This window comes from Limosilactobacillus secundus, from assembly GCF_020784695.1.
Taxonomy (GTDB): Bacteria; Bacillota; Bacilli; order Lactobacillales; family Lactobacillaceae; genus Limosilactobacillus; species Limosilactobacillus reuteri_F.
Genome location: NZ_JAJGUA010000022.1, coordinates 1 through 57,671, shown reverse-complemented (window position 1 = coordinate 57,671; position 57,671 = coordinate 1). Strand labels below are relative to the sequence as shown.

The 57,671-nt window shown below is 38.7% G+C and carries 58 protein-coding genes (1 of these 58 running past the window's edge); 8 read left to right on the top strand and 50 right to left on the bottom strand.

Translation table 11 applies throughout. The annotated features are described in order from the left end of the window. The 13 genes from glyQ to rpsU all read right to left on the bottom strand — a co-directional run. Positions 1–577 carry the 5' portion of a glycine--tRNA ligase subunit alpha gene (gene glyQ, locus LMB57_RS00815; RefSeq protein WP_229272150.1) on the bottom strand. 410 nt of this gene lie to the left of the window's left edge, so the window shows 577 of its 987 coding nt (coding positions 1–577); the start codon lies at positions 575–577; its stop codon lies beyond the left edge, outside the window. Between the two features lie 259 nt (positions 578–836). Then, positions 837–1,622 (bottom strand): DNA repair protein RecO, encoded by a 786-nt coding sequence (recO, locus tag LMB57_RS00810; RefSeq protein ID WP_229272151.1) that lies wholly within the window; start codon positions 1,620–1,622, stop codon positions 837–839. A 15-nt stretch (positions 1,623–1,637) separates the two neighbouring features. Next, complete coding sequence (gene era, locus LMB57_RS00805; RefSeq protein WP_229272152.1) at positions 1,638–2,543, bottom strand: GTPase Era; 906 nt, start codon at positions 2,541–2,543, stop codon at positions 1,638–1,640. Positions 2,544–2,554: 11 nt separating this feature from the next. Next, positions 2,555–2,950: a diacylglycerol kinase family protein gene (locus LMB57_RS00800; protein WP_229272153.1), complete on the bottom strand. Its 396-nt coding sequence runs from the start codon at positions 2,948–2,950 to the stop codon at positions 2,555–2,557. Beyond that, positions 2,934–3,413 carry an rRNA maturation RNase YbeY gene (gene ybeY / locus LMB57_RS00795; protein ID WP_229272154.1) on the bottom strand — a complete coding sequence of 160 codons (480 nt, stop codon included), beginning with the start codon at positions 3,411–3,413 and terminating at the stop codon, positions 2,934–2,936. Before ybeY ends, LMB57_RS00800 begins: the two co-directional genes overlap by 17 nt. Then, positions 3,413–4,420 carry a PhoH family protein gene (locus LMB57_RS00790; protein ID WP_229272155.1) on the bottom strand — a complete coding sequence of 336 codons (1,008 nt, stop codon included), beginning with the start codon at positions 4,418–4,420 and terminating at the stop codon, positions 3,413–3,415. Before LMB57_RS00790 ends, ybeY begins: the two co-directional genes overlap by 1 nt. Positions 4,421–4,519: 99 nt before the next feature. Continuing rightward, positions 4,520–5,491 carry a biotin--[acetyl-CoA-carboxylase] ligase gene (locus tag LMB57_RS00785; RefSeq protein ID WP_229272156.1) on the bottom strand — a complete coding sequence of 324 codons (972 nt, stop codon included), beginning with the start codon at positions 5,489–5,491 and terminating at the stop codon, positions 4,520–4,522. A 13-nt stretch (positions 5,492–5,504) separates the two neighbouring features. Beyond that, positions 5,505–6,068, bottom strand: a complete 564-nt coding sequence (locus LMB57_RS00780) for a biotin transporter BioY (protein ID WP_229272157.1) — start codon at positions 6,066–6,068, stop codon at positions 5,505–5,507. A gap of 142 nt (positions 6,069–6,210) precedes the next feature. Continuing rightward, entirely contained in the window at positions 6,211–7,596 is a 1,386-nt protein-coding gene (argH, locus tag LMB57_RS00775) for an argininosuccinate lyase (protein ID WP_229272158.1), read from the bottom strand. Further along, positions 7,586–8,818 (bottom strand): argininosuccinate synthase, encoded by a 1,233-nt coding sequence (locus LMB57_RS00770; RefSeq protein ID WP_229272159.1) that lies wholly within the window; start codon positions 8,816–8,818, stop codon positions 7,586–7,588. The genes argH and LMB57_RS00770 overlap by 11 nt, the downstream gene beginning before the upstream one ends. Before the next feature lie 158 nt (positions 8,819–8,976). After that, on the bottom strand, positions 8,977–9,954 hold the full coding sequence (gene bsh, locus LMB57_RS00765) for a choloylglycine hydrolase (RefSeq protein ID WP_229272160.1): 978 nt from the start codon (positions 9,952–9,954) through the stop codon (positions 8,977–8,979). Positions 9,955–10,070: 116 nt separating this feature from the next. Beyond that, positions 10,071–10,517, bottom strand: a complete 447-nt coding sequence (locus tag LMB57_RS00760) for a GatB/YqeY domain-containing protein (protein ID WP_229272161.1) — start codon at positions 10,515–10,517, stop codon at positions 10,071–10,073. A 60-nt stretch (positions 10,518–10,577) separates the two neighbouring features. Further along, complete coding sequence (rpsU, locus tag LMB57_RS00755; protein ID WP_003665847.1) at positions 10,578–10,769, bottom strand: 30S ribosomal protein S21; 192 nt, start codon at positions 10,767–10,769, stop codon at positions 10,578–10,580. 300 nt (positions 10,770–11,069) lie between these two features. Between rpsU and LMB57_RS00750 the strand changes: the two genes are divergently transcribed. Together LMB57_RS00750 and LMB57_RS00745 are read left to right on the top strand one after the other, a co-directional pair. Beyond that, the gene (locus LMB57_RS00750; RefSeq protein WP_229272162.1) at positions 11,070–12,581 is read left to right on the top strand and encodes an ABC transporter substrate-binding protein/permease; all 1,512 of its coding nucleotides are present in this window, start codon (positions 11,070–11,072) and stop codon (positions 12,579–12,581) included. Beyond that, a complete protein-coding gene (locus tag LMB57_RS00745; protein WP_324255211.1) occupies positions 12,571–13,311 on the top strand; it encodes an amino acid ABC transporter ATP-binding protein in 741 nt (246 codons plus the stop codon). Before LMB57_RS00750 ends, LMB57_RS00745 begins: the two co-directional genes overlap by 11 nt. 60 nt (positions 13,312–13,371) lie before the next feature. Here LMB57_RS00745 and aspS read toward each other — a convergent pair whose 3' ends face one another. Beyond that, positions 13,372–15,174: an aspartate--tRNA ligase gene (aspS, locus tag LMB57_RS00740; RefSeq protein WP_229272163.1), complete on the bottom strand. Its 1,803-nt coding sequence runs from the start codon at positions 15,172–15,174 to the stop codon at positions 13,372–13,374. Positions 15,175–15,556: 382 nt separating this feature from the next. On the opposite strand from aspS, the gene LMB57_RS00735 reads away from it, so the two are divergent. Continuing rightward, complete coding sequence (locus tag LMB57_RS00735; RefSeq protein WP_229272164.1) at positions 15,557–16,405, top strand: fructosamine kinase family protein; 849 nt, start codon at positions 15,557–15,559, stop codon at positions 16,403–16,405. A gap of 44 nt (positions 16,406–16,449) precedes the next feature. Here the strand turns inward: LMB57_RS00735 and dtd are convergent, their stop codons facing one another. From dtd to LMB57_RS00705, 6 genes are all read right to left on the bottom strand, one after another. Beyond that, positions 16,450–16,887: a D-aminoacyl-tRNA deacylase gene (gene dtd, locus LMB57_RS00730; protein WP_229272165.1), complete on the bottom strand. Its 438-nt coding sequence runs from the start codon at positions 16,885–16,887 to the stop codon at positions 16,450–16,452. 10 nt (positions 16,888–16,897) lie between these two features. Next, positions 16,898–19,135 (bottom strand): RelA/SpoT family protein, encoded by a 2,238-nt coding sequence (locus LMB57_RS00725; RefSeq protein ID WP_229272166.1) that lies wholly within the window; start codon positions 19,133–19,135, stop codon positions 16,898–16,900. Positions 19,136–19,153: 18 nt separating this feature from the next. Then, positions 19,154–19,489 (bottom strand): hypothetical protein, encoded by a 336-nt coding sequence (locus tag LMB57_RS00720; RefSeq protein ID WP_229272167.1) that lies wholly within the window; start codon positions 19,487–19,489, stop codon positions 19,154–19,156. A gap of 78 nt (positions 19,490–19,567) precedes the next feature. Continuing rightward, positions 19,568–20,308, bottom strand: coding sequence for a 16S rRNA (uracil(1498)-N(3))-methyltransferase (locus tag LMB57_RS00715; protein WP_229272168.1), 741 nt, complete (start codon positions 20,306–20,308; stop codon positions 19,568–19,570). Beyond that, on the bottom strand, positions 20,309–21,268 hold the full coding sequence (prmA, locus tag LMB57_RS00710) for a 50S ribosomal protein L11 methyltransferase (RefSeq protein WP_229272169.1): 960 nt from the start codon (positions 21,266–21,268) through the stop codon (positions 20,309–20,311). Positions 21,269–21,345: 77 nt separating this feature from the next. Continuing rightward, positions 21,346–21,651: a hypothetical protein gene (locus tag LMB57_RS00705; protein ID WP_003668153.1), complete on the bottom strand. Its 306-nt coding sequence runs from the start codon at positions 21,649–21,651 to the stop codon at positions 21,346–21,348. Positions 21,652–21,847: 196 nt separating this feature from the next. Here LMB57_RS00705 and LMB57_RS00700 point away from each other — a divergent pair, with 196 nt between their 5' ends. Next, a complete protein-coding gene (locus LMB57_RS00700; protein WP_020843065.1) occupies positions 21,848–22,027 on the top strand; it encodes a hypothetical protein in 180 nt (59 codons plus the stop codon). 106 nt (positions 22,028–22,133) lie between these two features. After that, on the top strand, positions 22,134–23,093 hold the full coding sequence (locus tag LMB57_RS00695) for an L-lactate dehydrogenase (RefSeq protein ID WP_003665815.1): 960 nt from the start codon (positions 22,134–22,136) through the stop codon (positions 23,091–23,093). Positions 23,094–23,177: 84 nt separating this feature from the next. Here the strand turns inward: LMB57_RS00695 and LMB57_RS00690 are convergent, their stop codons facing one another. The 8 genes from LMB57_RS00690 to hrcA all read right to left on the bottom strand — a co-directional run bounded on the left by LMB57_RS00690 (position 23,178) and on the right by hrcA (position 33,156). Continuing rightward, positions 23,178–23,354 carry a hypothetical protein gene (locus LMB57_RS00690; protein ID WP_229272170.1) on the bottom strand — a complete coding sequence of 59 codons (177 nt, stop codon included), beginning with the start codon at positions 23,352–23,354 and terminating at the stop codon, positions 23,178–23,180. A 75-nt stretch (positions 23,355–23,429) separates the two neighbouring features. Then, positions 23,430–24,506 (bottom strand): Ldh family oxidoreductase, encoded by a 1,077-nt coding sequence (locus LMB57_RS00685; protein WP_229272171.1) that lies wholly within the window; start codon positions 24,504–24,506, stop codon positions 23,430–23,432. Between the two features lie 72 nt (positions 24,507–24,578). Next, positions 24,579–25,994 carry a C69 family dipeptidase gene (locus LMB57_RS00680; RefSeq protein WP_229272172.1) on the bottom strand — a complete coding sequence of 472 codons (1,416 nt, stop codon included), beginning with the start codon at positions 25,992–25,994 and terminating at the stop codon, positions 24,579–24,581. A 388-nt stretch (positions 25,995–26,382) separates the two neighbouring features. Then, positions 26,383–28,218 carry a translation elongation factor 4 gene (lepA, locus tag LMB57_RS00675; protein WP_003665812.1) on the bottom strand — a complete coding sequence of 612 codons (1,836 nt, stop codon included), beginning with the start codon at positions 28,216–28,218 and terminating at the stop codon, positions 26,383–26,385. Between the two features lie 130 nt (positions 28,219–28,348). Next, positions 28,349–29,500 (bottom strand): molecular chaperone DnaJ, encoded by a 1,152-nt coding sequence (dnaJ, locus tag LMB57_RS00670; RefSeq protein WP_229272173.1) that lies wholly within the window; start codon positions 29,498–29,500, stop codon positions 28,349–28,351. A gap of 128 nt (positions 29,501–29,628) precedes the next feature. Beyond that, complete coding sequence (dnaK, locus tag LMB57_RS00665) at positions 29,629–31,494, bottom strand: molecular chaperone DnaK (RefSeq protein WP_003674311.1); 1,866 nt, start codon at positions 31,492–31,494, stop codon at positions 29,629–29,631. A 24-nt stretch (positions 31,495–31,518) separates the two neighbouring features. After that, positions 31,519–32,091, bottom strand: coding sequence for a nucleotide exchange factor GrpE (grpE, locus tag LMB57_RS00660; protein ID WP_003665807.1), 573 nt, complete (start codon positions 32,089–32,091; stop codon positions 31,519–31,521). A 12-nt stretch (positions 32,092–32,103) separates the two neighbouring features. Then, positions 32,104–33,156, bottom strand: a complete 1,053-nt coding sequence (gene hrcA, locus LMB57_RS00655) for a heat-inducible transcriptional repressor HrcA (RefSeq protein ID WP_229272174.1) — start codon at positions 33,154–33,156, stop codon at positions 32,104–32,106. A gap of 119 nt (positions 33,157–33,275) precedes the next feature. Between hrcA and LMB57_RS00650 the strand changes: the two genes are divergently transcribed. Next, positions 33,276–33,647 carry a hypothetical protein gene (locus LMB57_RS00650; RefSeq protein WP_229272175.1) on the top strand — a complete coding sequence of 124 codons (372 nt, stop codon included), beginning with the start codon at positions 33,276–33,278 and terminating at the stop codon, positions 33,645–33,647. Positions 33,648–33,708: 61 nt separating this feature from the next. On the opposite strand, the gene ribF is transcribed toward LMB57_RS00650, so the two are convergent. The 20 genes from ribF to LMB57_RS00550 all read right to left on the bottom strand — a co-directional run bounded on the left by ribF (position 33,709) and on the right by LMB57_RS00550 (position 55,437). Then, a complete protein-coding gene (ribF, locus tag LMB57_RS00645; RefSeq protein ID WP_229272176.1) occupies positions 33,709–34,656 on the bottom strand; it encodes a riboflavin biosynthesis protein RibF in 948 nt (315 codons plus the stop codon). Between the two features lie 12 nt (positions 34,657–34,668). After that, a complete protein-coding gene (truB, locus tag LMB57_RS00640; RefSeq protein ID WP_229272177.1) occupies positions 34,669–35,574 on the bottom strand; it encodes a tRNA pseudouridine(55) synthase TruB in 906 nt (301 codons plus the stop codon). 204 nt (positions 35,575–35,778) lie between these two features. After that, positions 35,779–36,138: a 30S ribosome-binding factor RbfA gene (rbfA, locus tag LMB57_RS00635; protein ID WP_003665800.1), complete on the bottom strand. Its 360-nt coding sequence runs from the start codon at positions 36,136–36,138 to the stop codon at positions 35,779–35,781. 19 nt (positions 36,139–36,157) lie between these two features. Continuing rightward, a complete protein-coding gene (infB, locus tag LMB57_RS00630) occupies positions 36,158–38,398 on the bottom strand; it encodes a translation initiation factor IF-2 (protein ID WP_229278028.1) in 2,241 nt (746 codons plus the stop codon). A 13-nt stretch (positions 38,399–38,411) separates the two neighbouring features. Then, a complete protein-coding gene (locus tag LMB57_RS00625) occupies positions 38,412–38,723 on the bottom strand; it encodes a L7Ae/L30e/S12e/Gadd45 family ribosomal protein (RefSeq protein ID WP_229272179.1) in 312 nt (103 codons plus the stop codon). Beyond that, entirely contained in the window at positions 38,710–39,012 is a 303-nt protein-coding gene (rnpM, locus tag LMB57_RS00620; RefSeq protein WP_003668183.1) for an RNase P modulator RnpM, read from the bottom strand. The genes LMB57_RS00625 and rnpM overlap by 14 nt, the downstream gene beginning before the upstream one ends. A 28-nt stretch (positions 39,013–39,040) precedes the next feature. Beyond that, a complete protein-coding gene (gene nusA / locus LMB57_RS00615) occupies positions 39,041–40,228 on the bottom strand; it encodes a transcription termination factor NusA (protein ID WP_229272180.1) in 1,188 nt (395 codons plus the stop codon). Positions 40,229–40,248: 20 nt separating this feature from the next. Beyond that, positions 40,249–40,722: a ribosome maturation factor RimP gene (rimP, locus tag LMB57_RS00610; protein WP_003674323.1), complete on the bottom strand. Its 474-nt coding sequence runs from the start codon at positions 40,720–40,722 to the stop codon at positions 40,249–40,251. A 133-nt stretch (positions 40,723–40,855) separates the two neighbouring features. Then, a complete protein-coding gene (locus LMB57_RS00605; protein ID WP_229272181.1) occupies positions 40,856–45,187 on the bottom strand; it encodes a PolC-type DNA polymerase III in 4,332 nt (1,443 codons plus the stop codon). Positions 45,188–45,262: 75 nt separating this feature from the next. Further along, entirely contained in the window at positions 45,263–46,996 is a 1,734-nt protein-coding gene (locus LMB57_RS00600; RefSeq protein WP_229272182.1) for a proline--tRNA ligase, read from the bottom strand. A gap of 27 nt (positions 46,997–47,023) precedes the next feature. Beyond that, the gene (rseP, locus tag LMB57_RS00595; RefSeq protein ID WP_229272183.1) at positions 47,024–48,298 is read right to left on the bottom strand and encodes an RIP metalloprotease RseP; all 1,275 of its coding nucleotides are present in this window, start codon (positions 48,296–48,298) and stop codon (positions 47,024–47,026) included. Between the two features lie 22 nt (positions 48,299–48,320). Next, complete coding sequence (locus LMB57_RS00590; RefSeq protein WP_229272184.1) at positions 48,321–49,106, bottom strand: phosphatidate cytidylyltransferase; 786 nt, start codon at positions 49,104–49,106, stop codon at positions 48,321–48,323. Between the two features lie 19 nt (positions 49,107–49,125). Continuing rightward, positions 49,126–49,905 carry an isoprenyl transferase gene (locus LMB57_RS00585; protein WP_267493707.1) on the bottom strand — a complete coding sequence of 260 codons (780 nt, stop codon included), beginning with the start codon at positions 49,903–49,905 and terminating at the stop codon, positions 49,126–49,128. Positions 49,906–50,112: 207 nt separating this feature from the next. After that, entirely contained in the window at positions 50,113–50,676 is a 564-nt protein-coding gene (gene frr / locus LMB57_RS00580; RefSeq protein ID WP_229272185.1) for a ribosome recycling factor, read from the bottom strand. A 4-nt stretch (positions 50,677–50,680) separates the two neighbouring features. Next, positions 50,681–51,403, bottom strand: a complete 723-nt coding sequence (gene pyrH / locus LMB57_RS00575) for a UMP kinase (RefSeq protein ID WP_003666862.1) — start codon at positions 51,401–51,403, stop codon at positions 50,681–50,683. Between the two features lie 81 nt (positions 51,404–51,484). Continuing rightward, positions 51,485–52,360, bottom strand: a complete 876-nt coding sequence (gene tsf / locus LMB57_RS00570; protein WP_003666861.1) for a translation elongation factor Ts — start codon at positions 52,358–52,360, stop codon at positions 51,485–51,487. 96 nt (positions 52,361–52,456) lie between these two features. Then, complete coding sequence (gene rpsB, locus LMB57_RS00565; RefSeq protein WP_228341929.1) at positions 52,457–53,245, bottom strand: 30S ribosomal protein S2; 789 nt, start codon at positions 53,243–53,245, stop codon at positions 52,457–52,459. Positions 53,246–53,407: 162 nt separating this feature from the next. Next, positions 53,408–54,400 carry a D-2-hydroxyacid dehydrogenase gene (locus tag LMB57_RS00560; protein ID WP_229272186.1) on the bottom strand — a complete coding sequence of 331 codons (993 nt, stop codon included), beginning with the start codon at positions 54,398–54,400 and terminating at the stop codon, positions 53,408–53,410. Position 54,401: 1 nt separating this feature from the next. Further along, entirely contained in the window at positions 54,402–54,692 is a 291-nt protein-coding gene (locus tag LMB57_RS00555; protein ID WP_229272187.1) for a GIY-YIG nuclease family protein, read from the bottom strand. After that, positions 54,682–55,437: a tRNA1(Val) (adenine(37)-N6)-methyltransferase gene (locus LMB57_RS00550; protein WP_229272188.1), complete on the bottom strand. Its 756-nt coding sequence runs from the start codon at positions 55,435–55,437 to the stop codon at positions 54,682–54,684. Before LMB57_RS00550 ends, LMB57_RS00555 begins: the two co-directional genes overlap by 11 nt. A gap of 95 nt (positions 55,438–55,532) precedes the next feature. Here LMB57_RS00550 and LMB57_RS00545 point away from each other — a divergent pair, with 95 nt between their 5' ends. Continuing rightward, positions 55,533–56,171 carry a lysophospholipid acyltransferase family protein gene (locus LMB57_RS00545; RefSeq protein WP_003668200.1) on the top strand — a complete coding sequence of 213 codons (639 nt, stop codon included), beginning with the start codon at positions 55,533–55,535 and terminating at the stop codon, positions 56,169–56,171. A 43-nt stretch (positions 56,172–56,214) separates the two neighbouring features. Here LMB57_RS00545 and LMB57_RS00540 read toward each other — a convergent pair whose 3' ends face one another. Beyond that, on the bottom strand, positions 56,215–56,442 hold the full coding sequence (locus LMB57_RS00540) for a YneF family protein (RefSeq protein ID WP_003666855.1): 228 nt from the start codon (positions 56,440–56,442) through the stop codon (positions 56,215–56,217). A 73-nt stretch (positions 56,443–56,515) separates the two neighbouring features. Next, positions 56,516–56,767, bottom strand: coding sequence for a DUF896 domain-containing protein (locus LMB57_RS00535; protein ID WP_003674333.1), 252 nt, complete (start codon positions 56,765–56,767; stop codon positions 56,516–56,518). Between the two features lie 128 nt (positions 56,768–56,895). Between LMB57_RS00535 and lexA the strand changes: the two genes are divergently transcribed. Continuing rightward, positions 56,896–57,522, top strand: coding sequence for a transcriptional repressor LexA (gene lexA / locus LMB57_RS00530; RefSeq protein WP_003674334.1), 627 nt, complete (start codon positions 56,896–56,898; stop codon positions 57,520–57,522). Positions 57,523–57,671 lie beyond the last annotated feature (149 nt).

Genomic DNA, 57,671 nt, shown 5'->3' with positions numbered 1-57,671 from the left:
AGATATCACCATATAGAACCCCGTCTGCCCACTCTAAGTCATAAACTGAGTCAACGTTTTGAATGTATTCAGCCAACCGTTCAAGTCCATAAGTAACTTCGGCAGCTACTGGACTCATAGGTAACTCCCCCACGACTTGGAAGTAAGTAAATTGAGTAACTTCCATTCCGTCAAGCCAAACTTCCCAACCAACACCGGCACAGCCCATTGAAGGGTTTTCCCAGTTATCTTCAACAAACCGGATATCATGCTCTAAAGGATCTATTCCCAACTTTTTCAAACTACCTAAGTATAATTCTTGAATATTATCAGGAGAAGGCTTCATTAATACTTGGAATTGATGGTGTTGGTAAAGCCGGTTTGGATTTTCACCATAACGACCATCAGCCGGCCGCCGTGAAGGTTCAACATAAGCCACATTCCATGGTTCAGGACCAATTGCACGTAAGAAAGTGTAAGGACTCATTGTCCCTGCACCTTTTTCATTATCATAAGCCTGCATCAGCATACAGCCTTGATCTGCCCAATATTGTTCCAATGTAAAGATAATATCTTGCACGGTTAGTTTTTTCGTCATACTTTACTTCTCCTTTCAATGAAAAAGTCCCTACAGTACCAAATAATAGATACTGTAGGGACGAAGTTAATCGCGGTTCCACCCTACTTTTTTACATCTCTGTAAAACAGCTTAGTTTAAGCGGCTGTTAGAGTGCCAAAGATAAACAAATTACAAGGCTCGCACCATTCCCTGATCGCTGATTGGTTTATCCACAATCTCTGTCATTGCCAATATTCAATTAAACACGCTCTTATAATAGAAAAATATTTTACAAATGTCAATCGTTCATTGATAACTTTCCGATATTTTGTTCCCACTTATTCATTTGTCTAATAAAACGTTTTGCCTTCAAATTTAGACCGACCTCATTATCATAAAGAGTATCCAAAACTTGTTGAAGGCGTCGTTTGGTAGCTGGATTAATCCGAATAGAATTCAATTTTTGCAAGTTAATTGTAGCAAACTGTTGGAAATAATAAACAGTTTTACGGTCAAGATGGAGACGGTGCTCGTCAAGTGACCAGTGATTTTGGCAAAGCATCCCCCCATATTGTTCTGAGAAGTCTAACGCCAGATCATTGCGGCTACAAACAACACACCGATCCCAAATTGGCGCTACACCAAAAGCAACTAGCAGCTGTGTTTCAATAATATTTGTAATTACTTGCTCATCTAATCCTTTTTCGATTAAGTCTAGTGCTGCAGCAACTTGGTTAAACCAGCCACCAATGCTTCGACCGTCATTAAAAGCACTGTCAACTAGTGCCAAAATGTACGTAACATATGCATTTTTGCTAATGTCACCTGCAATCTTCTTGTATTGGCTAGTATCGCTGGCTGTATTAATAAAACTCAAGCCATTTTCATCAAGCGAGCCAATATATGTACCATGGGTGAATGGCAGGATATCAGCAGTCATGCGAAAGCCACGTTTCTTAGCATTTTTTACAAAAAACATCGCTGGCCCAATCTTATCAGTGAGCATTTTTATTAATAGATCTCGCTCACGATAATCCTGTCGATACATAATAATCCCAGTAAATTGTGTGGTTACGCGTGCCATGTAACCATCTTCCTTTTAATAGTCTTTATTCCGATAACCATAGTCTTTTAGCATTGCAGACTTATCACGCCAGTCAGGAACAACTTTTACCCATAATTGAAGAAATACTTTGTCACCAAGTAATCTTTCAATATCTTGACGGGCCATCGTCCCAATCTTTTTCAGCATTTTTCCACCCTTACCAATAATAATTCCCTTTTGGCCAGGACGTTCAACAATTATATTGGCTGAAATATGAAGATGGTTTTCATCCTCCCGCTTTATCGATGTTACATCAACAGCTACTGAATGTGGTACTTCTTGTCTTGTCAGCAAAAAGACCTTTTCACGGATCATTTCTGCAATCACAAAGCGTTCAGGGTGATCGCTTACTTGATCGGCCGGGTAGTATTGCGGACCATTAGGAAGAATTTTAATAATATCATTAATTAAGTTATTTACATTATTTCCCTGTAAAGCCGAAATTGGCACAATCCCCTTAAACGGAAGGGTGTCTTTATACTGGTCAACAATTTCCGGCAGATCATTGGGATTGATTTGATCGATCTTATTAACAACTAAAAAGATTGGCTGATTAACTTTCTTTAAGCGTTCAATAATAAAGTCGTCACCGGGGCCGCGCTTTTCAGTTGCACTCACAACAAATAAGACAGCATCTACTTCATCTAGTGCTGACATTGCTGATTTTTCCATAAAATCGCCTAATTTTGTAGATGGTTTGTGAATCCCTGGCGTATCAATAAAAATAATCTGTGCTTCTGGGCTTGTATAAATTCCTTGAATCTTATTACGCGTCGTCTGTGCAACATTACTCATAATTGCTACCTTTTGACCAACAACATAATTCAATAAAGTTGATTTTCCAACATTTGGGCGCCCAATAATTGCCACAAAGCCAGACTTATAATTTGGATTATCCATGTTAAAACTTCCTATCTAATAATTGCTAATATACGGGGGATAAAAATAATTAATCCCACCAAGACTGAAAATATCGCCGAAATCAGTACGCCACCAGCGGCTACATCTTTAGCTTTTTTTACATTTAATTCATAATGGTGATCAACAATCAAATCTGTAACAGCTTCGGTAACCGTATTAAGAAATTCGGATGTAAAAACAACAAAGATTGCCAATAAAATCCATAACCATTCCATTGCTGAAATATGCAATAAAGCCGACACAATAATGGCTGAACAGGCAGCCAAAAGATGGTAGCGCATATTACGCTCTTCACGTAATACTTGAATAATTCCATCAATTGCATGACAGATTGCTTGAAGTAAGTGATGATTTTTCTCAGTTTGATGTTTATCGCGTGAGCCCATAGCCGTCTAGTATCTCCCGTTGTAATTTAAACATTTTTTCTTCATCTACCGGTTCTTCATGATCGTATCCATTTAAGTGAAGAAAGCCATGGACAGCTAAAAAACCTAACTCACGATCAACTGAATGGCCCAAGAACTTTGCCTGTTCCGCTACTTTATCGATGGAAATAAATAAGTCACCAAGATTAACTGGAATTTCAGCAGCTACTTCGGGATCCATAATGATTGGTGTTTCATCTCCTGCTTCTTCTGCGGCAAAACTTAAAACATCAGTTGCCCGGTCAACATTACGATACTGAGCATTTAATTTTTTTATCTCTGGATTATTTACAAATGTTAAGGACATTTCAGTATTTTCTGATAAGGAAAGTTTTTTAGCAGCATATTGTAATAAATCCCTTACCATCTCCAATTGTTCATTTGGAAGTTGTGCTGTTGTTTGATCGAAAATTTCCAGATCCATCATTTTTCCTCTTTTTTCTCTTTGTCTTTTTCTGCTAATTGCTTTGACGTTTGATCCTCATAAGCAGTAATAATCCGCGCCACAACTGGGTGACGAACAACATCTTCCGCACTAAATTTAACAAACTTAATTGACTTAATGTTATTCAAAATTCGTTGCGCGTTTACAAGACCACTGCGCGTCCCATGAGGAAGGTCAATTTGTGAAACATCCCCATTAACAACCATTTTTGATCCAAAACCTAAACGGGTGAGGAACATCTTCATCTGGGCATTAGTCGTATTTTGGGCTTCATCTAAAATTACAAATGCCCCGTCAAGGGTTCGTCCACGCATATAAGCAAGGGGAGCAATTTCGATAATTCCCCGATCAATTAACCGTTGCGTATGATCAGCCCCAAAAATATCATTTAAGGCATCATAAATTGGTCGTAAATAAGGATCTACTTTTTCACGAAGATCACCCGGTAAGAAGCCTAGACTTTCACCAGCTTCAACTGCTGGTCGCGTCAAGATAATCCGTTCCACTTCGCCACGCTTTAAGGATGCCACGGCCATTGCTACTGCTAAGTAAGTTTTTCCTGTTCCGGCAGGCCCAATCCCAAATGTAATATCATTATGCTTCATTGCGTTAACATACTGCCGTTGACCAAAATTTTTTACGCGGATGGCTCTACCACGACGATCCTTAATAATCGTTTCACTATAGAGGTCAGCAAAGTATTCTAAGGTCCCTCGATGCGCCATCTTCATCGCGCTGACAATATCTGTACTATGAACACGAATCCCTTGATTTAACAACGAAATAAGGGCACGAAATACATCGATTGTAAGCTTAACATCTTCTTCTTGTCCACTTACTTTAAGATTTTCCCCAAATGGTCGAATCTCAACATCCATTCCTTGTTCAATCAGGCTGACAAACTTATCCTGCGTTCCTAGTAAACCAACTTCTATTTCTGGACTTTCAATTTGAAAAGTTTGTTCAATCGTTTTTTGTTCTCCCACCTATACAATCTCCTTTGATTTAGCAGATTTTATTTAATGATAATTATATCATAAATCACTTTTAACCTCATCACTGCAAGCTTTTCTAAGGGATCAAAGTTATTTTTCAAAATTAGCTTTAACTACTTCTCCACTATTAAAAGTTTTCGTTTTGCCGTCTGACAGACGAATTGTTAATGCACCATTATCTTCTATTTTTTTAGCAATCCCATTAATGACCTCCCCATTTACTAGCAAATCAACTTTCTGTCCTAAAATCATTGAGCCTTGGCGATATTGTTCAAGATACTGTGGATTATCGTAATCTGAATAATTATTAGCAATTGCCTCAACAAGCCGACTAACTAAAAGATTACGATCTGCTGGTGCTATTCCCGCCGCTTTATCTTTAAGACTCTTTGGAAATTTCTTTGTAGTTATATTTAAACCAATTCCTACCACTAAGGATGCTGTTGTCCCTGATTCAAGGTCTACTACTGCTTCTGTCAAAATTCCACCGACTTTTTTACGATCTAAATAAATATCGTTGACCCATTTGTAGCGAAAGTCTTGAGCAGGAAAAAATTGTTTAAGAACTTCCACAATTAAAACTGCAAAAGTTGTTGTCATTAACCCCGCTTGCAACGATCTCTCTGTTGGACTAGGCAAAATCATACTAAAGTACAATCCAGTTGCTGCCGGAGAGTAAAAAGACCGTCCCTGTCTTCCATAACCCGCAGTTTGATGATCAGCGATAAATACCGTTGGCGCAGTAACTAGGTGGTGACTCAAAAAAGCTTTCGCGACGCTTTGAGTTGAGCTAACCTGATTTTCAACGTAAAGACGATTATTAAAATGATTATGGGTATAAAAATCAATAATATCTGCATTCAATTGTGAGTTTCCGGTAAAACGGTATCCAAGATTTCGACGACTCTCAATATTATTCCCACTTTTTCGTAAACCATTGATAGCCTTCCAAACAGATTCACGACTAATATTAAATCGCCTTGCTAAATCATTTCCAGAAATCCATGAACCTGGTGTCGAAAGTAATTGCCATAAAATTCTCTGTGCTGTTGAATGAACCATTCTAATCATCTCCTTAATAAAAAACCTTAATGTGCCGTAAACGACGAGTAATTGAGACGGCAATAAGTGCTTTGATTGTATCGCCAAAAACAAATAAAATGTTTGAAGCCAAAGCAGCAATAAACGTGGTATGCAATTGGTTAGCTAACCATATCGCACCGACTCCTTCTGCAAAGATTACACCCCACAGCCAAACGATCAGGAATTCAGTTATCTTCTGCGTCATTCCGTAATGCCAACTCAATTTTAGACTAAGGCCAATCAATAATGGGACAAATAACCAGGCGAAAATATATCCGCCAGTTGGGCCTAACATCGTTACCATTCCGCCGCGTCCACCAGAAAGTAGTGGCAATCCAAGTACAACTAAAAACAAAAAGAGCCACACAGCAATTGTCCCTAATCTTGGTCCAAGTAATTCTCCAGCAATTATTATTCCCATGTTTTGCAAAACAATTGGCACCGGAATAAACCCCAACGGAATTCCTGGGACTGCTCCTAAAATAGCAATAATTGCCACCATCATAGCAACGCCAGTCATTTCACGAATTGACAAACTTATCTTTTCCTTAACCATCATCGCAATTCCTTTATTTTTGCATTAATTATATTCAATAGTAAACCTTGATTCAAGATACGGGTTACTATTGACGTAAAAAATTGAGGCTAATCATTTTCGATAGCCTCTTTTTACGAATATTGTTACGATATCGTGGAAATTAATTACCTTCTAAAATCTTCTTAGCATCTCTAATTTGTTGACGAACTTGATCAAAACCAGTTCCACCATAAGAATTTCGCCGTTCAACCGCCACTTTAGGTTGTAAGCAGGTATAAACATCTTCTTCAATTTTGGGCGAAATCTTTTTATATTCGTCTAATGGAATATCAACAAGATTTGTCCCTGTCTTAAGTCCCTTCAATACTAGCTCACCGACAATCTCATGCGCTTTCCTAAACGGAATTCCTTTAGCAGCAAGATAATCTGCTAATTCAGTGGCATTAGAAAAATCATGATGAGTTGCATGCTCCATGGCCTCTTTCTTTACTTGAAGGGTGGCAATCATCCCGGTCATGATCTTGATACTTGGAAGAATCGTCTTTACCGCGTCGAATAATCCTTCCTTATCTTCTTGCATATCCTTGTTGTAAGCAAGCGGAAGTCCCTTCATTGTCGTTAATAAGCCGAAAAAATCACCATAAACTCGCCCAACTTTACCACGAATCAATTCTGCCATATCAGGGTTCTTCTTTTGGGGCATAATCGAACTACCGGTAGAATATGAATCTGCCAATTCTAAATAGCCAAATTCATAACTACACCAATAAATCAGTTCTTCACATAGCCGTGACAGGTGCATCATCAAAATACTTGCGTTACTTAAAAATTCAAGGGCAAAATCCCGATCAGAAACAGCGTCCAGTGAATTATGGTATGGTTCAGCAAAGCCCAAATACTTTGCACTTAATTGTCGATCAATTGGAAAAGTAGTCCCAGCTAAAGCAGCCGCTCCTAGTGGTGATAAATCCGTGTGTTGCTGGTTAAATTCAAAGCGTTCAACATCTCGCTGAAACATTTGGAAATAAGCCATGAGATAGTGCCCATACGAAATTGGCTGAGCATGTTGCATATGAGTGTACCCTGGCATAATCGTTTCAACATTTTTTGCTGCTTTATCTACTAACTCTGCCTGTAATTTTTTCAATTCATTAATGATAATGGGCAACCGCTTCTTTACATATAAATGAAGGTCAGTTGCAACTTGATCATTTCTGCTCCGCCCAGTATGAAGCTTACCGGCAACGGGGCCAATTTCTTCTGTCAGCAATGCCTCAATATTCATATGAATATCTTCATTGTCAATCGAAAATGAGAGTCCTTCACTAGTTAATCGCTCACGTAACTTCTGGAGTCCAGCAATAATCTTGTCAGCATCATCTGCTGATAAGATTTGTGTTTCTTTCAACATTTTTACATGGGCTAATGAGCCTTCAATGTCTTCTTGAGCCATTTCTTGATCAAAACTGATCGACGCATTAAATTGGTTAACTAGTTGGTCGCCAGCTTCTTCAAACCGGCCACCCCACATTCTCTTAATAGGCATCGCTTGTATTCTCCTTTACTTTCTTTTTATTTTTGTTTTGTACTTGAGCATAGACTTTATCTGGTAATTCCCAAAGTTTAATAAAGCCAGTAGCAGCTTCTTGGTCAAATTCATCAGCGGAAGTGTAAGTTGCCAAGTTCTTATCATAAAGCGAATTTGGTGATTTCCGACCTTCACAGATTACATTTCCTTTAAATAATTTAACTCTTACCACGCCATTAACAACTGCTTGCGATTCATCAATAAAAGCAACTAAGGATTTCATTAATGGTGAATACCAAAGCCCGTTATAAATAATTTCACTCATCTTTTGTTCGATTAGTGGTTTAAAGTGCGCTACTTCCCGTTCTTGGGTCAGGTCTTCCAAGTCTTTGTGAGCTGCTAATAAAACGGTGGCAGCTGGGCACTCATAAATTTCCCGTGACTTAATACCAACGAGTCGATTTTCAACGTGATCAATCCGACCAATCCCATGACTACCAGCTAATTTATCAAGTTTCATAATCAACTGGTCAAGGGGCATTTCTTCCCCATCAATTGCTGTAGGGACCCCTTCATCAAAGGTAATTTCAATTGTGGTTGGAGTATCAGGTGCTTCTTCAACTGAAACTGTCCGATCATAAGCATCAGCCGGTGCCGCAGCCCATGGATCTTCAAGAATTCCACATTCATTTGCCCGGCCCCATAAGTTCTCATCAATTGAATAAGGACTAGCCTTTGTGATTGGAACAGGAATTCCATTATCCTTAGCGTATTGAATTTCTTCTTCCCGTGACCAGTGCCAATCCCGAATTGGATCTTCAATTTTCATATCAGGAGCCAAAGCATGAATTCCTGCTTCAAATCGTACTTGGTCATTTCCTTTACCAGTACACCCGTGGGCAATTGCGGTAGCACCATATTGGTTAGCCACTGCTACAAGTTTTTGAACAATTAATGGACGAGAAAGTGCCGAAACTAATGGGTACTTTTGTTCATACATTGCGTGCGCTTGAAGTGCAGGTAATACAAATTGTTCAGCAAAGTCGCGTTTTGCATCAATTACTACTGATTTCCACGCACCAACTTGGAGACCTTTTTTCTTAATTGCTTCTAAATCTTTACCTTCACCAACATCAATACAACATGCGATTACATCGTATCCTTTATTTTTAAGCCATGCAATTGCAACTGAAGTATCTAATCCACCAGAATAAGCTAAAACAATTTTTTCCTTTGACATAATCTCGTCCTCCATGTTCCTTAAAATTTATTGTTTATAAATATACGAGTTTAATGAATAAAAATCAATGGTTTTAGCATATTTTTTCAAAAAAAGCTCTATTTATGCAAAATATACACATAAAGTTGCATAAATAGAGTTAAATAGTAGTATAAATTTTAGTTCTGATAGTTAATTTGTTGTTCATTTTGAACTGGGTAAGTGATCAAATCTGAAGCTTCAAGGTCTTCTTTGTACATATCAATTGCATTAATTTGGCTGTTTTCGTAAGTCTTATAATAGTAGATTCCCTTGGTCATATTTACACCATCAGAATAAATCGAATATTCATATTGATTTGGAGCGACTTCATCCAAGCCCTTTTGTTGCTCTACAGACTGAAGGATATGGAAATAGTTAGTAATATTTTCTATTTCAGAATTACCGATTGGGGCATGCATCTTTGTAAAAGTTGCTTTCACAAAACGACTCTCTGAATCCATTCCACCTGGTAAGAAATGACTGCCTAATCCACGGCTATAAACTGGCAGATCAATTTCAGGAGCAAGTGTATTTTCTGGTGCAGATGGAGAGACGTTACGATAATTGCTAAGATTTAACAATTGACGTGGAAATTCAGGATTATTAGTTAAGACACCAACAGGATTATCATATACATTTAGACCCTTGTTAGTTGATTCAATTGTTACCGATGCTCCAGTCTTATCAGCAATAATCCAGTGAAGTGGAGCAGCTTGTAATTTAGCTGAGAAATTAAGGTTTGCAATATTTGCATTCGCTAAGATCTTCTTTGCTTCAGCAACAGATGATGCGGCAGCAAGAATATATGGAACCATTTCAAATGATGCAATGTTATCTTTTCCCTCTTGAACGGGGAAGAAATGAGCAGGGCCATCGAAATTAAGAGCAGCCATTCCTACTCCTTTTTCGTTTACGCCATCAAAATATAATGGATAATCATCACGAACAATTGACATTCCAATAATTGCATAATGATGCTCAAGATTTGGCATTTCACGAAATTCTAAAGTTTTGTTACGTGGGGTAATAACCACTTCTTGTCCTAAACTTACTTCCAAATCAAGATTTCGTCCAAAATAATGATCGCCTGCTGTATAAATAATTGACGTGCACATATAAATGCCCCTTTTCTTTTGAATATACCTTAATTCTAATTAAAAAAGAAAAAATGTACAGTAAAAAAGAGTATGAAGAGGCTTTATCTTCATACCCTCATTAATTACAGCTGATATTACTTACTCAATTGTTCTTTTACAACCTGATTAACTAATTTCCCATCTGCTTGACCTTGAACTTTGGGCATAACTACCCCCATTACTTGTCCAAAGTTCTTCATACTAGAAGCATTAAGTTCGTCAATTACTTCCTTAACAATCTTAGTAACTTCATCTTTTGATAACTGTTTTGGCATATACTTTTCAACAATTGCTAATTCATTTTTAGCTTGGTTGATTAGATCTTCTCGTCCAGCTTTTTCAAATTCTTCAAGCGATTCTTTACGCTGTTTATATTCACGTGCCATTACCGCAATTTCTTCATTAGCGCTCAAATCGTGGCCAAGTTCAATTTGTTCGTTTTGAACTGCTGCTTTAAGCATCCGGACAACGTTTAATGTTTCCTTATCACGATTTTTCATTGCTGATACCATATCTGACGTTAATTGTTGTAGTAAGCTCATTATTTATCCTTCTTTCATATAAAAAAGCTCTCACCAGGCAACAGGTGAGAGCACACATTTTTAGTAACGACGACCGCGCTTGTTCTTACGCTTCCGTGCCGCTTCAGATTTCAACTTGCGTTTTACACTTGGCTTTTCGTAAAATTCACGTTTACGGTATTCTTGCAATGTTCCGTTACGTGAAACTGAACGTTTAAAGCGTCGAAGAGCGTCGTCTAAAGATTCATTCTTACGAACGACTGTTTTTGACATGTTGATCCCTCCCTCCGAGCTTAAAGTTACGTATCGAGGTAGCAGGCATACTGCTTCCTTTTCACTACAAAAATTATTTTACCCAACATGACCTACCCTGTCAACATTACTTTTAAATAAAAATTTAAATTTCTTATCTCTTTCTTTTACGACTATTCTGTAAACTACGAAAGCGCTCTTAACCATTATACGGATTTGTGAATATTTATTCTATTTGTAGATTCAATATTGCATAAATAAACGCAATAGTGTATATTTAGTAACAATTTAATTTTACTATTCTTAAAGGAGTTATTAATTATGAAAGGTCTTAAACATTTATTACTGCTAATGGTAATGGCGTTTCCGATATTATGTACACCTATTACTGCATTAGCTGCTAACGAGAGCAGTTCAACTAGCTCTTCGTCAGCCAATAATTCATCGCAAATCGCTAGTAATGATTCAGTGCAAAAGATTAAACAAAAAGGAACATTGGTTGTAGGAATGAGTGCTGATTATCCTCCCTACGAATTCACAACTAAAGAAAATGGAAAAACTAAATATGTCGGCTTTGAAGTTTCTCTTGCTAAACAATTTGCTCAAGACTTGGGAGTAAAATTAGTTATTAAAAACATGGATTTTGACTCACTTCTGGTTGCACTGGAAACAGGTAAAATCGATGCTATTATTTCGGGAATGAACGTTACGGCTGAACGAAAAAAGAGCGTTGACTTCTCAAATACATATTATTCCGGCGATAGTTACTTCTTAATTAATAAAGGGGATAAAGATAAGCTAGTTAATGTCAAAAGTTTTAATGGGAAAAATGTGGGAGCACAAAACGGGACACTCCAATCAACCCTGATTTCAAAGGAAATGCCTAAAGCAAACGGCAAAGGGCTTGCTAAACTTTCTTCTCTAGTCATTGGCCTTCAATCTCATAAATATGATGGAATTTTAATGGATGCTGCTACGGCTAAAGCTTATGCTGCCAACAACTCAAATCTTTATGCTTTTAATTCGAAATTGCCAAATACTGCAGGCGGAATTGCCATGGCTTTTCCTAAAGGTGATTCTTCACTAGTTAATGCTGCCAACCAGACAATTAAAAAAGTTAATAAAGAGCAACTAATTAATAAAAAATGGATTCCTGAAGCTTCACAATATATGAAGAGTTATAAAAAGCAAAATACAGTTCTTAGCTATTGGCGTTACTTTGCTAAAGGGATTAAATATACATTAATCATTACAGTTGTCTCTGTTATTTTTGGTTTCCTATTAGGAACTCTCTTTGCACTAATGCGGCTTTCAAAGAACAAATTCTTACATTCAATTGCTGTTTGCTACATTGAATTTCTTCGGGGTACGCCAATGATGGTTCAAATCATGTTTGTTTACTTTGGAATTGGCGCAATTATTCAATCACTTCCGGCCCTCCTCGCTGGGATTATTGCCGTTTCACTAAATTCCGGTGCCTACGTTGCTGAAATTATTCGTTCTGGGATCCAATCCATTCCACTTGGACAAACAGAAGCTGCTCGAAGCTTGGGGATGAGTAAAAGTGAAACATTCAGATATGTGATTATGCCACAAGCACTTAAAAATATTTGGCCAGCACTTGGAAATGAGCTTATTACCTTATTAAAAGATAGTTCATTAGTTTCTGTGATTGGGGTTTCCGAATTAATGTATCAAACACAATTAGTGCAATCAGCAACTTATAAAGGAGTTTTACCTTTATTTATCACAATGATCATCTACTTTATTCTCACGTTTACGCTATCCAGGATTTTACTTTACTTTGAAGGGAGAATGAAACATGCCCACTAAAATGATTGAAATTAAAAATTTGCAGAAAAAATTTAAAAATAATATTGTCTTAAAAGATATTTCAGAACATGTTGATAAGGGCCAAGTAATTTGTGTGATCGGCCCTTCAGGAGCAGGTAAAAGTACTTTTCTCCGTTGCTTAAATGCACTCGAACAACCAACAAGCGGACAAGTTCTTTTTGAGGGACAGAATCTGATTGGCTTAAATGATAAAAAACTCGATCAGCTGCGGGAAAAGATGGGAATGGTTTTTCAAAGTTTCAATCTTTTTCCTAATATGACAGTCCTTAAAAATATCACCATTGCACCAGTTAAAGTAAAAAATATCAATGAAAAAGAAGCAGCTAAAACTGCGATGGAACTACTAGAAAAAGTTGGTTTAAGCGATAAGGCCCACCAATATCCTGATCAACTCTCAGGAAGACAAAAACAGCGGGTTGCAATTGCCCGTGCCCTTGCGATGAGTCCAGAAGTAATGCTCTTTGACGAACCAACTAGTGCTCTTGATCCCGAAATGGTTGATGAAGTACTAAAAGTAATGCGGGACTTAGCAAAATCTGGGATGACAATGGTAGTTGTTACACATGAAATGGGATTTGCTCGTGAAGTAGCAGACCAAATCTGGTTCATGGCAGATGGGTATATTCAAGAAGCTGGTAATCCAAAATCTTTCTTTGCCCACCCTACTAGCCCACGGGCACAAGACTTTCTGAAAAAGATTTTAAAATAAAATAATCCTCGCGAACAGTACACTTCAAGTACCTTTTCACGAGGATTATTTTTGTTTTATTTATTGTTCATCTGGATCTTGGTCGAGCTTGTAATCAATTTTTTCATCAAATTCAATCTTAAGATCATCAAGCTGCTGTTCACTAACTTTACCAGGAGCAGCTGTTAGTGGCTCCACTGCCTTCGAGTTCTTAGGGAATGGAATAACATCCCGAATACTATCAGCCTGAGCTAGTAGCATAACCCATCGGTCCAAACCAAAGGCAAGTCCTCCCTCAGGTGGCATTCCCATTGTTAAGGCCTTAAGCAAGAATCCGAAGCGGGCTTCTGCACGTTCCTTTGTATATCCAAGAGCTTTGAGAACTTTTTCTTGTACCTTTGGATCGTGGATACGAATTGATCCCCCACCGATCTCGTTACCATTCAAGATAATGTCGTAACTTTGCGCATGAGCTTTATGAGGATCTTCACCATCTTCAAGATAATGCAAGTCTTCTTCGTTTAGCATTGTAAATGGGTGGTGAGCGGCAATCCACTTCCCAAACCCTTCATCATATTCAAACATTGGCCAATTAACAACCCATAAGTAGTTCCATTGGTTAGGCTTAATCATATCTAACTCTTCAGCGATTGCCCGACGAAGGTAGCCAAGTGAATCTGATACAACGCGGAAACTACCAGCAACAAAGAAAATTAAGTCCCCTTCTTTGGCATCCATTTCTTTATTGATTTGTGCAGCTTGATCATTTAAGAACTTAGCAACTGGACCATTGTAACCATCAACAGTTGCCTTAACCCATGCAAGTCCTTTTGCTCCAAAACGCTTAATGTATTCTTCGTACTTAGAAATATCTTTCCGGGAATACTTATCTGCTCCACCAGGAACACGAATTGCACGAACATAGTTACCATCAGCAACAGTATTAGCAAAAACCTTAAACGAACTGTCCTTTACAATATCAGAAAGATCATGAATCAACATGCCAAAACGGGTATCAGGCTTATCTGAACCATACTTGTCCATAGCCTCTTGCCATTCCATCCGTGGGAATGGGGTCTTAACATCTACCCCCACGATTTCCTTCATTACTCGCTTAATTAAACCTTCTGTAACTGTTTGGATATCTTCAGGAGTTGCAAAACTCATTTCAGTATCAATTTGCGTAAATTCTGGTTGACGGTCACCACGGAGATCTTCATCCCGGAAACAACGTGCCAATTGATAATACTTATCAACTCCGGCTGCCATTAACAATTGCTTAAATAATTGTGGTGATTGTGGTAAAGCGTAGAAATGACCGGGGTAAACACGTGATGGAACAATATAATCACGTGCTCCTTCTGGTGTTGACCGTGTTAAATCAGGGGTTTCAACATCCATAAAACCTTCATTATCATAGTAATTGTGTACAATCGAAGCAACCTTACTCCGCAACTTCAAATTACGCATCATTTCTGGCCGCCGTAAATCAAGGTAACGGTACTTCATCCGTAAGTCTTCAGAAGCATCAACACCATCAGTAATATCAAATGGCGTTGTTTCTGACTTTGCTAATACCTTAGCCTTGTCAACAGCTACTTCAACTTTTCCAGTCTTCATATCTGGATTAATTTCTTTTTCTGCCCGTAATTGAACTTTTCCTTGAACCTCAAGAACATATTGATTACGAACCGCATTTGCGATTTCAAATGCTTCTGGATTTTCTTTTTCGTTGAATACTAGTTGAACAATCCCTTCCCGATCCCATAAATCAATAAAGATAAGTCCACCTAAGTTACGACGCTTAGCTACCCAACCCTTTAAGACAACTTTTTGTCCAACTTGCTGTTCATTTGTATCCCCAGCATAATTTGTTCTCTTCATTCTCCGCTTACCTCTTTCAATTTTTAATAACAGTTTAAATAAAAAGCACCCTTGAAATTACAAGGGTGCAAATGCACGGTACCACCTTGGTATCACTCAAAAATAACGTCTAAACGACGGAGCATATTGCTCAGCTTCAAAAGTGTCAATCGAGGCTGAAATATTTGGAGCTCTCACCTTTCTCCAATCGCTGATAATTTCAAGTACCCGAGCATTCTTTATCAACAGCTATTAATATCTTTAATTTACATTTTTACCTTACTCGATCCCCTCATAAATGTCAATACTAAGGTTAAGTAGTGTCTTATAAATCAACTTCTATTTAACAATGCTTGCCTAAAAATGGTATAAATAAAGTAATTTAGTAAAGGAGGAACGTCAATTGGAAAGTCCAAATACAGCATGGTTTAAGCGCCTTCCATTAAATAATCTCACTTCTGTTAAACCAGTCAGTGGTGGTGATATTAATTTAGCATATCAAGCCACAACTACTGATGGAAATAGATACTTTATAAAGGTTCAACCTAACCATTCACAAGATTATTTCAATCATGAAATTAATGGTCTCAAAGCTATCGGTAAGGTCATTAATACCCCGACCCCACTTTACCATGGTGAAATCGACGGGAATGCCTATTTAATTTTAAACTGGCTTGATGAAACTTGGGGTAATCAAGCCGCCCTGGGATTAGCAGTTGCCAAAATGCACCAACAGCATAATGAAGAATTCGGCTTTATGGACAATCATCAAACCAAGGTCCTCGTAAAAGACAATTCTTGGAATTCAAGCTGGCTTGATTTTTATATTAATCAGCGACTAGAGCCAGAAGTACAAGTAGCAAGCCAACGCGGCCGATGGAATAAATGGCGGCAAGAACATTATCAACAAATGGTTAATAAATTTACTAAATACTACCAATACCATGAAGTTATCCCTAGTCTTCTTCATGGTGACTTCTGGGCCGGCAACTTCTTATTTGCTGGCGATCATAAACCATACTTAATCGATCCAGATTCATTATTTGGGGATCATGAATTTGATTTAGCCATGACAACTATTTTTGGCGGTTTTGATAATAGTTTTTACCAGGCATATAGCAGCGTCTTTCCATTTGATGATCATCTAGATGAACGCCTTTCATGGTATCGTTTCTATTACCTATGCATGCATTTAATCTTATTCGGCGAAAGCTATGGCGGGGCAGTCGATCAAATTTTAAGTCAATATTAAAAAGCAAAGAGACATGGGGATTTTCTCCATTGTCTCTTTGCTTTTTAGCGTTCATAAATAATTGTCGTGGGACCATCATTTTCAAGATCAATTTTCATCATGGCTCCAAAATGTCCGGTTTCAACAGGAATACCAGTAGCAGCTAATTTTTGATTAAAAAGATCATATAACGGTTCGGCAATCTCAGGCCGAGCAGCCTGTGAAAAACCAGGACGATTTCCATGCTTAGTATCAGCATAAAGGGTAAATTGGGAGACTGATAATATCGCACCATTAACATCTCGTAGCCCCTTATTCATCTTACCGTTTTCATCCTCAAAAACACGAAGATTAGTAATCTTATGCACTAAGTAGTCTAATTTTTCGTTGGTATCATCTGGAGCAAAACCGACTAAGAGAAAATAGCCAAGGCCAATTTTACCAACAACTTCATCATCAATTGAAACTGCTGCATGATTTACTTTTTGTAAAACAACTCGCACAAGCATCCTCCTATCGAATAATTCGTTTGACAACGTAAACATCTGGAATGTTCTTTAAACCATCCATAATCAATTGCAACTGCCGTAAATTACGCACTCCGATAATCAAACTAATTGTTACCATCTTGTTATGGTCAACTTTGCCGTTAACTGAATTTAAGAAGCGAGTACTGTTATTTACTGAACGTAAAACATCATTTAATAAGCCGTTTCGATTGTATCCTTGAACTTCTAAGTCTGCATTGTAGTTTGTTTTGTCGCCATTAGGATTTGCCCAATATACACTAACAATTCGTTCGCCGTTCTTACGGGCAGCTTTAATATTCGGACAATCATCCCGGTGAACTGATACTCCGCGCCCTTTTGTAATGTAACCAGTAATATCATCTCCTGGGATTGGACTACAACAATGGCTTAAACGGACAAGGAGATTGTCGACTCCTTCAACAACTACGCCCTCACTAGACGCTTTAGCCTGCTTTTGTTTTTCACGTGCATTTGGTTTTTCAAGAGTCTGGTGATCTTCTAGTACAGCTTTTTCTGCTGCTTGTTGGCGGTCGCTTTCAACCTGCTGGCGGATATCAGCAGTAAACCGATTTCTAATACCAATAGGAGCCAAGTCACCAAATCCTAATGCCGCAAACATGTCGTCACTACTATTATAATGAGTCTCTTGAGCAACTTCCTCACATTTTTCATCAGTCATTAACTCTGCTGGTGAATATCCTGCTTCACGGAGTTCATTTTCAAGAAGTTGTTTTCCTTCCTCAATGTTCTTTTCCCGATCGTGAGCGCGGAAGAATTGGCGAATCTTATTACGAGCTCGCCGTGTTGAAACCAAATCAAACCAATCACGACTTGGACCAGCTGATGATGAGGAGGTCAAAATATCGACAATGTCACCATTTTTGATCTCATAGTCAAGGGGTACAATCCGTCCATTTACTTTAGCTCCAGTTGTATGATTACCAACTTCAGTATGAATTTGGTAAGCCATATCAAGTGGTCCAGATCCCTTAGGCATTTCAATTACGTCACCTTTAGGGGTAAATGCATAGACCTTATCAGTAAATATATCACTCTGAATCCCCTGCATAAATTCATCTGTGCCTTGACTTTCACTTCGTAATTCAAGGATTTCTTTGACGACATTTAGCTTTTGACTATCCTGAGTTTGTTGGATTCCATTAGTCTTACCTTCTTTATAGGCCCAGTGAGCAGCGACCCCATATTCGGCAATTTCATGCATCTTGTGAGTCCGAATCTGCACTTCTAATGGCCGTCCTTCTGGTCCAATAATTGTTGTATGCAAGGATTGGTACCCGTTAGTCTTAGGCATTGCAATATAATCTTTAAACCGTCCAGGCATTGGTTTCCAATTAGTATGGATAGCTCCAAGAGCAGCATAACAGTCACGAATTGAGTCAACGACAATTCGAACCGCAAGAAGGTCATAAATTTGGCTAAATTGCTTATGCTGAGTAACCATTTTACGGTAGACAGAATAAATATGTTTAGGACGACCATAAATTTCAACATTCGGTCCTAAGTCCAAATCTGCAATCGCCTTTTTTATCAACTTAATTGACTCATCAATATAGTCAACCCGCTGATCGCGCCGTGAATTCATCAAATGAACAATCCGGTAATATTGTTGCGGATTTAAGTATCGTAATGATAGGTCTTCTAGTTCCCACTTAATAGTACTGATCCCCAAGCGATCTGCAATTGGGGCATAAATTTCAAGGGTTTCATTTGAGATGCGGCGCTGCTTATCAGGACGCAAATGCTTAAGGGTGCGCATATTATGAAGACGATCCGCAAGCTTGACAATCATTACCCGAATATCCTTTGACATTGCAAGTAATAATTTACGATGAGTGGCAGCCATTTGTTCTTTATTTGATTTGTAACTAATCTTACCGAGCTTTGTATCACCATCAACGATCATTGCAATGGTTGGTCCAAAGAGTTCTTTAATATCATCTAAGGTTGCTCCCGTATCTTCTACAATATCATGTAAATATCCTGCACAAACTGTTTCGGGATCCATATGAAGATTAGCAAGGATCCCCGCAACTTGGATAGGATGAACAATATACGGTTCTCCAGATTTACGTCGTTGATCATGGTGAGCTACCTCGGCAAAATGATATGCCTTTTCAACTAAAGCAACGTGTTCTTCATTCATATAAGAACTAACTATCTTTTGAACATCTTCATGTGTCAATTCCCTTTCTTTTGACATCGGGCGACCTCCTTTCAATTACTTTTGTTGACGCATTGCCCATGATAAGTATGCAAGCGCTAAGTAAGCAAGGGCAAAATAATAAGTATATTGTGGCATAAAGAAATACGCAGTTATCAAGTAAAGGATTGGGAAAATGAACAACTCGCCCCATTTTCGCTGGTGCTTATAAATCCAATAACCGGACCAAATACTAAAAATACCATTAACAAGGATTAAGACAATCTCTACCATTACTACCCGCGTAACAAATGGAAGTTTATCGACAACGAGGGTCAATACCATCCCAATTAAAATACTGGCTAGCCATAATGGTTTATCTAAATGTTCCCATGCTTTTTTCATAAAATTCATTCTCTCTCAACACCTATATTCAGTTTTAAATTACCGATTAAAGCTGTTCTCTATTTTACCATAAGTACGCCAGCTACATTATGACAATTCCATTGCATACGAAATAGCCGCCATGAAATATAAAGGTGCTGTTTCGGTCCGCAGAATTCGTGGTCCTAAACCTGCTGTTACCACTTCAGCTTCATTCATTTTAGCAATTTCATTTTCCGTTAATCCACCTTCTGGACCAAAAATAGCAAGGAGCGAATCTCCTGGTTTAAGGCCATTAAATTGTTGCGCTAAAGCACTTACTTCACCCTGTTTAGCTGATTCTTCCCAAGCAACTATTCGTTCAGTAGCGGGATAATCTGCTAATAACTGATCAAGATTAGCACTGTATTCAACCTGCGGAATTTTATTCCGATGGGATTGTTCCGCTGCTGATTCAGCTATTTTTTGCAGACGGTCGATCTTTCGTTTCTGCTTATTTCCCTGCCAATGACTAATGGAGCGAGCAGCATCGAAGAAGACAATTTTATCTGCCCCCAGTTCAGTTGCTTTTTGAACAATTAACTCTGGCTTCTCTTTAGTCTTTGGAAGTCCGCAGGCAAGCGTTACCGAAACTGGTAATTCACTATCAGCATCTAACTTTTGATTGATTTTTAATGTCGCCGTTGGTTCTGTAGCAGTTACAGTCGCAAGATATACACAGTGGTCAGCTAACACAAGTTCAACAGTTGTTCCAACCTCTGCGCGCATTACCTTTAATAAATGGTGAGATGCTTCAGATGGCAATGTTACTTCATCAGCTGGAGTTGCATTAACAAAATAGCGTTGCATTTATTTCACCTCGGTTGGCTTATGAGCAATCATTCCATGCCAGTCCTTCATCTGCTGTTCATCGTCAATTATAAATCCTTGCTCTTGCAACTTTTGACGAATCAACGGAGCTTTATCATCGATAATTCCCGAAACAAGGAATTTGCCACCTGGCTTAAGATTTTCATATGCCTGAGGAATAAGGGGTACGATGATTTCCGCAAGAATATTAGCAACAATCAAGTCTGCTTGGGTATGGATTCCGTCTAACAGGCTATTTACGCCAACCTTAACATCTTTAGCGATCGGGTTTAGTGCAAGATTCTTTTTTGCTGAGTTAACTGCTACTTCATCAATATCATAAGCATCAACTTTTCCTGCGCCTAAGTGTTTAGCAGCAATACTTAAAACACCAGAGCCAGTCCCGACATCGATTACATATTCATTACCAACAATCGTTTTCTCAAGGGCCTCCAACATTAAACGGGTCGTTGGATGAGTTCCGGTACCAAAAGCCATTCCTGGATCAAGAAAAATCAATTTTTCTTTAGGATCTACTGGCTGATATTCTTCCCATTGCGGAACAATCGTTAGCTGGTCCGTTACTCTTAATGGGTGATAATATTTTTGCCAAACCGTTGCCCATTGCTGATTATTGACGGTTGCAGCTGAGACATCATTTTCTCCTGGATTCAAGCCGTAATCCCTTAATTTTGCTACTCGTTGATGGATAGTTGGCAATAGTTCAGGAACAAATACATTTTGTGGAAAATATCCCGATACTGCTGCGCCACTTTTTCGGTGCGGAATTAATGATGGATCGATAAATTCACCGTGGTCTCCATACTTTCCTTCATGCAAGTTTTCAAAATCAGCGGCATCCTCAATTTGAACGCCTTGTGCTCCCATATCTGTCAAAATATAGCTAACTGCTTCAATAGCCTCGCTAGAAGTTATTACCTTTATTGCTGTCCAATCCATTTAATGACCTCCTTAAATAATAAAATCGTGACCACAATAAAAGTAAATGGTCACGATAAATACCAACTTAATAAAGTTTAATCATTTTCATTATCAACTTTACTAATATGTGGTCGTTCTTGTTCGCGTTTCTTTTCTTTTTCTAAATGATGGCTTAAGTAATCGATTAAGTCGGACTCAGTCAAGAAAATACGGGGATGGTGTTGGTGATGCAACCGAACATCAATCTCGTTAATTTTTAATCGTCCGGTCCAAGTATGGGAATAACGAACAATTACCCGATTATTTAGTCTGTGTTTACCAAAGCGGAACACATATACGTGTTGGGGTGTCATCATTGGCCGAATGTACTCTTTTTTATACATTAAATCATTGTCGCGCATAAACTGCTTAGTTCGATTCAGAATGGTAACCACCTCCTCTATTATTATTCCTGATCAATTTTAAATTAATCTCCCTAGATAGGTATATTTTAGCACAGGTCACCAACGTTCCAAAGTTTAATCTATGTTTAAACTTTAATTTTCAAAAAAATGCTATACTATGTTCAAAATACTTTAAAGAAAGGTGATTACAATAGTGAGTCTCTTAATTGCTATTCTTATCTGCTGGTTACTATGGAAGATTGGGATTTTAACGGTTAAGTTCATTGGCCTGATCCTTCTTATTTTATTAATCGGGACATTAATTCATGTTTTGCTTTGGCCAGCGATCCTTTTAGCAGTCATTATCTTAGGAGCAGGCTTATTTACTAACTAATTTATCTATAAAATCTTATAGTAATTTTTCTGCGGAATGTTATAATCATTACTGTGAGAGAAATCTCAAATAATGTATACATAAGATGAAAGGGAGACTGTTTATTATGTCTAAGAATCATCAAAAAGTTGTTCTTGTTGGTGACGGTGCTGTCGGTTCAAGTTACGCCTTCGCAATGGCACAACAAGGAATTGCTGAAGAATTTGCTATTGTTGATATTATTAAGGAACGGACTGAAGGGGACGCAATGGACCTTGAAGACGCTACTGCCTTCACCGCTCCTAAGAATATCTACTCAGCAGATTACGACACTTGCAAAGACGCTGATTTAGTTGTTATTACTGCTGGTGCTCCACAAAAGCCTGGTGAAACTCGTCTTCAATTAGTTGACAAGAACTTGAAGATCATTAAGTCCGTTGTAGAACCAATCGTTAAGTCTGGTTTTGACGGAATCTTCTTAGTTGCAGCTAACCCAGTTGATATCCTTACCTATGCTGTTCAAAAGCTTTCTGGCTTCCCTAAGAACAAGGTTGTTGGTTCAGGTACTTCACTTGATTCCGCACGTCTTCGGGTTGCTCTTGGTAAGAAGCTTCATGTTGACCCTCGTGATGTTATTGCTAACATTATGGGTGAACACGGTGATTCCGAATTTGCTGCTTACTCAAGTGCTACTGTTGGTGGCAAGCCATTACTTGATATTGCTAAGGATGAAGGTATTTCAGAAGATGAATTACTTAAGATTGAAGATGATGTTCGTAACAAGGCATACGAAATCATTAACCGCAAAGGTGCTACCTTCTATGGTGTTGCCACTGCTTTAATGCGGATTTCAAAGGCTATTCTTCGTGATGAAAATTCTGTTCTCCCTATCGGTGCCCCAATGAACGGTGAATACGGACTTAACGACCTTTACATCGGTACTCCAGCTGTTGTTAACGCTTCTGGTGTGGCAAAGGTTATTGAAGTTCCACTTAACGACCGTGAAAAGAAGGCTATGGCTGACTCTGCTAAGCAATTGGAAGAAGTTGCTAAGAACGGTATGGCAAAGTTACAAGGTAACAACTAAGCCATATTCATAAATAAAACGATAGATTATCGTGCTACTAAAAAACTCTCAGCGTTTAGTAAAACGTTGGGAGTTTTTTTATGCCTATTTTTGATGATTTTTCAAGCCACGTGCAAAATCATCAAGAAAGTCTTCTATTAATTTATCCTTATAACCCTTTTTTCTAAGTTCACGCGCTAAAATTGCCGAAGTAAGTCCCTTTCGAATTGCTAACTTATGATCACCTGCGAGCCAAAACGTTACTAATTCTCGATCTTCCATTTAAGATGCTCCTTTTTTCTCATATGTTCAGTGTACCACTTTCGCTTATCAGAATTTGAAGGAGTTTATCAATTATTAAGGAACATCAATACCAAGTTCAGTTCCGATTTCTTTCATTTCTTGATAGGTCTTTTCATCAATCGTGACACCTTTTTCTTTATTTTCTGCTAATAAACGGTACTCACGATCACCGGGTACCCAAATTTCTTTACTAGGAATATGTTCAAGTTGGCGAATTCGATCTAACATTGATGTGGCATCTTTCTTCAATACTTCTGGATCACCGAAGAATGCTGGATTAAGAACCATTACAAATTGGCTAAAGTCATGTTTACCACTAACAGTATCGGCAGAGATAGAACCTTGAGCTAAAATACCCGTCAACAATTCAATTACAATCGAGTTTCCCATCCCCTTATAATTAGAATTTTCCTCATCATTTCCGCCAAGAGTGAGAACTCCTCCACCTTTTTGTTCTCCTTCAGTAAAGGCCGCGGTGGCAAGAATATCTTCTGCCTCTTGCGCATCAGTTACTACCTGCCGATCTTTATCAACTGCCCATTCACCTGGCAACGGTTCGCCTTTTTTAGCATAAACTTGAATTTTTCCCCCTGAAACAACACAAGTGGCACCATCAAACATAAATGGATGTGGAGAAGCAGGAAAGCCAAACGCAAAAGCATTAGACCCAAGAAAAGCCTGAGTAGCATTAGTTGGGACTACCAGGGGACGAGTGTTAGTAAGGGCAACTCCTACCAATCCAGCTTCTAATGCTAATCTTGTATAGTAACCAGCAGTGCCGAAGTGATTCGAATTGCGAATAACAGCAATTGCTACCCCTGTTTTCTTAGCCTTTTCAATTATTTTTTGAGTTGCTAAAACCGTTGCGAGCTGTCCCATATTTTGGTTAGCGTCAACAAGGACGGAGCCTGGTAACTCACGAATAATTTCGGCCTTATTTTGGGGAATAATCGTTCCTTCTTTAATCATCCGACGATACCATGCTAATCGTTGAATCCCATGAGATGAGATCCCGCGCAAATCCGCATCAACTAGAGTGTCTGCTAATAATTGACTGTCATCTTGGTTAAATCCCAATTTTGTAAAAACTTCTACTAGATAATGTCGTTCATAGGTTGCTTGAAGTCTCATTTTCATCCTTCTCTCATTTTATACTAATTATATTTTAATAACAAAGAGAAAAACGTCAATATTCAAAGTCGCTTAAAGGTTGGGATCCATCTTAAATGACATCTTTGAAAGCTCACAGCCTTCAGTTAATAATTCAAAGAAGAGGGCCTTTGTCCGTTCATTATAATGGGTAGCTATTTCATGATTTTGTCCAGTTAGATAATCAATTAGTGCCTGGCCTTCAAGACTAGCTGCTTCTTTATCAACCTGCGCAATTTTACGGCGTGCCCATTCATTTAGCTCCTTTTGGTAGTCTTCATCTTTTTCCATAAATTCTTGATAATGACTTTCAACGACCTCTGCTAAGGCTTCATTTAACCAGAATGCAGATTCTAAGTTCATTTTTTCAGGTACGTTTCGATATGATTCATCAGTATCGTCAGCATTAGCAAAAAATGGAACATAAGGGTTAAATGCTGGGACTCCTAGTTCAATCCAATGAATACTTGTTTTATATTTATTCAGATTACGCACTTGTAAAATATGTGATTGAGCTGTTCGTGATAAAGAGATAGCCCGGTAAGTCTTACGTTCAGGAGCATCCCCCATTGGATCGTAAGGTGTCTCATTAAAATGCGATTTTAAAACATACTGGATGTCTTCATTAGCAATCTTAAATTCAGCCTTACGGATAAATGGCATTTCAGAATCTTCGGGACGTTGGCCTAATGAAGCGTTAGGACTAAGGTAACGTTGAGCAAACCAAGTCCGCGGTGTATTGTAGTGACGGTCTTTTTGTGTACTGGTACCAAAAATATGGCGGAAATCCCACCGGTCATGGTCAGGGTTTAATTGGTGGTCTTCAACAAATTCTTGAATTCCATCAGCCCACATATAATTATCAGGATCATCAAAATCAATATCTTCAATTGCTACTTGGTTAGGAGTAACAGCATAGCAATCATCAGGAATACGAACTGCAACCCATTGGTGACCAGTTACTACTTCCATATACCAAATCTCATCGGCATCTGCAAATTGCATCCCGTTTCCCTCAGCAGCCCCCAATTCAGCAATTAATTTTCCCGTATATTCAACTCCTTCACGGGCAGAATGAATATACGGTAATACTAAAGTACAAAGTGAGTCTTCTGCCAGGCCATTTTTTACGTATGGATCATATGCTAACACCCGATCATTTGCATAAACACTCTCAGTAAAGGAAGCTGCCACATTTGCTTCATTAATTCCATCTTCTTCATTAGGTCCTGCTGTTTGATCAAGGGTAGGCGTAGAAGTATAACGCATTCCCTCTTCCGGCAAGGCTACAGTTACTTTATTGTAAGGTGATACGTAGGTTTCGTGGCGTCCCTTTACTGCCGGTTTTACTAAAAATCGCTTGGGTTCAATTGCCTTTACGCGATCTTCATTACGGGCAATATAATTAGCACCATCGAGAGAAGCCTTCTTACCGACCATGATTGATGTACAAGCATCTTTATTTTGCATATTTATTTCCTCCTCAAATAATAGCGATTACATTATCTATGATACGCTAATTTTATGAGGGCTGCAGTATTAAGCGAGTATAAAAGCCCACCATGTTTAATCAATGATGAAAAGATTTGAATGAGGGTCTGTTAAATTGAGGAGAGTCCTTGTATTACTATTTATGGAGATTACCTTCCTTTCTATATGTTTTGGCGATTTCATTGTATCAGAAGGCGAGCCTCTTTTTAGTTTAAAAACAAAAATCTGATATTGGTATAGAAAGTGATATTTCTATATCAACATCAGATATTATAGAGCCCATTTAATTTTCATAGTTTGCGTCATACCCACGCAACTATGTTATTAGAGGCAGATGCAAAGACAACAACCGCCTTTACATCAACGTTTACTTCTCGTCCAATTGCTCATCGGTCTTCAAAACGGCCATAAAGGCGGCCTGAGGAATATCAACTTTTCCGACAGCCTTCATCCGTTTCTTCCCACGTTTCTGCTTATCTAATAATTTAGCACGCCGGTCTGGATCCCCAGTATGAATACGGGCAGTAACATCTTTCCGGTAGGCTTTAATATTAGTTCGTGCAATAATCTTTGAGCCGATTGCAGCTTGAATTGGAATTTCAAAGTTTTGCCGTGGAATGATCTTCTTTAATTTAGCAGTAATTTCCCGACCACGTTCTGCCGCAAAGTCACGGTGAGCAATAAAGCTTAATGCATCCACCTTATCGCCATTAAGCAAGATGTCAATCTTAACCAAATTACTTGGCCGGTAGCCATCAATTTCATAATCTAAGGAAGCGTATCCCCGTGTAGAACTCTTTAACTTGTCAAAGAAGTCAAAAATAATTTCTGACAACGGAATATGATAAATAACGTTTACCCGGGTATCGCTTAGATATTCCATTGTATCAAAGTCTCCCCGTTTCCGTTGGCAAAGTTCCATTACTGGGCCAACATAATCATTGGGAACCATGATTGAAGCGCGGACATATGGTTCCTTAATCGCTTTAATGGAAGAAGCGTCTGGCATTTCAGCCGGATTTTCCACTTCCTTTGTTGTCCCATCCGCTAATTCAACATGGTAAGTAACAGATGGCGCAGTCGTGATTAAATCAAGATTAAATTCACGTTCAAGTCGTTCTTGAATAACGTCCATGTGAAGTAATCCTAAGAAACCACAACGGAATCCAAATCCCAATGCTTGCGATGATTCCGGTTCAAAAGTTAATGCCGCATCATTAAGTTGAAGCTTTTCCAACGCATCACGTAAATCATTAAATTTAGCATTATCAGTTGGATAGAGTCCAGCATATACCATTGGCGTCATTTGCCGATATCCTTCTAACGGCTTATCTGTAGGATTATCTGCACTTGTAACCGTATCACCGACCCGAGTATCTTTAATGTCTTTAATTGCCGCGGTGATGTAACCTACATCCCCAGCCATCAACACATCACGTGCCAATGGTTTAGGAGAGTTAATCCCTACTTCTGCTACCTCATATTCGGTACCACCGTTCATTAATTTAATTCGGTCACCTTTTTTAACAGTCCCTTCAACAACCCGGACACTAAGGACAACGCCCCGATAATCATCATACTTTGAATCAAAGATAAGGGCTTTTAACGGCGCGGTTAAATCTCCTGTTGGTGCTGGGACGTCTTTAACGATTTTTTCCAGGACTTCATCAACGCCCATTCCAGTTTTAGCACTAATATCAACTGCCTCATCAGTATCTAAACCAATCTCGTCTTCAATCTGTTTCTTAGTACCCTCAGGATCAGCAGAGGGTAAATCGATCTTATTGATAACAGGTAAAATTTCAAGGTCATTGTCAAGCGCTAAAAAGACGTTAGCAAGGGTCTGTGCTTCTACTCCTTGCGTTGCATCGACTACTAAGACGGCACCTTCACAGGCAGCAAGAGACCGTGAGACTTCATAAGAAAAATCGACGTGGCCTGGTGTATCGATTAAATGGAAAATGTAGTCTTCACCGTCTTTAGCATGATATGTCAGAGCGACGGCATTTAATTTGATTGTAATGCCCCGTTCTCGTTCTAGAGGCATATCATCAAGAATCTGGTTTTTCATTTCACGTTTGCTGATTGAATCAGTCATCTCTAAAATACGATCAGCAAGCGTTGATTTTCCATGGTCAATGTGGGCAACAATCGAGAAATTCCGAATGTGTTTTTGCCGCTCTTTCATTTCTTCTAGGTTCATTTAAAAAGACTCACTTTCAACGAATATTCTTTATCTAGTATACCAAATCATCGTTTAGAATGGGAAAACTTCTGCTAGATATACAAAAAGCAGGAAAAATATTAAGTTTTTCCTGCTTCATAAAAACTATTTATTTATCCTCAAAAGCATCACGTAACTTATCAAGAACTGTCTTTTTCACACCCTTAACATCTTCACCGCTAGCAGCCGCGAATGCTAACATTGCTTCACGTTGACGTTTGTTAAGGCTCTTAGGTGTTTTAACGTGGACAGTAACATGTTCATCCCCGTTACCATTACCGTTAAGGTGTGGAACACCCTTGCCACGCAAGCGGAAATTAGTTTCTGATTGTGTTCCAGCAGGAATTTTAAGGTTGACATCACCATGAACCGTTTTAACTTTTACTTCGTCTCCCAAGGCTGCTTGAGCAAACGAAATATCACGATCAACGTAAATTGTTGAACCATCACGCCGGAATTCTCGACTTGGTGTTACTCGGAAGACAATATACAAATCTCCGGCTGGGCCACCGTTCTCACCAGCATCCCCTTGATGTTGGAGCCGCATTTGTTGACCATCATCAACACCGGCAGGCACCTTCACTTCTAGCTCATGACGTTCGTGGACATGTCCTGCACCATGGCAAGTATCACAACGATCTTCTGGCTTAATAATCCTTCCAGTTCCATTACATTCTGGACAAGTGGTTTGAGTTTGCATATTGCCTAGTGGTGTTTGACGAACGCTCGTAATCACTCCGGCACCATGACACCGTGGACAAGTTATTGGCGATTTACCAGACTTAGCTCCGGTTCCATGACAAGTCTTACATTCTGCATCACGGTCATACTTGATAGTAGTTGTTTTCCCAAAAACCGCATCCATAAAATCAAGAGTCATTGCATATTGTAAATCACGCCCTTGACGCGGGGCTGTTGGGTCCCGATGAGTACGACCACCGCCGCCAAAGAATTGACTAAAGATGTCGTCAAAGCCGCCACCAAAGTTAGAATAAGCTTGACCACCACCAAAGCCGCCAAAGCCTTGACCGCCAGCACCTTGTGGGCCAGCTGAACCAAATTGATCATATTGAGCACGTTTTTGACTATCACTTAATGTCTCATATGCTTCATTAATCTTCTTAAACTTTTCTTCTGCACCAGGCTCGTGGTTAACATCTGGGTGGTATTTTGCCGCAAGCCGACGATATGCACGCTTGATGTCTTTTTCGGATGCATCCTTAGAGACACCTAAAATGTCATAATAATCTTGTTCTGCCATATAATAAATACCTCATTACTTTATTGCTTGTTTAGTTATACCACAGCCAGCAAACGAAAGTAAAAGCCAAAGTCCTTTTTTCTGGCCTTTGGCTTTTACACTAACATTTTAAGACTGTTTACCGCAGGCTATTTCTTGTCGTCTGGTGTAACGTCCTTAAAATCACCATCAACAGTATTGTCATCATTACCGTTGTCATTACCATTTTGTTGGTTATCACCAGGTTGACCATTAGCAGCGCCACCTTGTGCACCTTGTGCTTGTTGGTAAAGCTTTACGCTAAGGTCTTGAATAACTTTGTTCAAAGCATCCTTCTTAGCTTTCATTTCATCAAGGTTGCCGCTTTCTTTAGCCTTCTTTAATTCGTCACGAGCACTTTCAGCCTTCTTGATATCATCTTCAGGAACTTTACCCTTAACTTCCTTCAAAGTCTTATCAACTTGGAAGAGTTCTTGGTCAACTTCATTCTTTAAGTCAACTTCTTCCTTCTTCTTCTTGTCGGCTTCAGCATGCTCTTCAGCATCCTTCTTCATCCGTTCAATTTCTTCATCACTTAAGCCTGAGTTAGACTTGATAGTGATGTTTTGCTTCTTGTGAGTTCCTTGATCTTCAGCAGAAACATTAACAATACCGTTCTTATCGATATCAAATGTAACTTTGATTTGAGGAACACCACGAGGAGCAGCAGGAATATCAGTTAGTTGGAAGTTACCCAAAGTCTTATTGTCTGCTGCCATTGGACGTTCACCTTGAAGAACGTGAATGTCAACAGCTGGTTGGTTATCAGCAGCAGTTGAGAAGATTTGACTCTTTGAAGTAGGAATAGTTGTGTTACGATCAATCAACTTAGTGAAGACACCACCCATGGTTTCAATACCAAGTGAAAGTGGAGTAACATCAAGTAATACAACATCCTTAACATCACCAGTAAGAACCCCACCTTGAATAGCTGCACCAAGAGCAACGGCTTCGTCAGGATTAATTGAGTGGTTAGGTTCTTTACCAGTTAATTCCTTAACCATTTCTTGAACGGCAGGAATACGAGTAGATCCACCATTTAAGATAACTTCATCAATGTCGTCAAAGGTAAGATCCGCATCTTTCAAAGCATTCAATACTGGTTGCTTTGTCCGTTCAACTAAGTCATTAGTTAATTGGTTAAATTGTGCCCGACTTAATGTCTTTTCCAAGTGCAATGGGCCGTTTTCACCAGCTGAAATAAATGGTAAGCTGATTTGCGCTTCTTGAACACCTGACAAGTCTTTCTTAGCCTTTTCAGCAGCATCCTTCAAACGTTGAAGAGCCATCTTGTCTTGAGAAAGATCAACACCGTGTTCTTCCTTAAAGCCATCGATTAACCAATCCATAATCTTTTGGTCAAAGTCATCCCCACCTAAATGAGTATCACCATTAGTAGAGAGAACTTGGAAGACACCGTCACCTAATTCAAGGATGGAAACATCGAATGTACCACCACCAAGATCATAAACAAGGATCTTTTCATCTTTGTCCTTCTTATCAAGACCGTATGCTAATGATGAAGCAGTAGGTTCGTTAATAATCCGCTTAACATCAAGGCCCGCAATTTTACCGGCATCCTTAGTAGCTTGACGTTGAGCATCATTGAAGTATGCAGGAACAGTAATAACTGCTTGAGTAACAGTATCACCAATGTAATCTTCAGCATATTTCTTAAGGTATTGCAAAATCATTGCTGAAATTTCTTGTGGAGTATATTTCTTACCATCAACTTCAACAGTGTATCCTGCTTCACCCATGTGACTCTTGATTGATGAAATAGTGTTAGGATTAGTAATTGCCTGACGCTTTGCTACTTCCCCAACTTGAGTTTCACCATTCTTAAATGAAACAACAGATGGTGTTGTCCGACTTCCTTCTGGGTTGGTGATAATCTTAGGTTCATTACCTTCCATAACAGCAACCGCAGAGTTAGTAGTACCTAAATCAATACCAATAATCTTATTACTTGCCATAATTTATTTCCTTCTCTCACAAATTTATTGAGCTACAACAACCATTGCTGGGCGTAATACCCGGTCTTTGAGTTGATATCCTGCTTGAAGAACATTAACAACAGTTTCAGGCTTCTGACCTTCTTCGACCGGAACAGTTTGAACTGCTTGGTGAAGAGTAGGATCAAATGTTTCACCATCAGCTTTGATTTCAGTGATGCCATGGTCATTTAATGCCTTGACAAGGTGATCATGAACCATTTGAATACCCTTTTTAAGTTGTTTACCATTATCGTCTACAACTTCAATTGCTAATGCTCGTTTAAGGTTATCAAGCACTGGTAAAATTGACTTTGCTAAATCCTGACCATCATATTTAAGGATTTGAGCCCGTTCTTTATTAAAACGATTAGTCATATTTTGAATTTCTGCTTCTGCTCGTAAATATTTGTCATCTTTATCAGCGAGCTGCTTCTTTAAGTCAGCGATCTCTTCCTTTAATTTGGAAGTTTGATCATCCTTCTTATCTGAAGCCTCTTTTTTTATATCTTTTTTAGGTGCCTTTTCATTTTCAGGCGCAGTTTGTTTTTGTTGATCTTCTTGTTTTTCCTTGGCCAATTAACTCGCCTCCTATGAATCATAATAGTGACGGTAGAAATCTAATAGCCGTTTTGCTAATTCTTGGCGAAAGGCATTTACAATTCCAATTGTCCGTGAATAAGGCATCCTTGTTGGACCAAGAACTGCAATAATTCCTCGTCCATATTGTTCAACATTATAACTTGCAGTAATCAAGCTATAATCATCAAGAAGCTTATTCTTAGAGATTTCCTGACCGATTTTAACATTAACTCCATTATCTGAGGTAAGCGTCGAATCCAAGATATTCGATAAATTGTCATTCTTATCTAACAAGCCATACAGTGATTGGATTGCGTGGGGATCATGAGTACTTGCAAAATCCAGTAAGTTCAGTCGACCACCAACGAAAAAACGCTCACGTGCTGCTTGAGATAAGACATTATCAAAAATATCAAGGAAGCCATCGGGACTATGCATATAATGCAGAACCTGAAGTGGGATATCATCTTTTAGTCGTTTTACCACTTCTGATAGCGGCAAACCAACTAATTGATCATTAATCATTCTAATTACTGCCTGCATTGCATCTGTGTCAATGTCCGGCGGCAAAGTGAATGACTGATTTTCAACCTCACCGCTGTCGGTAACTAAGATCGCAATAACCTTATGATTCCCCAGCGGTACAACTCGAAAGCCACTCAAACGAACACTTTCTTGCTCAGGCTTTAATGTAAAAGCAGTATATGAAGTTAAGTTTGATAAGATATCTGCTGAATGCGAAATAATTTCGTCAATCTTTTGAAAACCAGTTCCAAGTGAGTTTTGAATCACTACCAGATCATTATCAGTAACTGCTTGTGGATCAAGCAAGTTATCGACATAATAACGATAACCTCGTTTCGATGGAACCCGGCCTGATGAAGAGTGCTCTTTTAAGATCAAATCATTGTCCTCTAAAACCGCCATCTCATTACGGACAGTTGCTGAACTGACCTTAAAAGGCAACTTTTCTGCTAAATGTTTTGATCCAACCGGTTGACCAGTTGATGTGTATTGACGTACAATCGCTTGCAGAATCTTTTTCTGTCGTTGTGTTAGCATCGTATATCACTTCCCCTTTTAGCACTCATTAGGGTCAAGTGCTAAACACACTGTATAATATACCAATTACTACCCTAAAAGTCAAGAAACGTCAAACAATTTTTAAAGGAGCTTTATCCATGAAACATAAAGAACATCGCTATATTCAACCCCAAAATACTCAAGAAGCAATGTTATTAATTCAGAAGTTATTTAATAAATACCGTAATGCGCCCCTAACGAATGAACTATTAGAATACCATAACAACCTAATCTATCGCTTGCAGTCAGATATTAAAGACGAAGCAACTAAGGAGAACAATCTTAATCAACTGAAAGCACTTGCTTCCATGACTGAAATTATGCGGAACTGGACAACAGTGCGCTTAAACGGCCAGCCTTTTAACGGGAAAATGCGGCATTTCAAATTAGTGACTGATGGCGGATTCAAATTTGAACGAAATATTCATAAGATTAACCAGACTACCAGTCATCGTGGAAGTCGGCATTAAAAAAAGAGGTTTGATAAATCTTGTTGGCACAATTGCCACGAAAGATCAATCTAAACCTCTTTTATTTATATTTTTCTAAAATACGCCGGGCGTTTTGTTCATCTTGTTTCATCTGTGCAACTAATGCATCCGCTCCCGTGAACTTTTCTTCGCCACGAAGATACTGATACCAACGCACAACTACTTCCTCGCCATACACCATTTGTTGAAAATCAAATAAGTTAATTTCAACCGTTAATTGATTAGCATCGCCAAATGTTATGTTGTGACCAACGCTTGCCATTCCATTATACCACTTCTTACCGAGCTTAACTTTGACGGCATAGACCCCAATCCCAGGAAGTCGCTCCTCTTCCGGATGCTCAACATTGATCGTAGGAAAGCCAAGTGTTCGTCCACGAGCTAAGCCATGAACTACTAAGCCAGTTGTTTGATAAGGATATCCTAATGCTTGATTAGCTGCTTTCACATTACCAGCATCAATTAATTTTCGAATTTCTCGAGAACCAACCTTTTCTTGACTTCCATCCTCAGTAAATTTGGGCACAGTAACAACTTCAAACCGCCCTGCTGCATATTTAGGAAGTAGCTTCATTGATGCAATATCTTCTTTACCATAAGTATGATCAAACCCTGCCACGACCGTTTGAGCATGAAAGCCTACCAAATACTCATCAACAAACTGCTGAGGAGAAAGGCTTGCGAATGATGATGTAAAACTTATTAAATAAATCCGATCAACATCAAGATCGTTTAATAATTCAAGCTTCCTATCGACCGTTGATAAATATTTAAAGCCGCCCTTATATTGACGATAAACAATTCCAGGAGCATGATCATACGTCAAAACTACTAATGGCAATCCTTTTTCACGGGCAATTTCACGGGCACGTTTGATTACTGCTTGATGCCCCCGATGAACACCATCAAAGAAACCCATTGCAAGTACAATTGGCCCCGCAGGAATTAGGCTTTTTTCCAAAGGATGGTGAATTTTTATAACTTGCAACTCCTACACTCCTCAATTAACTGCAAACATTTTAGTTGGCTTATACATTTTATTTTTCGAATCAAAATGATACAGTGCTTTTACTTGTCCATCAAATGATAACACAATTTCCTTCTCGCTAATATTAAGTTCACTTGGAGAAAGCCATCCTCCATTTTGAACCTTTTTCCATTGATCCACTTGAATCGTTAATTGCGGATATTCCTTTAAAGCATAATCTAAAGGATACAAGTATTGCTGGAGAGTTTGGGTCGCAACAGCATCTCGAACGTCGTCTAAACTTAAAGTCTGATCAAGAGTAAAGCCTCCACTCTTCAACCGCGTTAGCAAACTCATTACTCCTGGATACCCTAGTTTACGTGCAAGATCCACAACAAGTGTCCGAATATAAGTGCCCTTACTACATTCAACATTAAAACGGATTCGTTGTTGTTTATTTTTCTCATCATACTTTGAGCTTAGTAATTCAAATTTACTAATAGCCACTTGCCGTTTGGGCCGTTCAACAGTTTCCCCAGCTCTTGCATATTCATAAAGTTTTTTTCCATTTACTTTTACAGCCGAATACATCGGTGGGATTTGTATTATTGTCCCCGTTAATAAATTCATGGCTGCTAATATTTCACTAGTGGGAATTTCATCTGCAACTACTTTTTCTTCAATTTTGTCTCCATCAAGGTCTTGGGTAGTAGTCGCAAACCCAATTAAAAGCTCACCTTGATATTGTTTTCCTGACTGCATCAAATAGTCAACAACTTTGGTAGCATTTCCAACACAAATTGGTAAAACGCCCGCTACACCTGGGTCAAGCGTTCCTGAATGACCAATCTTTTTAGTTTTTAAAATTTGTCGTAGTCGACTAACACAGGCAAAACTAGTCATCCCGCGTTCTTTATATAAGGGTATTATTCCATCCATCGTTATTCCTCCAAGGGGCTGTGGTATAAGTCAAGTCACTTTCACAAAAGACAAATAGCATAAGCGTAGTACAACAATGGCCTCCATCGCTCGGTAAAACCGAACGTTGGAGGCCTCTTGTTGCTTGCGGGAGCTCCCAGAGGCTAACTTCATGGCGAAAAACGAACTCACAAGTAACTTCTGTCTCGCTCCCTTTTTTGCTAATTATTTTTCTTTTTTGTGTAAGTCGTTAATGAGTTGATCAATTCGACTACCGTAAGCAACTGATGGGTCTCTTACAAATTTGATTTCTGGAGTCTTAAAAATATTAAGACGTGCGCCTAATTCACTGCGAATTAACCCAGTCGCCTTATCTAATCCAGCCTGTGCCTTTTCTGCATCAGAAGCAAGATCTGACAAGATACTGTAATAGATGGTTGCTTGCTGGAGATCACCAGTAACATCCACACCTGTAATTGTAACGTTTTGTACACGTGGATCACGAACACGTTTTAACAAGATTTCATCAACATCTTTTTGAATTTCTTGAGCTAAACGATCTACTCGATATTGTTTACTTGGCATCTTTATCTCTCCTCAGTTTTTATTTAACTGGAACTTCCTTCATCTTGTAGGCTTCAATAACATCCATTTCCTTAATATCATTGTAGTTTTCAATTGTCAAACCACATTCGTAACCTTGCTTAACTTCTTTGACATCATCTTTGAAGCGTTTAAGACTACCTAATTCACCTTCGTAAATAACAACACCATCACGAACTAAACGGACTTTTGCATCACGGGTAATCTTACCAGACGTAACCATTCCCCCGGCAATTGTACCAACCTTTGATGCCTTATAGATTTGACGAACTTCTACTTGACCAATTGTTTCTTCTTTGTATACCGGTTCAAGCATCCCCTTCATCGCATCTTCAACTTCTTCAATTGCATCGTAAATAACACGGTGAAGACGGATATCAATACTATTAGAATCAGCTAATGTCTTAGCTACGGCAGTTGGACGAACATTAAATCCAATGATAACCGCATTCGATGCTTCAGCCAAAGTAACGTCACTTTGATTAATGGCACCAACAGCTTGGTGAATAATATCAACACGAACACCGTCAACTTTAATCTTTTGAAGGCTTTGACTTAAAGCTTCAACTGATCCCTGAACATCGGCTTTAATAATAATTGGTAAGGTCTTCATTTGACCCTTCTTCATAGTTGCAAAAAGGTTATCTAATGTAACATGAGAAGTCTTTTGACGTTCTTTATCCATTGCACGTTTAGCACGTTCTTCACCTGCTGCACGGGCAGTCTTTTCATCATCAAAGACAACAAACCGATCCCCAGCTTCTGGTACTTCATTTAGGCCAGTAATCTCAACAGGAGTAGATGGGGTAGCTTCTTTAATACGACGACCATTTTCATTTGTCATTGTCCGCACACGACCAAATGTGTTACCAACAACAATTGGGTCCCCAACATGAAGAGTACCCTGTTGAACTAAAACAGTAGCAACTGATCCCCGACCTTGATCAAGACGGGCTTCAACAACTGACCCAGCCGCATTTTGATCTGGATTAGCCTTTAATTCCAGCATTTCAGCTTGAAGCAGAATCATATCAAGTAATTCATCAAGATTCTTACCAAATTTGGCAGAAATCTTAACAAAAATTGTATCTCCACCCCAGTCTTCCGGAATTAAGTTATACTTTGCTAATTCTTCAGTTACACGATCTGGATTTGCACCTGGCTTATCAATCTTGTTAACCGCAACAATAATTGGTGTTTGGGCAGCTTGTGCGTGGTGAATAGCTTCAACTGTCTGTGGCATAACTCCATCATCAGCTGCAACAACAAGGACCGTAATATCAGTAATATTAGCTCCCCGTGCACGCATTTCAGTGAAGGCAGCGTGTCCAGGCGTATCAAGGAAAGTAATTAATTGGTCATTATAATGAACTTGGTAAGCACCAATTTCCTGGGTAATTCCTCCCGCTTCATGTTCAGTAACATGAGAGTGACGTAATTTATCAAGTAAGGTTGTCTTACCATGGTCAACGTGTCCCATAACAGTAACAACAGCTGGCCGCGTTACTTGATGTTCAGTATTATTTTGTTCATCTTCAAACATCTTATCAATGTCTGAAACATCAACTTGAACCTTTTCCTTAGCCTCAATACCGTAATCAGTTGCTAATAATTCAATTGTATCCTTATCAAGTGACTGATTCTGGTTGATCATTACACCAAGCATAAATAACTTTTTAACGATTTCTGCTGGTGAACGGTGTAAGATCTTTCCTAAGTCTTGGGCATTCATCCCATCAGTATATTCCAATACTTCTGGAAGCGGCTTATCTTTTCGTTGTGTTGGTTGCTTATGAGCTACCTCACGTAACCGCTTATTCTTATTATGTTTCTTATTAAAGCGTTTGCCATTACGGCCCTGATCGTTATTCAAGCTGCCGCCAAACCGACCCCCGTTATTTTGGTGTTGATTATTATCTTTTGTTCCATTGTTTGGTCGGTTATTGTTTTTCTTTTGTGGACGCTCATTTTGTGCTTTATCATGATCGTGGTGTTGATTATGATTTTGCGCCTGATGGTTATTTTGTTTATTATGACCATCATTTTTCTTTACTGGTTGGTGTTGATTATTAGTTGTTTTTTGTCCATCCTTTGCAAGTTGACGTAATTGTTGCGCTTGATCGGGGGTGACAGAAGACATGTGACTTTTAACTCCCATTCCTTGCCGATTGGCCATATTAACTAAGTCTTTACTAGGCATTTTTAATTCCTTAGCTAATTCATAAATTCGTTCTTTGGCCATATGCTCACACTCCTTATCTCATAGTTAGTAGTTCCTCAAACTTTCTTGCAAAACCTGATTGCATTACACAAAAAACTGTTCGTGCTTGCCCTGTTGCCTGGCTAAGCTGTTCTCTAGTAAAAGCTGTTGAAAAAGGAATGCCATAAAATTTACATTTATCAGTAATCTTTTTTGCACTAGCCTTTCCAGCATCTGAAGCTAGGAATACAAACTTTGCCTTTTTAGTTTGAATATTTTTTAAGACAATCTCTTCCCCACTTTGAAGTTGCCGGGCACGCCGAGCGATTCCAAGGAGGTTTAAGACCTGTTCTTTATTTTTGATCATTACCAAATAACTCTTGTCGTGCCTGTAGGTGGTCTGCATACTTGATTAATTCATCATAAAATGATTCATCAAGTTGAACATGAAAAGCCTTTTCAAAAGTTTTTTCTTTCTTGGCGCGCTTTGCAATATCCACATCTACTGCAACATATGCTCCACGTCCAGGCTTCTTACCAGTTGGGTCTAAGGAGACTTCATTTTCCTTATTCTTAACTACCCGAATTAATTGCCGTTTGGGCATCATTTCACCGGTAACAATGTCTTTACGCATCGGTATTTTTCTCTTTTTCATTATTTTCACCCCGCTGCTTAATTTCTAGTTATTCTTCGTTATTGTCAATATTTTCTTCTGAATCAGCTACTTCCTCAGATTCTTGATCATTTTTAGCCATTTCAGATTCAGACTTGATATCAATCTTGTACTTAGTCAAACGAGCAGCGAGACGAGCATTTTGTCCCCGCTTACCGATTGCTAAGGATAATTGGTTATCTGGGACAACGACAGTGCATGAACGTTCTGTTTGTCCTTCTGTTGTTTCTTCTCCTTCGCTATCCTCAGTTTCGCTTGCGGCCTTTTCTTCGTTAAAGATTACATCAAGTACTTCTGCTGGATTCAAGGCATTAGCGATAAACTTAGCCGGATCTTTAACATACTCCACAATATCCATATTCTCGCCATCAAGTTCATTAACAATTGCTTGGACACGAGAACCTCGTGGACCAACGCAAGTTCCCACTGGATCAACATTAGGATCATTTGAATATACCGCAACCTTAGCACGATCACCTGCTTCACGAGCAATATTTTCGATTAAGACAGTCCCATCTTTGATTTCAGGCACTTCTCGTTCAAATAATCGCTTCAAAAGTTCTGGAGCAGTCCGGCTAACAAAGATTTGCGGTCCCCGACGATCGTCATTTACTTTCGTTACGTATACTTGAATCCGATCATGGACATGGTAGTGCTCATTAGGCATCTTATCTCTAAAGCCCATGGCACCTTCTACACCATCTCCTAAATCAACGTATGTGAAACGCTTATCTTCTCGTGAAACTTCACCAGTGATAATCTCATTTTCATAAGTCTTGTACTTGTCGTAAATGATTTTTCGTTCTTCTTCACGGAGACGTTGCATTACCACTTGTTTGGCAGTTTGGGCAGCAATCCGCCCAAAGTCACGAGGAGTAACTTCTTCGCGAATTTCATCGCCAATATCATAACCTTGACCATGAGGAAGTTTCCGCGCATCAGCTAAACTCATGAATTCGTTGCTGTCTGCTTCTACTGCTTCTTCATCATCAGTAATTGTTTTTACAGCGTAGACTTTAATATTACCGGTCAATGAATTGAATTCTACTTCAACATTCTTATCACCGTAATTTTGCTTGTATGCTGATTCAAGGGCTTGTTCTAACGCTTCAATAACAATCTCTTTCTTGATACCCTTTTCTTTTTCAAGATAATCAAGGGCGCCAATCATTTCAGTGTTAATTTTTGGCTTACTCACCTTTCGACACTCCTTTAATACTAGAATTTAATCGCTAATCGGGCCTGAGCAATTTTCTGACGATCAATCGTAATTTGCCGATGACGAGTCTTATCTAAATAATCCAACGTAATTTCTTTATCAGATAATTGCGTTAATGTACCCTCATAAACCTTTTGACCATTAATCTGTTGGTAAAGAGAGATGTGAATGTAATGGTCAATTGCTCGTTGATAATCTTCCTCTTTCTTCAGTGGGCGTTCAGCACCTGGTGAGGAAACTTCTAAAAAGTAAGCCTGTGGAATTGGATCAGGTTCAACATTATCTAATGCTTCGCTTAATTCATCACTGACAAGTGCGCAATCTTCTAGCGTAATCCCACCGTCTTTATCAATATAAACGCGGAGATACCAGCTTTTACCTTCTTTTACAAACTCTAAGTCATATAAGTAAAAATCATGGTCCTGTAAAATCGGTGTTACAAGATCTGTTACAGTTTCTACAACACTGCTCAAACGTGTCACCTCCATTATTTGCAATAAAAAGAGCGAGCATCTCTGCTCACTCCCACGAGTTATTTACCATAATCTATTGTAGCATGTAACATAGCTACTGGCAAGCAATGAAGCATGTTTTCATTGTTATTCCTTAAAACAAGCTAAGTTGATTTTCATCAGGCAGTTTATCTAATACATGATTATCCGTGAGGAAGTCAATCAGTGTCTGGGAAACTTTTCCACGTTCTGCCAAATCTTCCTTAGAAAGGAATGGCCGTTCTTCACGTGCAGCAACAATTTGCTTAGCAACGTTTAGTCCTAATCCAGGAACTGCCCGGAATGGTGCAATTAATGAATCACCATCAATTAACCAATCAGAAGCATCCGATTTTTCTATATCAACCATCTTAAATTTAAAGCCCCGTTCCAGCATCTCATTAGCTAGTTCAAGAATTGTTAAGAGATTCTTCTCTTTTGCACTAGCATCGTTTCCCTTATCATTGATTTCTTTCATCCGTTGCTTAACCGCATCTTTACCGTGAGACATCGCTACTACATCAAAGTCATCTGCTCGTACGGAGAAGAATGCACAATAATAAACTAACGGGAAGTAAACCTTAAAGTAAGCAATTCGCAGGGCCATCAAGACATAAGCAGCCGCATGCGCCCGCGGGAACATGTACTTAATCTTCAAGCATGAGTCCATATACCATTGTGGAACATTAGCTTCATGCATCTTTTCTTGCCATTCGTCTGGAATTCCGCGACCTTTCCGTACGTGTTCCATAATTTGGAAAGAAATTTCTGAGTCCATTCCATAGTGGATTAAGTCGGTCATGATGTTATCACGACAACCAATCACATTAGCGATAGTGGCGATTCCCTGTTTGATTAGTTCCTGGGCATTATCCAGCCACACACCAGTCCCATGTGAAAGGCCAGAAATTTGTAGTAATTGCGAGTAGTTTTTCGGATGAGTATCCTCCAACATCCCCCGGACAAATCGCGTTCCAAATTCCGGCAATCCTAGCGTACCAGTCTTACTTTGAATTTGTTCTTCAGTTACACCCAATACCTTAGGACTAGAGAATAAGGCCATCACTCCTGGATCATCCATTGGAATCGATTGAGGATCAATTCCTGATAAATCTTGCAAGGCACGAATCATCGTTGGATCATCATGTCCCAAAATATCCATTTTAAGAATATTATCGTGAATCGAGTGGAAATCAAAGTGGGTTGTTTCCCAGGCAGCTGTTTGATCATCAGCAGGATACTGAACAGGTGTAAAGTCATAAATGTCCATATCATCGGGAACAATAATAATCCCTGCTGGGTGCTGACCAGTAGTTCGCTTAACACCAGTAGCTCCTTTTGCTAAGCGATCCTCCTCTGCCTTTCTAAATTCTTTTTCTGTATCTCGTTCGTAAGCTTTCACATATCCATATGCCGTCTTGTCGGCAACCGTACCAATCGTCCCGGCACGGAATACATTTTTTTCACCGAATAAGACTTTCATATAGTTATGGGCAATTGGCTGGTAGTCACCAGAGAAGTTTAAATCAATATCTGGGACCTTATTCCCCTTAAACCCAAGGAAAGTTTGGAATGGGATATCATGACCGTCTTTTACCATTAAAGTGCCACACTTTGGACATTTTTTATCTGGCAAATCGAAACCTGAACTATATTCCCCTTGCGTGTAGAAGTGAGTAAATTGACAATTTGGACAACGGTAATGCGGGGGCAAGGGGTTAACTTCTGTAATTCCCGAAAGAGTTGCAACCACACTTGAGCCAACAGATCCCCGCGAACCTACTAAGTATCCATCTTTATTGGACTTAGCTACTAGTCGTTGAGCAATTAAATAGTGAACAGAGAAACCATTCTTAACAATACTGTTCAACTCTAATTCAATCCGGTCCTGAACTAGTTGTGGCAAAGGATCACCATACCATTTTCTCGCAGTATTCCATGTCCGGTCTTGGATTTCCTGTTCGGCCCCCTTCATATGCGGTGGATAAAGTTTATCTTTTACTGGCCGAATATTGTCATCAATCTCAGCTGCAATCTTATTACTATTTTCCACAACTAATTCGTGGGCTTTTTCTTCACCGAGAAAAGCAAATTCATTTAGCATTTCATCAGTCGTTCTAAAGTGAACTTCTGGACGCTCAGTTCGATTTAACGGGTTTGCGCCACCTTGCGAGTTAATCAAGATCTTACGGTAAATTCCATCATGTGGATCAAGGTAATGGACATCTCCAGTGGCAACCACTGTTTTTTCCAACTCATCCCCCAGTTTGACCATATTTTTGAGGATATCTTCAAGGTGACCTTCATCTGCAATCACGTGTTGTTCAAGCAACGGTGCATAGTTTGGCTTGGGCTGAACTTCAATAAAATCATAGTAGCGAGCCTTTTCTAGTGCTTGATCGTACCCCTTCTCCATCATTGCGGTAAATACTTCTCCCGATGAACAAGCAGTTCCCAAAAGAAGTCCTTCACGATATTTCGTCAGCACTGTTCGCGGAATTCGCGGTACCCGGTAGAAATATTCAACGTTTGATAGCGATACTAACTTAAATAAGTTTTTCAAGCCAGCCTGGGTCTGCGCAAAAATCGTTACATGAAAAGGCCGAGCATGACGGTAAGCATTATTTTCTTCCATATGCTTGTTTAAATCATCCACATACTTCACATCATAACGGGCTTCAGCATCTTTCAAGAACTTATAAAGCAAGTGTCCTGTAGCTTCCGAATCATAGTTAGCACGGTGGTGATGTTCCAACGCTACCTTAAATTTTTTACTAAGCGTGTTTAATCGGTATCCTCGCATATCAGGATATAAGAATCGCGCCAATGGTAATGTATCGATTACTGGTTCCGCGATTTTTCCCATTTTGTGACGTTCATAACCAGTATTCATAAACCCCATATCAAATGAAACGTTATGACCAGCAATAATACAGCCCTTACAAAAGTCCTTAAACATCTGAAAAACTTCTTCTTCAGTTTTGGAACCCTGAACCATTTCAGTGGTGATACTAGTTAAATTAGTTGTTTGTTCTGATAATGGGAAACCAGGATCGATGAATTCATCAAAACGTTCTAAGACATTTCCATCTTGCATTTTAACGGCAGATAATTCAATTACCTTATCGTAAATCGCTGATAACCCTGTCGTTTCCACGTCAAAAATGACATAGGTCTGATGAGCGAGTTCGTCATGATTTTCGTTATATACCAACGGAATTCCATCATCAACAACATTAGCTTCCATCCCATATAGCATTTTAATACCAGTTTTTTGGGCTACACTAAATGCTTCTGGAAAAGCCTGAACATTCCCATGATCGGTTACCGCAATCGCTGGATGTCCCCACTTATGAGCACGAGTTGCAAGCTCAGTAATCGAATTAGTGGCGTCCATCTGACTCATTGTGGTATGTGTATGGAGCTCAACTCGTTTATCATCTTGGGGAGCTTTATCTTGACGCGCTGCATGCGTTACTTCATTAACATCATAAGCCGTGATTACCAAGTCCCGCATCCAGGTATCTTCTTGCACAGGTCCGCGAACTTTCAACCACATTCCTGCTTTAATATTGGCAAATTGGGCTTCTTCATCACTGTTACGTGAGAACTTCTTCACTGCAAAAGAAGAAGTGTAGTCCGTAATTTCAAATGTTAATAATTGACGACCTGAGCGTAGTTCGCGAATTTCTGCATTAAATACATATCCTTCAACAACCACGGACCTCTCTTCGCCCTCAATATCTTTCATTTGAATAACATTCTGCTTACTATCAATCATCCGGCCAAGTTGGACTGGACCATCGGCAGGGGCAACTGGAGCATCTTTCTTTGCTGTTTTCTTTGCCGCCTCATTTTTCTTAATACGGGCAGCGGCCTTGGCAGCAAGTGCAGCATCTGCCTTCTCGTGTTTAGCTTTTAGTTCTTCAATTTTTGCTTGCGAAGCTGACTGGTCAACAAACGGATGAATCCTAAATTTAGGAAACCCTAGCTCTTGATACGATTTTTCAATCTTGTCTAATGCTTTCTGCGCTAGTAAATCTTTAATTACCTCATTTTCGACAACCAGTGTTACACGACCATCCTTAACCTCGGGTGCTGTTTGTAAGCAAGCTTGTTGAAGCATTGGTGTATCACTAATTGCGCTATTAATGATGAACTGCCAATAATTAGCTATTTGTGACTCATCAAGTTCTGTCATGGGAGTACTAATCTTTAAACTAACTTTAGCAATATCCTTAAAACCTAGCTGTAAGCTCTGGTTGAACTGCGTAAATAATTCATATGGTAAAGCCTTATTAAAGATTAAGTGAAATTCCCATTGTCGAGACTTTTTATGAACAACAACTGATTGAACTGCGGCATTTCTGAATGCAGAATTGTCTTTTTCCGGAAAGTGAATTTGTTCTAATAGTTTTCCAAATAATTCTTGGCGACTTAATCCCACGTTCTAATCCTCCTACTTAAAAATGTGGTGCGAATAACGTTACTTATCTTAACATCGCAGCCACATTAGTTTAAATTATTTGTTTTTTTCTTCGTTCAATTGCTTTAATAAAATTCCCACCGTATTTACTAGTTCCTCTTGTTTAACTTCAACAGTTTCACCAGTTTTACGGATTTTAATTTCAACAATACCATCTTGCGCTTTCTTACCAACAGTAACCCGAATTGGAATACCAATCAAGTCTGAATCAGCAAATTTAACCCCTGCTCGTTCTTTCCGGTCATCTACTAATACCTCATAACCAGCTTCAGTTAATTGTTGATCAATCTTATCAGCCATTGCCATTTGGTCTTCTTTCTTCGCATTAACTGGAATGACGTGAACATCAAATGGAGCAATACTATCAGGCCATACAAGACCATTTTCATCAGCATTTTGTTCTGCAACAGCTGACAATAAACGGGTTACACCAATCCCATAGCTTCCCATGATTACGTCTGTCAAGCGACCATTGCTATCAAGGACTTGGGCACCAAGTTTGCTTGAGTAATGAGTACCTAGCTTAAAGATATGACCAATTTCAATTCCGGGAGTAAATTTAAGTGGTTGACCATCAGGAGCAATTTCGCCTTCTTTAACATTCCGGAAATCACCAAACTGATCAACGCGGAAGTCGCGATCAATATTAGCGTTAACATAGTGGTAACCATCTTCATTGGCACCACATGCCATGTTAACTAAGACCTTAACATAATTATCAGCAAGAATTTTTACTTCTTCGCCTACTCCGACAGGTCCTAATGATCCAGGATGAGCATTGAGGTACTTTTCGGCATCTTCTTCTGTAGCTAATTCAAGTTCTTCACAATCAAGAGCATTTGTTACCTTTGCTTCATTAACTTCATCATCGCCGCGCATTAAGACTAAGACTGGTTGGTATTCATCTTCGCTCATTTTAGCAATGTAAAGCATTGATTTAATAACTTGATTAGGATCAAGATCTAAACTTTCCGCAGCTTCATCCACTGTATGAGCACCCGGAGTAGCCTGCTTCTCGATTGGTGCAGGAGCTGCTGTTTGTTGTACACCAGTAAATTTACTTTCAGCTTTCTCAATATTAGCAGCGTAATCCCCATCAGTATAAGCGATTATATCTTCCCCTACTTCAGCAGGTGCAGAGAATTCTTGTGAGTTCTTACCACCCATGGTTCCCGAATCAGCGAGAATAACTTTATAGTTTAAGCCAATCCGATCAAAAATATTTCGGTAAGCCTTTGCTTGATTATTGTAGGCTTCGTCTAATCCTTCTTGATCTGCTGAGAAAGAGTAACCGTCAAGCATTTCAAATTCTTTTCCACGTAGAATGCCGTAACGAGGACGATCTTCATCACGAAACTTATCTTGTAATTGATAAACTACTAATGGAAGTTTCTTGTACGATTTAATACTATCACGCAATACTTCAGTAAAGGTTTCTTCATGAGTTGGGCCCAAAATAAAGTCACGGTCACGACGATCTTTAAGTTTGAAAAGATTATCACCATAGCTTTCGTAACGACCAGATTCCTTCCACAAATCAGCTGGAAGGAGTCCCGGCATAAGCATTTCAACCGCTCCCGCCTTATCCATTTCATCACGAATAATATTTTCTACTTTTCGAATAACCCGGTAAGCTAACGGTAAATATGACCATACCCCCGCGGATACTTGGTAAATGTAGCCGGCACGAATCATCATCTTATGACTTAAGGCTTCCGCATCACTTGGGGCCTCTTTTTTTGTTGGAATTAATACCTTTGACTGTTTCATTAAAAAATATACTCCTTTGTTTTTTAATTACCGAATAAAATATCTTTGAATATCGTTCCATGTTACTAAAACCATAAGTGTTAGTAAGATTAGGAAACCAATCATTGTGATAATTCCCTCAGCTTTTTCAGGAATTGGTCGCCGAATGATCGCTTCAACAATATTCAATAACAATTTTCCGCCATCCAATGCTGGAATTGGTAATAAGTTAACAATTCCTAAGTTGATTGATAAGAGGGCTAAGAAATTTAAAACTCCATTGATTCCCAATGAAGTGGCTTGCGATGTCCCTGCATAAATTGCTACCGGTCCACCAAGGTCATTTAAGCTAAACCCATGGGTAACCATGTGGCCAAGAACACTAAAGATTAATGTTCCCGCTTGGATAAATTGTTGCCATCCAAACTTCAGACGCGTAGCTAAACTCTTTTCTTGCTTTTCGACAATTCCAATTTGACCAACTTTTTGATGGCCTCGCTCAACTGCTTTTGGTGTTAGCTTAGTATGATAAGTTTTATTACCACGTTCATACGTTACTGACACTGTCTTATTAGGCTTATTTGAAATGTTAGTTGAAAGGTCAGTCCAATTATTTATTTTTTGGTTGTTAATCTTAACAATCCGATCATTTGCTTTTAAGCCCGCTTTGGCAGCTACGGAACCTGCGTTAACTTGCCCTAATTGATTACTATTAGTTGGTACACCCGTTAAAGTGAAACCAAGAATGATAAATACTACTAAGGACAAAATGAAATTATTCATTGGACCAGCAAAATTGGTCATCATCCGGGCAGGAAGACTTGCTGAACGAAATTGCACATCACGTGGAGCAATTTGCACCTCGGTTCCGTCTCGCTCAATAATCCTTGCATCATGGTCAACACTATATACCTTCAGCTGATCTTCGTCCCCATTGACATATCCTTTTATCCATAAGCCATCTTCTAAATCACAAGCAACTAGTTGAAGAGGAATCCCCTGAAATAAGGTTGTTTTATCACTAGCATTAATACTAATAACTTTATCTTGATCATTTAGCTGAATTGTTAGAGGGGTACCTGGCTTTAACTCATCTTGGTCCTCATCATCAGCACCAGCCAACCGAACATAACCACCGAGGGGCAAGATTCGAATAGTATAGGTAGTACCATTTTTCCGTTTCCACCAAATTTTTGGACCCATTCCTATTGAAAATTCACGAACCAAAATTCCTGCTCGTTTAGCAAAATAATAATGACCATATTCATGAACAAGGACAAGGATTCCAAAAACAATAATAAATGTAATAATTGTTATTATCAAAAAATCTCTTCCTTACGTTTGATTAAATGATCCCTAATAAATGAAGCATTGGCATAACAATTAGCATACTATCAAACCGATCTAAGATTCCACCATGGCCTGGAAGAATTTTTCCTGAATCCTTTACACCATAGTAGCGTTTTAATGATGATTCGATTAAGTCACCAAATTGACCGAAGATTGAAAGAATCAAAGTAACGAATATCATTGTTACCCAACCTGCACCAACAGGAATAAAGTAGCAATAAATAGTCAAAATAATAACAGCAGCTAATGTACCACCAATTGAACCTTCCCAAGTTTTATTAGGACTAATCTTAGGAGCAAGTTTATTTTTACCGATTTTTCGGCCAATTAAATATGCTCCACTATCTGTAATCCAAACGATTAGCATTCCATATAATAGCGTTTGAAAATTGATTGCCCGAGCAGCAATAAAGTAGCGAAATCCCATTCCAATATAGAGCATTGCTAATGTTAAAACCCCAGCATCATCGAAAGTAAAGCGTTGTTTTCGAATAACTGTATGTAATAGAAGTAAAACAACTAAAATATAGAATCCGAACCATCGAGTTGCAACACTGGGTAAGAAGTCAAGCCAGCTATCTGGCAATATTAATAAAGCAACCCCCAGATAACTGATCAAAGCTTCAAATGAAATTACAAACATTTTTTTCATTACCAATATTTCTGACATTGCAACCATTCCTAAGGCAACTGCTGCAATTGTTAATGGCCAATGACCATATATAATAAGCGGTATAAAGATTGCAAGTGCAATTACCGCGGTCGTTATTCTTGTTTTCAAAACAAAATCCCCTTATTATTTATTGATTTTTTAGCCCACCGAACCGCCGATGCCGTCCTTGATAGGCAATTATCGCTGATCGCAATGAGTCTTCATCAAAGTCTGGCCAGTGTTCTGGAACAAACTCCAATTCACTATAAGCAATTTGCCACAGCATAAAGTTACTAATCCGCTCTTCGCCACTTGTTCTGATTAGCAGATCAGGGTCCGCAAATGGCCCCAATTTTGCCGACATTAAGTACTTGCCAAAGGAAGCTTCATCAATATCCGCAATTGCCAAGTTCCCATTTTGAATGTCTTCTGCAATCTTTTTAGCAGCTTGAGTGATCTCATCTCGACTCCCATAGTTCAAAGCAAAGTTGAGAATCATTCCTGTACAGTGAGCTGTATCAGCCATTGCATCTTTAACAGCTTTTTGTGTGGCTTCAGGTAATTGCGTAATATCTCCCATTACCGTCACCTTAACATTATGTTTGATAAGATCTGGAACAAATGTTGAGAAGAAGCGGACAGGCAACTGCATTAAATAACTTACCTCTGAAGAAGGACGTTTCCAGTTTTCGGTTGAAAAAGCATATAATGATAAGACTTTTACCCCTAATTCACTAGCAGCAATTGTAATCTTTTTTACTGTTTGCATTCCTTGCTTATGACCAGCAACTCGTGGAAGGTGTCGTTTCTGCGCCCACCTGCCATTACCGTCCATAATAATTGCAATATGGTTAGGAATACGTTCCATATCAAGTTGCTGATTTATTTCATCATGTTTACTTTTGGAAAACACTAATTGTTCCTCCATTTTTATCATGTACTTAAGATTAATTACAGACATTTATTAAAAATTCACGTCTGCCAATTAATTATAGCTTTTATTATACCAGAGGCAAATTTCGATTTGTCAATCCACAGTAAATTGTTACATAGTTTTATCATAACAATTCAATTTTAGCCAAAATAAAAAGGTTGTGGACTTACGCAAAGTTCACAACCTTTTTATTTCTGAAAACTAGCCTTCCATTAATTCCTTTTCTTTTGCATTTGCAATATCTTCAAGGTTCTTAATTCCAGCATCTGTTTCGTTTTGAACTTTCTTTTCAAGATCATGGAATTCATCATCATTAAAGTCGCCGTTCTTGTTACCCTTCTTTAAGTCATCCATCGCTTCACGACGAACGTTTCGAACTGCAACTTTTGCCTTTTCTAATTCAGCTTTAACGTCCTTTACTAATTCTTTCCGCCGATCTTCAGTTAATTGTGGAATGATTAAGCGAATTGAGCTTCCGTCGTTTTGAGGAGTTAATCCTAAATTAGATGCATAGATTGCTTTTTCAATTTCTTCAAGCACGCTCTCATCATAAGGAGTGATTAATAATTGTCGTGCTTCTGGAATTGTGATTGATGCAACTTGATTTAATGGAGTTGGAGCTCCGTAATATTCAACTTTAATAGAATTTAATAAACTTGCATTGGCTTGACCAGCACGAATATCAGCAAGTGTCCGTTGAAGTGCATCACCTGATTTTGCCATTTTTTGTTTGGCATCATTTAAAATTTCTTTTCCTGTAGCCATATTATCAGTCTCCTTCAATTGTTGTACCAACTTCTTGACCAGTTACTACTTTCATAATATTGCCTGATGTGTTCAAGTTGAAGACTACCAATGGAATATGATTGTCCATCGATAGTGAACTAGCAGTAGTATCCATTACATGTAAATTCTTTTCAATGATATCCATATGGGTTAAATGATCAAACTTAGTAGCATCCTTAACTTTATTTGGATCAGCTGAGTAAACACCGTCAACCCCATTTTTACCCATTAAAATGGCATCAGCGTTGATTTCTGCTGCTCGTAATGCGGCAGTAGTATCAGTTGAGAAGTAAGGACTTCCTGTTCCACCAGCAAAAATAACGATTCGATCTTTCTCTAAATGACGAATAGCTTTCCGCCGAATATATGGTTCAGCAATTTGCCGCATTTCAATTGAAGTTTGTACCCGGGTAGGAACACCAATTGATTCAAGCGCATCTTGAAGTGACAAGGCATTCATAATGGTTGCCAACATTCCAATGTAGTCAGCTTGCGCACGTTCCATCCCTAATTCAGCACCAGTAACACCACGCCACATGTTACCACCACCAACAACGATGGCAATTTGAACGCCCAAATCATGAACTTCTTTTAATTCCTTAGCTACATCTTTTAAAACGGGAGGGTTGATTCCAAAACCCTTGTCACCAGCTAATGCTTCTCCACTGAGCTTTAAAATTACTCGCTTATATTTAATATCTGCCATACGATATCCTCCTTGAATTTGCAAGTTAATTTTTAAAAAAGGACGCACTACATTGAGTACGTCCTCCTTTTGACCGAACGCTTAGTTCATTTGGTCCTTAACTTCTTGAGCAAAGTCATCTTGCTTTTTTTCGATTCCTTCACCGACTTCGTAACGAATGAAGGACTTCAACTTACCATTCTTACTTGAAACATATTGTTCAACAGTTTGGTCAGAGTCCTTAACAAAGTCTTGATCTGCTAAACAAATTTGTGAAAGGAACTTGTTCAAACGACCTTCAACAATCTTGTCAACGATCTTTTCAGGCTTTCCTTCGTTTAAAGTTTCTTCCTTGAAGATAGCACGTTCATGGTCAAGACGTTCTTGAGAAACATCATCACGAGTCATGAATTCAGGGTTGATAGCTGCAACGTGCATTGCAACGTCTTTAGCAGTGGCATCATCAGCACCTTCTAAGACAACCAATGCAGCAATTTGACCACCTTGGTGTAAGTATGCTCCAAAGCTATCGCCGTCATCCTTTTCTACAACAGTAAACCGACGAAGGCTAACCTTTTCACCAGTTTTTTGTGTAGTACTGATAATATCATCATTTAATGTGCCATTTTCAGTCTTGATTTCTAATGCTTCTTCAACATTAGCAGGCTTGTTTTCACTAATTAACTTAGTAACCTTCTTCAATAAGTCCTTAAATGGTTCACTAGCAGCAACGAAATCAGTTTCTGAATTCAATTCAACGATTGCAGCTGTATTACCATTAACAGCAATATCAGCTAATCCTTCAGCTGCAACACGGTCACTCTTCTTGGCTGCCTTAGCAATACCCTTTTCACGAAGGTAGTCCATTGCTTTGTCCATGTCACCATCACTAGCAACTAATGCCTTCTTAGCATCCATGATACCGGCACCGGACTTTTTACGTAATTGCATAACTTGAGCAGCTTTAATTTCAGCCATGACGAAATCTCTCCTTTTATAATCTTTTTTGAAAAAGGGCTGTTTAGTACTTAGGCCAGAATGGTCCGTACAAAACAGCCCAAGAATTTAATGATTTTAGTCTTCTTTACCTTCAACGCTGTTCTTCAAGTTCTTTAATGAATCTTCGCTAACAGTTTCGTTAGTAGCGTTATCATCAGCAGTTTCTTGTTGAGCATCGTCTTGACCTTGCTTACCTTCAACAAAAGCATCAGCCATCTTTGAAGTGATTAAGCGAACGGCACGGATAGCATCATCGTTTGATGGGATAACGTAATCAATGTCGTCTGGGTCAGTATTAGTATCAACCATAGCTACGATTGGAATGTGTAACTTTTGAGCTTCCTTAACAGCGATTTGTTCCTTGTGAGGATCAACAATGAACATAACATCTGGAATCCGTGGCATATCTTCAATACCACCAAGGAAACGTTCAAGCTTTTCACGTTGCTTAGTTAAAACAGCAACTTCCTTCTTAGGAAGAACATCAAATGTACCGTCTTCGCTCATCTTCTTAAGTTCCTTCAAACGAGCAATCCGTGATTGGATAGTCTTCCAGTTGGTCAAAGTACCACCTAACCAACGGTGGTTAACGTAGTATTGACCTGCACGAGTAGCTTCTTCTTCAATAGCATCTTGAGCTTGCTTTTTTGTACCAACAAATAAAGCAACACCATCGTTAGCAGCAACATCCTTCATGTAGTTGTAAGCAGTATCAATTAACTTAACAGTCTTTTGTAAGTCAATGATGTAAATACCGTTACGTTCAGTAAAGATGTATTCTTCCATCTTTGGGTTCCAACGACGAGTTTGGTGACCAAAGTGGACACCGGCTTCAAGCAATTGCTTCATAGATACAACAGACATAAATATACCTCCAAATTGTTTTTCCTCCCCAGTCTTCTTCTGGCAATGGGACTATTTAAGCACCCTCACCACCATCATTCTGGGTGTGAAATTGGCGCGTAACACCGAAATATAGTATACAAAAAACCTTGCAAACTGACAAGGTTTTTCACTTAACTTATTTTAAAATTTAACTAGTTTATCTGAGGTGCCAGTTTTAATCAAATCTAGATTGGCAGACAAACTCATCTTAACCATATTTTTAATTGCTTGATCAGTATAGAAAGCAATGTGGGGTGTGATTAAAACATTTGGCCGATCAACTAAATCCTTAAATTCATCATAATCGACTTCTTGGAAATCAATTTGCTGGTTAAAAATCTTGGTTTCGCCAGTCATTACGTCTAGAGCAGCTCCTCCGACTTTACCGCTATTCAACGCTTCGATCAATGCTTTTTCATCGACTAATGGTCCACGTGCAGTGTTAACCAGTAAGACCCCGTCCTGCATCATTGCAAATGTTTTTTCATTAAGCATTTTATCTGTTGCTGGAACATGAGGCAAATAAAGCGAAATAACTGTTGCCCGTTTATATAATTCATCAAGGCTAACGTATTCAACAATTCCTTCTAGTTCCTTATTTTGATGACGGCTATATGCAATCACTTTTGCACCAAAACCAGCAAAGATTTTAGCGGCTGTGGATCCAATGTTTCCTGTTCCAACTATCCCGACAACCTGCTTATTCATTTCCTTAGCAATATGTGGTGCCCAGTTATAATCTCCTTTCGCTAATTTTAAATAAAATTCTTTTGTTCGACGTAAAAGGTTAAGCGCTTGAGTAACTGAAAATTCAGCAATCGCAGCTGGGGAATAAACCGGTACATTGGTAATTTGGAAACCAAGTTCTCGCGCTAATTCATGGTTAAGATTATCGACCCCAACATTTCGCAATGACATCTTTGTAATGCCATTAAGCGCTAATTGACGTAAGGCCTCATCTGAATAAGGCTTTTGCTGGAATACTACTACTCCATCGCTTCCTTTAGACAAATTGACTGTGCTTTCATCTAAAAGTTTCGTTGTTGAGTCGACAGTTACTTCAGGATGTTCCTCTTGCCATTCCTTAATGTAAGGAACTTCATCCTGATAAACACCATACACATAAATTTTCATCTTAATTCCTCCATAGTTTTAACAAATTGACACCGTGGTCTAGTAAAAATTTTTCTTTTTGGCGGCGAGTTTGATGTTTAAAATAATATTCCGCACTCAAGGCATCATGCTTTGATTCAAATTCTTCTGAATAAATAAGCTTTAGCGGATGACGCTTTTTCACACGAGTATATTTTGCCCCTTGATAAGTCTGATGGGTATGAAAGCGCCGTTTAACATTGTTGGTAAAACCACAATAAAAGCTATTATCCGCGCAATACAATACATAAATATAGTATTTCTCACTTGCCATATAATAACTCCTGAACCGCTGGAGTATACTCGTTATCCGCTCCATGAACAATCAATGGTGGTACTACTTTTACTCCTCCAGGCCGGCCATCCTTAATCACTTCAAGCAACAAAATATTCGCATCACGATCAGGTTTAGGATGAATAAATTGAATTCTTTTAGGTGCTAATCTATTTTCCTGACACACTTGTAAAATCTCACCTAAACGATCTGGACGATGTACAAGATACCCATGACCATTCATTTTTAATAAACCACTCATCTTTTGAATAACCGTCACTAAATCGGTTGCTATTTCATGACGAGCAATCGCTAAAGCTTTATTTGGATTTTTCTGGCTTTGGGCTGTAACTGGGAAATAAGGAGGATTACAAAGGACAATATCAATCGAATCCTTAGAAATATAATCATTAACGTTAGCAATATCAGCATTAATGACGGTATATCGATCTTGTAAATCATTTAGCAAAATTGTCCGTTTAGCCATATCAGCAATTTGTGGTTGTAATTCAACTTCAGTAAATGTTCCACCAAGCTTATTGTGGAGAAAAATGCCGATTGCCCCATTTCCAGCGCATAAATCAACAATTTTCAATTTCTGTCGATGATTGGGACGCACGAAATTTGCTAATAAGACCGCATCTAATGAAAAAGCAAAATAATGGGGATTTTGGATTATCCTTACATCCTGACTATATAACTGATCAATTCTTTCATTTTTTTTAAGAATATTTCTATTTTCCATTATGCCCTCCATTATTTTTTGTACTTGCAAGATCCACTTTTTTTCGTCATACTGAGGAACGAAAACTTAATTTTGTTATAGATTGGAAGATTGACATGTTGTACACTTTTCTCGTTAAAATCGTTAATCCATTTTTAAATTTGATTAACGGGCGACCTAAAATATACAATCGGGAAAATATCCCTGAAGGCAATTATATTATTATTGCACCTCATCGTACTTGGATGGATCCTGTCTTACTAGCGCTTGCCGTATGGCCAAAAAAATTTAGCTTCATGGCTAAAAAAGAACTTTTTAAGAATCCAATTGCTAGCAAATTCTTAAAAGCGTTAAATGCCTATCCAGTTGATCGGAAAAATCCTGGTCCGTCTGCTATTAAAAAGCCGGTTACAATTTTAAAGAAAACTGACTTATCGACCATTATTTTCCCTAGCGGCTCACGCTACTCATCTAAATTAAAAGGCGGGGCCACCGTGATCGCTAAAATGGCAAACGTCCCCTTAGTTCCTGCTGTTTACCAGGGACCTCTAAAATTTGGCCAGCTATTTACTCGTAAGCCGCGCCAAATTGCATTTGGGAAGCCTATTTATATTGACCGAAAGCAACGGCTCACCCCCGAAGTACAGGCTGATTTAGAAAAGCAAATGCAAGACGCTTTTGACCAATTAGATAGACAAATTGATCCCAATTATAAATATATTGTTCCTCCAAAGCCGAAGAATGACGAATTTTAATTTCCAATATAAAAGGATGTGATAATTATCACATCCTTTTATATTATTTACGATTCGACTTTTTAGCTTGTGCTTTCATCGCTTGCATCATTTGATGTAATTTACGACTTGATGGTTTTTGTCCCATTTGAAGCATCATCGTCCGCAGCATCTCTTCCGAAATCGGTGGATTATTGCGGAGGTAGTTTTCCATGTATTTACGTGCACCAAAGAAGCCGATAACCAAACCGACTAATAATGCAAGAATCATTAGCATGATCGTCATACCCACAATTACTCCCTCCTTTGCTCGTTACCTATCCATCTTACACGAAAGAGCAATTTTTGAAAAGAGCAAATCACTGTTAATCGTCACGAAGTCCTTTTTTACGTTGAATTTCACGAACCTTTTCAGGAGTAACCTCTTTCCCTTCTTTATCAAAGATCCGCATCATTTCAATATTACTACGCATCGCTTCTCTAAAGTTCTTTAGATATTCCTTACGTAATCGATCTCGTTCCTTAGTTTCTTCTTCAGTTAAGCCTTCTTCTTTATTCTTATGAGCAAGCTCATTAATCCGCTTTAATAAAGCATCTTGTTCTTTTGATTCAGCCATTATAGTCATCTCCTTAGTAAAGTCGATTTTACTTATTTTATAAAATTAATGCAAATCACGAACGTACGTTTGAAATATGCATCTATCTATGATAAGCTTAACACAATTAATGATAATGAGGTGTCAATATGGCAAAGGTAGCAAAAAATAAACAAATGGCCGTCCTAAATTATATTCATAAACAAGTTGAAGATCATGGCTATCCACCGACTGTTCGCGAAATTTGTAGTGCTGTTGGATTGTCTTCAACTTCAACAGTCCATGGACACATCTCTCGCTTAATTGAACAAGGATTCTTACAAAAAGATCCTTCTAAGCCTCGAGCACTTGAGATTACATCCAAAGGGCTTGATATTTTAGGTGTAAAACCGATTCAAAAAGAAATCCCAATGCTTGGTGTTGTTACAGCTGGACAACCAATTTTAGCAGTCGAAAATGCTACTGAGTTTTTCCCGATACCTCCTTCTATTCAAGATAATAATGATTTGTTTATGCTTACCATTCGTGGAACCAGTATGATTAAAGCAGGGATTTTTAATGGCGATCAAGTAATTGTACGTAAACAATCCACAGCTAAAAATGGTGATATCGTTATTGCAATGAACGATGATAATGAGGCTACTTGTAAACGATTCTATAAAGAAAAAACACGTTTTCGTTTACAGCCAGAAAATGATACGATGGAGCCAATCTTCTTAGACAATGTGAAAATCCTTGGTAAAGTGGTGGGACTATTTCGTGATCATATTTTCTAAGCCTAATAAAAAGAGTCCAAAAAGGGCTCTTTTTTATTAATGTCTTTAGGCCTGGTTGAGTGCGCGAGCAGAGCGAGTGCACGAAACAAAAAACCACCTGCTATGCGGGTGGGCGATAAAAATTATATAAAAAGGCCTCTTTTGCCTTA

What these genes read in the sequence shown, in the direction of transcription:
- recO (WP_229272151.1), bottom strand. Translation starts at nt 1,622, where the DNA reads ATGGCACGCGTAACCACACAATTTACTGGGATTATTATGTATCGACAG.
- era (WP_229272152.1), bottom strand. Translation starts at nt 2,543, where the DNA reads ATGGATAATCCAAATTATAAGTCTGGCTTTGTGGCAATTATTGGGCGC.
- LMB57_RS00800 (WP_229272153.1), bottom strand. Translation starts at nt 2,950, where the DNA reads ATGGGCTCACGCGATAAACATCAAACTGAGAAAAATCATCACTTACTT.
- ybeY (WP_229272154.1), bottom strand. Translation starts at nt 3,413, where the DNA reads ATGGATCTGGAAATTTTCGATCAAACAACAGCACAACTTCCAAATGAA.
- LMB57_RS00785 (WP_229272156.1), bottom strand. Translation starts at nt 5,491, where the DNA reads ATGGTTCATTCAACAGCACAGAGAATTTTATGGCAATTACTTTCGACA.
- LMB57_RS00780 (WP_229272157.1), bottom strand. Translation starts at nt 6,068, where the DNA reads ATGGTTAAGGAAAAGATAAGTTTGTCAATTCGTGAAATGACTGGCGTT.
- argH (WP_229272158.1), bottom strand. Translation starts at nt 7,596, where the DNA reads ATGCCTATTAAGAGAATGTGGGGTGGCCGGTTTGAAGAAGCTGGCGAC.
- LMB57_RS00770 (WP_229272159.1), bottom strand. Translation starts at nt 8,818, where the DNA reads ATGTCAAAGGAAAAAATTGTTTTAGCTTATTCTGGTGGATTAGATACT.
- bsh (WP_229272160.1), bottom strand. Translation starts at nt 9,954, where the DNA reads ATGTGCACGTCAATTATTTATACAGCAGGCGATCATTATTTTGGACGA.
- LMB57_RS00760 (WP_229272161.1), bottom strand. Translation starts at nt 10,517, where the DNA reads ATGAGCTTACTACAACAATTAACGTCAGATATGGTATCAGCAATGAAA.
- rpsU (WP_003665847.1), bottom strand. Translation starts at nt 10,769, where the DNA reads ATGTCAAAAACAGTCGTTCGTAAGAATGAATCTTTAGACGACGCTCTT.
- LMB57_RS00750 (WP_229272162.1), top strand. Translation starts at nt 11,070, where the DNA reads ATGAAAGGTCTTAAACATTTATTACTGCTAATGGTAATGGCGTTTCCG.
- LMB57_RS00745 (WP_324255211.1), top strand. Translation starts at nt 12,571, where the DNA reads ATGCCCACTAAAATGATTGAAATTAAAAATTTGCAGAAAAAATTTAAA.
- aspS (WP_229272163.1), bottom strand. Translation starts at nt 15,174, where the DNA reads ATGAAGAGAACAAATTATGCTGGGGATACAAATGAACAGCAAGTTGGA.
- LMB57_RS00725 (WP_229272166.1), bottom strand. Translation starts at nt 19,135, where the DNA reads ATGTCAAAAGAAAGGGAATTGACACATGAAGATGTTCAAAAGATAGTT.
- LMB57_RS00720 (WP_229272167.1), bottom strand. Translation starts at nt 19,489, where the DNA reads ATGAATTTTATGAAAAAAGCATGGGAACATTTAGATAAACCATTATGG.
- LMB57_RS00715 (WP_229272168.1), bottom strand. Translation starts at nt 20,308, where the DNA reads ATGCAACGCTATTTTGTTAATGCAACTCCAGCTGATGAAGTAACATTG.
- prmA (WP_229272169.1), bottom strand. Translation starts at nt 21,268, where the DNA reads ATGGATTGGACAGCAATAAAGGTAATAACTTCTAGCGAGGCTATTGAA.
- LMB57_RS00705 (WP_003668153.1), bottom strand. Translation starts at nt 21,651, where the DNA reads ATGCGCGACAATGATTTAATGTATAAAAAAGAGTACATTCGGCCAATG.
- LMB57_RS00695 (WP_003665815.1), top strand. Translation starts at nt 22,134, where the DNA reads ATGTCTAAGAATCATCAAAAAGTTGTTCTTGTTGGTGACGGTGCTGTC.
- LMB57_RS00690 (WP_229272170.1), bottom strand. Translation starts at nt 23,354, where the DNA reads ATGGAAGATCGAGAATTAGTAACGTTTTGGCTCGCAGGTGATCATAAG.
- LMB57_RS00685 (WP_229272171.1), bottom strand. Translation starts at nt 24,506, where the DNA reads ATGAGACTTCAAGCAACCTATGAACGACATTATCTAGTAGAAGTTTTT.
- LMB57_RS00680 (WP_229272172.1), bottom strand. Translation starts at nt 25,994, where the DNA reads ATGCAAAATAAAGATGCTTGTACATCAATCATGGTCGGTAAGAAGGCT.
- lepA (WP_003665812.1), bottom strand. Translation starts at nt 28,218, where the DNA reads ATGAACCTAGAAGAAATGAAAGAGCGGCAAAAACACATTCGGAATTTC.
- dnaJ (WP_229272173.1), bottom strand. Translation starts at nt 29,500, where the DNA reads ATGGCAGAACAAGATTATTATGACATTTTAGGTGTCTCTAAGGATGCA.
- dnaK (WP_003674311.1), bottom strand. Translation starts at nt 31,494, where the DNA reads ATGGCAAGTAATAAGATTATTGGTATTGATTTAGGTACTACTAACTCT.
- hrcA (WP_229272174.1), bottom strand. Translation starts at nt 33,156, where the DNA reads ATGCTAACACAACGACAGAAAAAGATTCTGCAAGCGATTGTACGTCAA.
- LMB57_RS00650 (WP_229272175.1), top strand. Translation starts at nt 33,276, where the DNA reads ATGAAACATAAAGAACATCGCTATATTCAACCCCAAAATACTCAAGAA.
- truB (WP_229272177.1), bottom strand. Translation starts at nt 35,574, where the DNA reads ATGGATGGAATAATACCCTTATATAAAGAACGCGGGATGACTAGTTTT.
- rbfA (WP_003665800.1), bottom strand. Translation starts at nt 36,138, where the DNA reads ATGCCAAGTAAACAATATCGAGTAGATCGTTTAGCTCAAGAAATTCAA.
- infB (WP_229278028.1), bottom strand. Translation starts at nt 38,398, where the DNA reads ATGGCCAAAGAACGAATTTATGAATTAGCTAAGGAATTAAAAATGCCT.
- LMB57_RS00625 (WP_229272179.1), bottom strand. Translation starts at nt 38,723, where the DNA reads ATGATCAAAAATAAAGAACAGGTCTTAAACCTCCTTGGAATCGCTCGG.
- rnpM (WP_003668183.1), bottom strand. Translation starts at nt 39,012, where the DNA reads ATGAAAAAGAGAAAAATACCGATGCGTAAAGACATTGTTACCGGTGAA.
- LMB57_RS00600 (WP_229272182.1), bottom strand. Translation starts at nt 46,996, where the DNA reads ATGAAACAGTCAAAGGTATTAATTCCAACAAAAAAAGAGGCCCCAAGT.
- LMB57_RS00585 (WP_267493707.1), bottom strand. Translation starts at nt 49,905, where the DNA reads ATGGAGGAACAATTAGTGTTTTCCAAAAGTAAACATGATGAAATAAAT.
- frr (WP_229272185.1), bottom strand. Translation starts at nt 50,676, where the DNA reads ATGGCTACAGGAAAAGAAATTTTAAATGATGCCAAACAAAAAATGGCA.
- pyrH (WP_003666862.1), bottom strand. Translation starts at nt 51,403, where the DNA reads ATGGCAGATATTAAATATAAGCGAGTAATTTTAAAGCTCAGTGGAGAA.
- tsf (WP_003666861.1), bottom strand. Translation starts at nt 52,360, where the DNA reads ATGGCTGAAATTAAAGCTGCTCAAGTTATGCAATTACGTAAAAAGTCC.
- rpsB (WP_228341929.1), bottom strand. Translation starts at nt 53,245, where the DNA reads ATGTCTGTTGTATCTATGAAGCAATTGCTTGAAGCCGGTGTCCACTTT.
- LMB57_RS00560 (WP_229272186.1), bottom strand. Translation starts at nt 54,400, where the DNA reads ATGAAAATTTATGTGTATGGTGTTTATCAGGATGAAGTTCCTTACATT.
- LMB57_RS00555 (WP_229272187.1), bottom strand. Translation starts at nt 54,692, where the DNA reads ATGGCAAGTGAGAAATACTATATTTATGTATTGTATTGCGCGGATAAT.
- LMB57_RS00550 (WP_229272188.1), bottom strand. Translation starts at nt 55,437, where the DNA reads ATGGAAAATAGAAATATTCTTAAAAAAAATGAAAGAATTGATCAGTTA.
- LMB57_RS00545 (WP_003668200.1), top strand. Translation starts at nt 55,533, where the DNA reads ATGTTGTACACTTTTCTCGTTAAAATCGTTAATCCATTTTTAAATTTG.
- LMB57_RS00535 (WP_003674333.1), bottom strand. Translation starts at nt 56,767, where the DNA reads ATGGCTGAATCAAAAGAACAAGATGCTTTATTAAAGCGGATTAATGAG.
- lexA (WP_003674334.1), top strand. Translation starts at nt 56,896, where the DNA reads ATGGCAAAGGTAGCAAAAAATAAACAAATGGCCGTCCTAAATTATATT.